Raw genomic sequence first — 57393 nt, forward strand, 5'->3', positions numbered from 1 at the left:
ATTTTGTTTGCTGATTTGGTGGGATTTACAGAAATTTCCGAACGGCTTACACCTAAAGAAATTGCTGAATTATTAAACCTTTTATTTGAGGAAATGTTACAAGAAGTATTTGCTTATGGTGGCACTTTAGACAAGTATATTGGCGATTGTATAATGGCATTTTTTGGCGCTCCAGAACCACAACTAAGTCATGCAGATAGCGCTGTTAATGCTGCTAAGGGAATGCTCTCTCGTCTCCAACGTCTTAATGCTAATCAATTTTGGCAGCAACCTTTACAATTACGCATTGCTATTAACAGTGGTAAAGCTGTTGTGGGTGATGTTGGCAGTTCTCAAAGAGTAGACTACACGGCATTAGGAGCAACAATTAATCTGGCGGCTCGGATGGAACCAATATGTTCTCCTGGTGAATGTGTAATTAGTGAAGTTACTTATCAACAGCTTTCACAACGCTCAGACTTTAGGGACATGGGAGACTATCGTTTTAAAGGTATTGATAGATTTATTAAGATTTATCAGACCAAAATGAATTAATTGTTATTACTTGGTTGTCAGTTTTCAAATGTTAATGAATTATTAATAGTGCCGCACAGCAGAAATAACTGACCATTGAAAATTCCTAAAAAGCTTATGTAAGCTGCTTTTTTAATTTTTAATTTTTAATTTTTTAATTTTTTAATTCCGCCCTGCCGTACCAGATGATTTCAGTGCTACTATTTAATAACTTGTATAGTTTATGGCAAGCTTAGTTACCAAGTTGTAATATTCAGCAACTATTTCTAAACGCAAATAAAGTCGCCAAACTTCTTCTAAAGGAGGCATTTGTTCACCCACCCAAGCTAGCCACAAGGGTTTAGACACCCTCAAGTTACCTTGCTCGTCAAGACGTTCAACTCTCATGAGTAACATCGGGCGTGCCAAGGCGGTAAAGCTACTGTTCAAGATGCTCGTTAGTCCAGAAAATTGCTAGAGTGAACACACCAGGATTTTTTCAGTCACAACGCCAGCAGACGAGGCAATTCATGCTTACAAATACCCTACTTCTCTCAAATCAACTCCCCTCCCTCCAATATTCATCCACCTCAGAACGCTTTGATGAAACCTGGGAAGCCCCACTGGCAACCCTTTTGGGACTAGGACGCGCCGCCGGGGCTGATTTTATCGAATTCTATTTAGAACGTCGTAACTACATCAGTTGTCTAGCAGAAGACGACATCATTACCAGTATTTCACCCAGTTTAGCCACAGGTGCAGGAGTTAGAGTATTTCGTGGCAAAGCTGACTGCTACGTCAGCACCAATAACCTGACATTTTCCGGGTTAAAAGCAGCTTTAGAAAAAGGTCTTTCTATCTTAGGATTACAACTACCTACAGCTAATGCTTTCATTCCCGAAATTAACCTAGAATTACTGAGAGACTACGCCACCAAACGAGGCAAAGATGGCTGGCTACCTCTGTGTAGTTCCATCCGCGAAATGGGAGAAGTTCTCCTTGATGGTACTGCCCAACTCCACAAAAAAGCTACCCACGTCCAATCACGCCGCGCTTCCTATTTCCGTGACTGGCAAGAAGTTTTAGTTGCTGCCAGTGATGGTACATTTGCGCGTGATATTCGCCTCACCCAGTCCGTAGGATTTAATATTCTCTGTGCTGACGGTGCTAACCGTGCTTCCATTGCCGAACGCGCAGGTAACACCAGTGATGCTAATTTCCTGAGAACCTGGGATTATCAACAAGCATCTGAACAAATCGCCGAATCAGCCGGGAAAATGCTTTACGCAGATTACGTAGAATCAGGAACTTACCCCATCATCATGGCCAATCACTTTGGCGGCGTAATTTTCCACGAAGCCTGCGGACACCTGTTAGAAACCACCCAAATTGAACGCAATACCACACCCTTTGCTGATAAAAAAGGTGAAAAAATCGCCCATGAAAGTCTGACAGCTTGGGATGAAGGACGCGCTGATAATGCCTTCGGGACAATTGATATGGATGACGAAGGAATGCCAGCACAAAGAACATTATTAATTGAAAAAGGTGTTCTCAAAAACTTCTTAGCTGACAGAACCGGTTCCATTCGCACCGGACATCCTAGAACAGGCAGTGGCCGCCGTCAAAATTACACTTTTGCTGCCGCTAGTCGGATGCGGAATACTTATATTGATACAGGCGAATACACCAATGAAGATTTATTTGCCTCTGTTGATAAAGGTATTTACTGTAAAAAAATGGGTGGCGGTAGTGTAGGTGCTACAGGTCAATTTAACTTTAGTGTTGATGAAGCTTATTTAATCGAAAATGGTAAACTTACCAAACCATTAAAAGGCGCAACCCTGATTGGTGAAGCTAAGGAAATTATGAATAAAATTTCCATGTGTTCCCAAGATTTAGAACTTGCGCCCGGTTTTTGTGGTTCTGTTAGTGGCAGCATTTACACTACAGTTGGACAGCCTCATATTAAGGTTGATTCTATTACTGTTGGTGGAAGATAAATAATTTTAGATTTTGGATTGTGAATGATCAAAAATTTATGTAGGTTGGGGAGCCATCGCCTTGGACGGGTTCCCCGGCTTGTGGCGAATGGCGTTTGACGCAAGGAAACCCAACAGAACCAGCACTTTTGTTGGGTTGCGCTGTCGCTTAACCCAACCTACCATGTTCATAGATTTTCATTGTGAATTGAAATATGACAAAAATACAAGAAATTGCAACTTACGCTCAAGAAAATGCTGCGAAACTGGGCATTAAAAAGTTTGATATTTACGGTTCAACGGTAGATGATACAAGTGTGCAAGTTGACCAAGGTGAACCGAAACAAGTTAAGGCTTCTAATCGTTCTGGTGTGACTGTTCGGGTTTGGAATGAAGAAAATACAATGGGTGTGACTAGCACCACTGATGTAGACCCCAAGGGATTAGAATTGGCTTTAAAAACTGCTTATGAAGCTAGTTTTTTTGGTGTGAAAGAAAACATTCCTGATTTTAGTCCAGAAGCGACGGTTCCTATTCCTAATACACGTCATGAAAAAGCACCCCAAGCCCCAGTTTCTGAACTGATAGAGAAATTATTAGTAGCAGAAAAAGAACTGATATCTACTCATCCTGCTATTACTAGTGTGCCTTATAATGGTTTGGCACAAAGGGATATTGACAGGTTTTATGTTAATAGTGATGGTGCTGTGAGAACAGAATCTCATTCTTTAGCTTCGATTTATCTTTACAGCAAAACTGAGGAAGAAAATAAGAAACCACGCAGTGCAGGTGCTTATCGAGTTAAGGAAAGTTTAGCTGATTTAGACATTTCTGGTTGCGTTAAGGAAACAGCTGAGAAAACTATCAGTCACTTGAATTATGAAAAAATCAAAACTGGTAAATATCGAGTTGTTTTCTCACCGGAAGCTTTCTTGAGTTTATTAGGTGCTTTTTCTAATTTATTCAATGCTCAAAGTATTCTTGACAATCAAAGTTTATCTAAAGCTGAAGATATCGGTAAACAACTGGCTTCACCATTACTTTCAGTTTATGATGATGCTTTACATCCAGCTAATGTTGGTGCAGAAACTTTTGATGGTGAAGGTACACCCACTCGTCAGGTAAAGTTGATAGAAAATGGTGTTTTAACCAGCTTTCTGCACAGTGCGGGAACTGCCAAAAGGTTCAATACTACACCTACAGGTAATGCTAGTATTGGCGCAAAGGTGAGCGTTAGTCCCAATTTTTATCATGTTTTTGCAGCCGGGACAACTGAGAAAGAATTGAGTTTGGAAACTGCGGAAAATGTGATTTTAATTGATGATTTACAAGCTCTTCATGCAGGTGTTAAATCTTTACAAGGTTCTTTTTCTTTGCCTTTTGATGGTTGGCTAATTAACAAAGGTGAAAAAACCAGTATTGAGTCTGCAACCGTAGCTGGTGATTTCTTGGAAGTTTTGCAGTCAATTGTTTATGTAGAGAAAGAGGTGGAGTTAACACCAGGGGGAGTTTCTCCCAGAATTTGGGTGAATGAACTTTCCATTACTGGTGAGTAAGATATTTTCACCAGATAGTAAGAAAGTAAGCCGCATTTATTAGTGATAAACTAATGTTGCGTAGGGTGGGTTACGCTGTCGCTAACCCACTATTTTTCTAAGTTTACGGTATGTTGGGGAACACCAAAAAATAAATTACTGAAAAACTGTCTTATGTTTTTAGTAGTTAATTTTTCCATCAGGCATTACGGCTTCACGCAAATCTGCACCCGTCAGATTTGTACTACTAATTTCTGCTCTGATTAGAGTTGCCTTACTTAAATTAGCACCAGTCAAGTCTGTTCTAGCAAGATAAGCATCAACCAAATCTACTTCGGTGAGATTAGCCTGACGCATGATAGCCCGACTTAAATCTGCTCTACTCAACCTAGCAAAACTCAAGTTTGCGTGACTTAATTTGGCGCTGGTCAGTTTCACCTCTGTCATAATTGCACCATACAAGTTCACACCTGTAAGTTCGGCATCACTTAGATTTGACCGCTCTAGCCTAGCATTGATCATGTTAGCACCTTTCAAATTAGCACCTGCTAGATTAGCGTCGCTCACAGATGTCCTATTCAAAATCGCTTCACTCAGGTTAGCACCACTGAGATCCGCATAACGCAGCGTTGCTTCACTCAAGTTAGCACCACTGAGATCAACTTTAGCTAAGTCTGCACCAGTTAAATTAGCGCCCCGTAGATCAGCCTTATGCAGGTTAGCACCTCGGAGAATAGCAGAATAGATTCTCTGTTCTTCTCGCAGGTTAGCACCACGCAGGCACGCACCTGTTAAGTTAGCACCACTGAGATCTGCACCACGCAAATCAGCATCCATCAAGTTAGCATCCAGCATATCCGCCAAAGTTAAATTGGCATTACGCAAATCAGCACCCTGCAAAGTTGCACCATGCAAATCAGCATCATGCAAATTCGCACTTATTAAACTCGCTTGATTGAGGTTTGCACCACTTAGCTTGGCAGAAATTAGATTTGCCTTGTTCAATATTGCCCGACTTAGATAGCTAAAAATTAGAATAGCATTACGCAAATCCGCCCTATTCAAGGCTATACCAATCAAGTCTGCACCAAAAAGATTTACTCCATTTAAATTAACCTCGATAAATTTTGTTTCTCCATCTGCATATCGCTTCAGAAGTTCATTGGCATCCATATTTTTACCCTGTCAATTACCAAAATCTTTTCAAATTTCCCTAGTATCAATAATGCTTAAAAATTGCCATCATTGTTTTTATTGAACATATTTTTTGTAGGAGGTACTATAAATTGACAGGTATTCTCGCCATCTATGTCATTCTCATAGATATGATCAACATCAGTTAATGTTATGTCATAATTAAGATCAACTAAAGGTCTAGTTTCTTGAGATGAATAGCTGTTAATTGGTTGATATTGGGTGGCGCTGGTGGATGAAATATCCCTATATAAACCTCGCATAGATTGGATAATTGCACTGGCTACTTGAGTATTTTCATCCGGGTGGCCTAGAGATATAACGCTATTATTTAGTTTAAATTCAAGCTCTCTGAGAGTTGAACAAGAATCAAACAATTTCTGCAATAAGCTATCAAGTTCTTCTGCTCTCAGTTTAAACCAGTCTTCTTCCTGGAAAGTAAATTTATGGTAAAGTACAGAAAATAGAATTATCTTAGCCCTAAGCGGGTTAGTATATTTCATAAGATTTTGCCGTAAATCAAACTGATCATATTGAGATTTGATTTTACTGTTTGGAGATTGATTCAGGGCATTTGATGATATTTGTCCAGAATTATAAAAGATGGATTCATCTTGATTGGGTTGATTTAAGAGTATTCCTGTTGATTCTTCATCCTTTATATATAACTTCTGTACTTCATTAAAAACTACACTGGCTAATAGGGAGTATTCAGCTTGTTTGTTAAGGCTTTTTACAACTTGAGATAAAGATAATTTCAAGCTATCTAAAATTGGATTCAATGTGCATAATTCTTGAATTAATTCTGGTAATTTAAAGTTATTTAGCTTGTCTTGATCGTTCTCCCAAATATTTGTACAAGCACAGAATATTAATTTTTTAATCCGTGTTGAGTTTTCATGCTGTTCTAAATATTTCACTACTTCATCAAGGCTAGATAGAGTTTTCATCGGTAGATCTCCGGCACAGGTATCCGATAGGAATAAATTATAACTGGACTAACGCTCTAGTACCGCAGGGCGGAATTAAAAATTAAAAATTAAAAATTAAAAAAGCAGATTACACAAGCTTTTCAGTAATTTTTTAATGGTCTGTTTATTTACGCCGTTCTGTACTAGTGGGTAGTAAAAGTTTTTTATCAGTTGATAACAAGGAGGCAAAATAAGGGAAAACGGGTAAAAGACAATACGCTTGGTGTTAAGGAAAATTATCTATTTAGGCAAGCTGGGGCAGATAAATAGGTTGATCTGAACTGTATTGAGGTAAGCATAAAGTTTAAAAAGTATATAGTAGTAACCGTACTTTTGGCTTTGTCTGGCATCCCAGTAAAAAACGCTATATTATAACTAAGTGTATCTTATTCAACTGAAAACCGCTAGATCAACCTAGATACAATTTAAAATGTGGCTGGGGTTAAGGGACAGCACACCCGATAAAAGCTGTAATCCCACATTCGTGAGGTACAGCGAGAAAGATTTAACCGCAACAGGACTGACGCAAAACCGAACGAACGTAGTGGTAATTCATGAATTACCACTACGCAAGAATCAGGTTTTCAGTTACATCTTGCGTAAGTCCTACGCAAATAGAAGAGGATAATGTTTTTATGTGCATATAAACCTCATATTTCTCATCTAAATTATCGAGGATAATGCTGGGCTAAAAATTCTCTTGCTTCTGCTTTATCCTTAATTAAACCATCCAGAGTAGCAGTCAATAAATCATCAAGAATTTGCTTATATTCTGGACTAGGTTTATAACCTAATTCTTTTAAATCATTTCCAGTTAATAGCGGCTGTACATTTGCCCATATTGTTAAATATTGCCAAATCTTTCTTCTAATGTTTCGGGAACTTTGTAAAGCAATTAAGATTAAAGTTGGTAAATCATGCTTTCTGAGTAAATCTACAGTTTGACTGGGATGATCGAAGGTAGGTAATAATGTGTTTATCTCTGCTTGAGTGTGGGATAAATTCTTTAATCTGGCAATACTATCATCAGCTAATTGCAGATTTTTGGCTACCTTTGCTCGATATTCTGGTTTTAAATAACTGATTAAAGCTTCTAGACGAATTTGCCAATTGCTTAAGGTTTTTTTTCTGTCAAATCTCCCTAAACAGCGTTCTAATAAATTTAATTGTCGGCAGAGTTCTGAATCTAATTTTAGGGTAGGATGGATACACTGCAAAGCACCTAAATTATCCAGCAATTTTAAAGCTGATTGCCAATAAGGTGCTAATAAGATATATTTTAATTCTGTTTTGAGACGAGTTTGTAAAGCAGGTGTTTTGCTATTTTCTTGGGAAGTGCGGTCATATACTCCGCTATTTATGGCATAATGAATATATTCCTCAGTGCGCTTTTCAATTTCAAATCCAAACCGCACAGCAAAACGGACACCGCGATAAATTCGAGTAGGATCTTCAATAAAGCTATTAGCGTGTAAAATCCGAATTTGCTTGGCTTGTAAATCTAAGAAACCACCAAAAAAATCAAGTAATTCTCCAGCACGAGGAGAAGTTAACCGTAATGCCATAGCATTAATAGTAAAATCCCGTCGATATAAATCTTGACGAATTGAACTCGCTTCAACTTCTGGATTGGCTGCTGGATAAGGATAAAATTCAGTTCTAGAAGTGGCAATATCTACCCATAATGAATCTAATTCTGGGTCTTTGTGCCATAATAAGGCGGCAGTTTGAAATGCACCATGAATTTCTAAACGGGCATTTTTATAAATTTCCTGGAGTGCTTTTGCTAATTCTACACCTGCACCCACAGATGCTGTTTTATGAAAACCATCAACTACTAAATCAATATCATTAATCATTAAAGTGCCGGTTTCAGTTTCTGCTAATAGCAAATCCCGCACTGCACCACCTACTAAATAAAGATGCCAACCGCGTTTTTCTGCTTCTTGAGATGCGGTGGTAAGTAGTTGCCAAAGTTGAGGATTTAATTTATTTTGCAATTGTGGCAAATTAATATTAATTTCACCATCTTTTTGTATTTCTCCATCAAATGTATCGGCTTGATGTAATTCCCTTAAAACATCGGTGCGGGTGACAATACCAACGAGATTTTCCGTTTCTAATACTGGTAAACGTCCAATATCATAAGTCACCATTAAGGACTCAATTTGTGGCAAAGTGGTATCTGGGGTGATTGTCTTTAAATTGGTTGTCATGTAGCCTTTAACTGGTGCATGACTAAAGCCGTGATGTAAGGCTATATCTAAATCACGTCGTGAAATTATACCAACTAATTGGCCTTGGGGATTGACGACAGATAAACCTGAATGGCCGTAACGTAGTAAAATGCGTTGTGCTTCGGCTATTGTGGTTTCTGGTCGAATGGTGCGGACTGGGGAAGACATTAAATCCCTAGCTGTAGGGGGATGGGGAATTTGGGCTTTTAACCCATCTAGGAGTTGCTGCAAGATTGGCTGTGAGTCTTGTGTGCGAAGATTCAAGGAAGCGGCTTGAGAATGTCCACCACCGTCAAATACTTGAAAGAGAAGATTCAGATTTGTACCGGAAATGTGCGATCGCCCAATCACAGTTAATCGCCATTCATCATCACCTAAAGCATATTCATTTGCCAATAATATGGCATCAATTTCTGTTAATTCGACCAGTTCTGTAGCCAAACTTGATAACCCTGGCACAAAACCATCTGTTTTTAATATCACCCAACCAATCGTATATCCCCTGAGACAAATATACTCTAAAGTTTCCAAAGCCTGACTTAATAATTGTTGCAATTGTGGCGATAAACCGGGATCACGATAGGTGGAAATTACTGATAAACTCGCTCCCTGTGCCATCAACCAAGCCAACGCTAAAGCATCTCTGGGTGTAGATTGGTCATAAGTTAACGAACCTGTATCGACATGAATACCCAAAGCCATGACAGTTGCTTGGGCAGAAGTTAAAGAAATATGACGTTTTTGTAATTCTTCCACCATTAAGGTTGTCGTAGCTCCCACCCGGTCAAGATACAATTGTGTGGCAGGAATATCACTATCTTGTCCGAGATGATGGTCATAAACTACAACTTCTTGGATATTGGGTAAATCGAACCATTCAGCAGCTTTACCCAAGCGATCGCGCTGTTGAGTATCCACAACCGTTAAAGAGCGAATCTTTTCTGGATTTACCGAACGTCTTTCAATCAGCGCATACTCATCCCGATGTAACGCTAAAAAGTCACGCACAGGCGGATGCGCTCCCCCAGTTAGCACAATCTTACTCCCTGGTAGCAGACAAGTTAAGCCTACAGCCGCCCCCAAAGCGTCAAAATCAGCAGTTGTGTGACAAAGAATTAAATCCATAGGGAATAGGTGACAGGTAACAGTAAAGAGAGCAGAGGGGGAGGGTACAGCGCGCAGGGAGCAGGGAGCAGGGAGCAGGGAGCAGGGAGCAGAATTATCTATAACCTCTTCCCCATAACCAATGACCAATGACCAATGACCAATGACCAATGACCAATGACCAATGACTAATGACTAATGACTAATGACAATTGATCATCTGTTACAAACCGGACGTAAAATATTAATGGTTCAGAAGACCAAGTGAGTTCACAGGGGTCACTGAACAACCCAGTCTGTCCATCATACAGCGACAGTCTTGGGACAATTTACGATATCGCTGTGTTGGGAAAAGTAAAAATGACCTTAGTATTCCAATTTGCTTTAGTATCTCTAGTTCTAATGTCTTTTGTCTTGGTGATTGGCGTTCCTGTCGCTTATGCAACCCCTCAAAATTGGGTTGAATCGAAAAAGCTGCTGTGGGTTGGTTCTGGAATTTGGACTGTTTTAGTGGTTTTAGTTGGGATATTAAACTTTTTTGTGGTGTAGACGACGGCTACAAACAGTCACAAGCACATAACATAAAAATTTAGAGGAGCAGAAAAGCTAAGGTAACAAGGTCAAAGAAGAAAAAGAGAGATTTTCTTTTTCCTGATGACTTTTTCCTGAACTTGCTTTCCTGCTCCTCTATATTGACGGCAGAAAAGTGTATTGGCTAAGAATTTATAGTTAATTTAAGAGGCAGTCATGGCAGTTTTTGAGGGAAATTTTACTCAAACAGAGCCTTTGCGGTTTGCAATGGTGATTGGTCGATTCAATGACTTAGTTACTCTCAAACTTGTAGAAGGATGTCAAGATTGTCTAAAACGTCATGGTATAAATCCCGATCCTCAAGGCAATCAAGTAGACTATGTTTGGGTTCCAGGCAGTTTTGAAGTTCCTACCGTCGCTCGGCAGTTAGCACTCTCCCATCGTTATGATGCCATAATTTGCCTGGGTGCGGTGATTAAAGGACAAACGCCCCATTTTGATTATGTATCATCTGAAGTAGCGAAGGGTATTGCTGCTGCCAGCTTTCAAACAGGCGTACCCGTGATTTTTGGCATTTTGACAACGGACACGATGCAACAGGCATTAGAGCGAGCCGGAATTAAAAGTAATCATGGCTGGGATTATGCCATGAATGCCATAGAAATGGCCAGCCTGATGCGTAATTTACGCTCTAGCCTAGCAGAACCTTATGCTCGGAATGCTCAAACCCTTCCAGCTGCAATCCAAAATCCCGTGGAGTCAGAGGTGGTTTAGGGAGCAGGGGGCAGGGGGCAGGGAGCAGGGAGCAGGGGGCAGAATTATCTATAACCTCTTCCCCATAACCAATGACCAATGACCAATGACCAATGACCAATGACCAATGACCAATGACCAATGACCAATGACCAATGACCAATGACTAATGACCAATGACTAATGACCAATGACCAATGACCAATGACCAATGACCAAAAAACATAAATTTAGGGGTTGACAAACCAGGAGAAATCTGAGATAGTTATATTAATGTGAAAGTTGCGGGTATAGCTCAGTGGTAGAGCGCAACCTTGCCAAGGTTGATGTCGCGCGTTCGAATCGCGTTACCCGCTTTTCAGTTAATATCAAAAGGCTCAGATTACTAAATCCCTGATTACACCTGTTTATGTAAGAACAAAGGCAAAGGGCAAGTTGAATCTGAGCTATTATGCCGTAATGCAGCATTTATCAACCTTACGCAAAATTCAGGGTAGCGGAATTTTTTCCGGCTAAGTATTTTGTCAATTTGAAAATGGCAACTACAATGCAGCCAGAAATATACTAGAAATAGTGATGACTGTGGCGATATCCGCCATGACTAAAACTGCTGAAAGCAGCGTTTAAAAAGTGTGAAGTTTTCTTCCTGGTAGCAACTGGTGTTGAAGAATTCCGCTGGCTGAAGCTGACTTTTAGAAATAGTAGTCCAAGAATTACTTCTTGGAGTCACCAGCTAGAACAGTTAAGAAAAACACGCTCAAGTTATTGATATCGCTTGTGCCATCTCAAAAACCTGAAAAAATAGACTTAAATACGGAATATATTTGTCCTTGCCGTCGCCGTGGGCAATTAATCCCGATTACGCTAACAGAAGCATTTGGATGCGATCGCTGTCAGAAAATTTTTGTTGTGGAAGATCATGGTCAAGTGCTAGAACTACTTTCCCCCACCTATTCGTATAAGCGAGCTTGGCGCTGGACGGGAAATAGTTGGTGTGTTATCCAACCCCGATGGGGAGAAAATTATCGGCCGATAGCGCTAGGCATGATTTTCGTGTTAGTGATTATAGGGCTACCATTAGCACTGCGATTAGCCAATGCTTCAAGCATTCTTGTTTGGGCAATAGTAGCACTGCTGTTGGCTATCCCGCCAGCAATCATGGTCTGGCTTACCTACAGACGTTAACTCAATGACCGTTGAAGTTTTTGATGATTTTTCTGAACCTGTAAAGAGTGCTAAACGCGCTTATCAAGCTTCCCTGAAGTTAGGTATCACAAAGGGAGTAGATCGGAGTCGCGCTGTGCTGGCAATGGCAAAAGCGCTAAAACGTTCATTTGACGACATTCTAGAAGCCAATACATTGGATCTAGAAGCCAGTCGAGAAATGGCGGTATCAGAGTTGATTTTAGATTGGTTGAAGCTAACTCCCTCAAGGTTAGAGAATACAGTGGAAATTCTCCAACGGTTGGGGGAATTATCAGATCCATTGCGACGGGTGAGAACTGCCGATTATCAACAGGAAGATTCTCAGAGTTATACCCAGTTGATGCCTTTGGGCGTGATTGGATTTATTTATGAGGCTTTTCCTGATTTGGGTGCGATCGCAGCTGGTTTTTGTATTAAAACTGGTAATAGTTTGATTCTCAAAGGCAGTACGGAAGCTAGTCATTCTAACGCAGCGATCGCAGAAGTACTGCAAAATGCTATTACTGAAGTCGGTTTACCAGCCGGTTGTATAGAACTGGTTACAGCCGAACATGGTGCTTCAATTCGAGATTTAGTGACTCAAGACCAGTATTTAAGTTTAGTCATTCCCTATGGACGTTCTAGCTTAATTCAGCAGGTGGTAAGACAAGCAACTTGTCCTGTTTTAAAGTCAGCGATGGGTAATTGTTACCTGTACTGGTCGCTCAATAGTAGCTTGGAAATGGTGCGCTGGATGATTCTCGATAGTCATGAGAGTGAACCAGATCCGGTAAACGCCATTGAAAAGGTTCTCATTCATCGTCAAGCTTTACCATCTTCCTTGTCTGTGTTGTGGAATAGCTTAAAGGACAAAGGCTTTGAACTCAAAGCAGATGTGGAATTAGTAGAAGCTTTTCCTCAGTTGCAGTTAGCGAAAGATGGAGAATGGGGAACGCCGTATTTAACGAAAACAGTAGCTTTTAAATTGGTGGATAGCTTAGAAAATGCGATCGCTTGGATTAATCAATATAGCAGTGGTCATGCTGATTGCATTGTTACGGAATCTTACCAGGAAAGCCGGCAATTTGCTTTAGGAGTCAACAGCGCCTCTACCTATATCAATGCTTCCCCTCGGTTTTCCCGCAACTCTTCACGGGGAGATGCTGTATTTTTGGGAATGTCGAATCAAAAAGGACATCGCAGGGGATTTATTAGTTTGGAGACTTTGACGACTGTGAAGCATATTGTCCAGGGGAATGGACGGTTTTAGGAGTTACAGCAGCGGTTAGCAGTTAGCAGTAAAAAGCACCTCAATTTGTAGCAGAATTGCCAAGCCGCTGCTTTTCCTCATGTGCCACTGGTGGCAGATATTGTTGAAGGTGGCAAAGCTCCCCCCCTTTTCTACCATAGAATGGCCAAATTTGGGTTTTAAAATTGTCTTTTTTCCCCTGACTACACTCATGGCTGTAACTGAAGTCATGAGTGTTTGTTTGCGTCACTTAAAAGAATAGGGAATTACTGATAATTTACCGGGTTTGATGAACTTTCAGGATTTTCAAGAACTCATGGATTTTCCGCAATATTTAGCGGTGGAAAAGCAGTATCAATTATGCTCTATCTCAGTATATTGAGTATAAAGAGCGTAAACAAGTGATGTTGCAAGAGAAAGAAGAAACGATCTCTCATACTGAAGCAGTGTATGTAGTATAATTTTATGATGGATCTTTAAAGCCTCACTTCCCTAATCGAAATTCATTATTTAAGATAATTCAAAAAAAACTTATGTCTACTATTCCTACTATTGAATCAAGAAACCTCAGTCTTTCAACAATCTTTCAGGATTTCTATATTGTCCCAGATTTTCAACGTGAATATGTCTGGCAAAAAGATCAGGTTCAAAAATTACTTGAAGATTTATTTGAAGGATTAGGTCTAGACGAAGGAGATACAACTTTATCCGAGTATTTTTTAGGTTCGATTGTTGTATATCCAGATTCTACTGATGATAAACAAACTTTTCAATTAATAGATGGTCAACAAAGACTCACTACTATATATCTGATATTTTGTGTCATTAGAGATTCTATTAAAAAACTGGGTGATAATTCAAAAGCGATAGAAGGTTATTTACAAGGTACTACTCAAAGTACAGACACAGGCGAAGATATTGACAAACCTCGATTAAGTCTTCAATATGATAGCTTTGGGCAAAAAGTGATTAATGATTATATATTAGATGGACAAGAACCTGAGAAGTTATTACTACAATCTTCAGCGTCTGCTGATAATATAGCGAAAGCATGGAAAGTGATTAAAAAATATTTTTCAGAGAATTTAGAAGAAGATATTAAATTATATAAAAAAGTTTCGACAGCTATCGCCAACCGAACTAAATTAATTAGAATTGAAACCCCTAATTTAACAAATGCTTTAAAGGTTTTTGAAACAATTAATGAAAGAGGTATAGGATTAACTCCTGTTGATTTATTAAAAAATTACCTATTCATTCATACGGCGAAAGAACAGGCAAGAGACCGCCATTGGCAAGCTTTAACGAAAAAGTGGGAAGAACTTTTAAAATTACTATATGAAAATAAACAACAACCTTTACAATTTTTACGATATTATTTGATGTCTCATTACGAGGTTGACTTATCAAATAGTTTTCCAGAAGAAGAAATTTACGATTGGTTTCTTAAATATGGAGAACAACAAGGTATTCAAAGTAATCCCGTGAAATTTCTCGATGATCTTATTTTAGCTGCTGATCACTATTGTAAATTTAGTCAGGGAAAAAATATTGATGGATCAGATAATTTACATTTAAAAGCTATTGGTAAAATCCAAGGTAGAGTCAAAGCTCATTTACTATTATTGCTAGGAGGACATTTTTTAGAAAAAGCTATTTTTGAAAAACTATCATATTATATTGAAAACTTATTTTTTATTATTTCTATTACTAGAAAAACTAGGCGAAAAGACTTTAATATTACTAGAGAATTTGCTATTTGGTCAAGGGAATTAAGATGTGTGAAAACTATTGAAAATCTAGATGATTTTGTTGATAAATATTTTATCCCTCAAATCACAGAATTGAAAGACGAATTTCAACAATCTGTAAGCCAAACTTCTGGATCAAATTTAGCGAAGTATCGGTTACGTTATTTATTAGCTAAAATAACTCAATATGTTGAAAAAGAAGCCTTCGGTCACTCTGAATCTCTAGATTTTTACTTAGATAAATCAATCACTATTGAACATATTTTACCTCAAGCTAAACAAGATTCTTATTCTAGTAAACTCGGTAATTTGACTTTATTAGAAAAAACTATAAATAGTTCTATTTCTGATAAAAACTATCAAAATAAACTATTGGGATATCAACAATCGAAAATATTGATTACTCGTTCCTTGGCTGAAAAACCTCATGTTGGTAATAATACACAAATAAATCGTGCAATGGTTAATCTTGGCCTAATTCATTTTGGAATGTGGGATTATGAAGCTATTAATAAACGTCAAGAAATTTTAGTTAATATCGCTATGAAAGTTTGGGGACTAGACAGACTAGACATCTTTTAGATGTGAAAACTTCAAGTTGATATTAAGATGGAACATTTATCACCCATCAAATCTATTTCTTATATCAATATAAGAGACATCGACCTTTCTTTAAATATGCGTGATGTCAAAATCCTTGTAGAGACGTTCCATGGAACGTCTCTACTAAATTCATACTTTAATTATGCAACACCGCTTTTTCCTTCTAACTAACCTTTCCCACTCCTGCTAAATCCAAAATTGGCGCAATCAAATCTTCCCGCTTCACCGCCATCAGATGCACACCCTGACACAATCCCCGCGCAATCTGCACTTGTTCCGCTGCAATTTTCATCCCTTCTTGTAACGGCTGTTTCGCTTTTGCTAACCTATCAATAATGTGTTCAGGAATATTCACACCTGGAACCGCTTTATTAATAAACTGGGCATTTTTTGCTGATTTCAACAGAAAAATTCCCGCCAAAATTGGTTTATTGTAACTAGAGGCAATTTTATCCATGAACTTTTCTAATCTTTCAAAATCAGTAATTAATTGACTTTGAAAAAATTGCGCCCCTGCTTCTATCTTCTTTTCAAACCGACTTTGCAAACCTGACCAACTTTTAGATTGAGGATCTACCGCTGCACCTGCAAATAAATCTAATGCACCATCATTGAGGAGTTTTTCATTAAAATCAACACCCTGATTCATCTTCCTAATTAACTGCAATAACCGCACAGCTTCTAAATCAAAAACGGCTTTAGCATCAGGATGATCACCGGCTTTTACAGGGTCGCCAGTTAAAGCTAAAATGTTGCGGATACCCAAAGCATGAGCGCCCATCAAATCTGCTTGTATTCCAATTCTATTGCGATCGCGGCAAGCAACTTGGCAAATCGGCTCAATTCCATTCTGCAATAAAATCACCGACGCTGCCAACGAAGACATTCCCAACACAGCGCGGCTACCATCGGTAATATTGACAGCATGAACCCTTCCCTTAAGAGTCGCCGCCATTTCGATTGTATGGGTGGGATTTCCGCCCTTCGGAGGTGCAACTTCGGCGGTAATTAAAAATTCACCCGCAAGGGCTGCTTTACGGAAGTTATTAAAAGCACTGGAGCTATGGGTATCCGGCATAACATTAAATTTTCGGTTTTCTAATAGGGTAAAACACATTACACCTAAAAGCCTAAACCTTAGAGAGGAACAGAGAAACCCAAAGCAGCTTTGACTTGCATTAGAGTCTGATTAGCTATAGCCTCCGCTTTCTCCCTACCATCTCGCAAAACTGACTCTAAATAACCTTTATCCGCCATTACTTCCTGATATTTTTCTTGAATTGGTTTTAAAGCATTAATCGCCGTTTCTGTCAACAAAGGTTTGAATTGTCCCCAACCCATATCTGCACATTCAACCGCTACCTCTTCCTTGGTTTTTCCAGCCAGTAGGGTATAGAGAGTTAATAAATTATGACATTCTGGACGTTCTGAGTCATCAAAAGTTAAACCCCGCACCAAATCAGTTTTACAGCGTTTAATTTTCTTGGTAATCTGATCTGGGGAATCTAAAACATTAATTCTGCTTAATTCCGAAGGATCTGATTTTGACATTTTCCTTGTTCCATCTGTCAAACTCATCACCCTTGCACCTTCTTTTCTAATCAAAGGATCTGGTAATTTTAATACAGGTGCTTTTTTCGCAAATTGGTGATTAAACCTGTTGACAATATCCCGCGTCAGTTCCAAATGTTGCTTTTGGTCTTCACCCACCGGCACTTTATCCGCTTGATAAAGCAGAATATCTGCCGCCATTAGCACAGGATAATCTAACAAACCCACACCGACATTTTCCCCTTGTTTAACGGCTTTTTCCTTAAACTGGATCATGTCTTGCAACCAGTTAAGGGGGGTAATGCAATTTAGCAACCAGGTGAGTTCACTGTGGGCGGAAACGTGAGATTGGACAAAAATGCTAGAATGACTCAAATCAATACCACAGGCTAAATAAAGAGCAGCAATGGTGTAAGTATCAGCCGCTAAAGTGGCGGGGTTGTGCGGTACAGTAATGGCGTGTAAATCCACCACACAAAAGAAATTTTCATACTGGTCTTGAATTTCTACCCAGTTGCGAATCGCACCTAAATAGTTACCCAAGTGTAAGTTACCAGTTGGTTGAACTCCCGACAGAACGCGCTGCTTACCCATAATTTTTCAGTTAACGAAGCTAATACCCCGACTATGTTACAGCTATTTTCAGGTAAATAAACCACATTTTTTTCTCCCGCTGAGGTACAGAGAGAAATCAACAGTGTGGTCTAAATACATGAAAACTGCTGCAATTTGACAGTTCCAAAAATGTAGAGGCGTTTTATGCAAAATCTCTACATTCTTGTTAAGAGATATTTATTGATGTTAACGCAACTGTGATAACAAGGTTTTTATCTTGGGAGTAGATAGCAATTTCTGAGCATCAGTAATTATGCTTTGACCCCAAAGATTCTTTCTCATACAATGAAAATCAGCAAAGTTTTTATCTAACTTTAATGCAGTTTCTGCTAATTTATAAGCCTGTTGTTGTTCTCCTTTAACATACAAAGCTACAGCTAAAGCCAAGGTGGCTTCAGCAGATTGATTGTTAATTTTTATGGCTTGTTGCCATTTTTGAATGGCTGTTTCCTTGTCTCCCTGTTCATATTTGATGAAGGCTATATTATTAATAGCTGCTAAGTTGTTGACATCTATAGCAACTGCTTGATTATAATTGGACATAGAGTTTATACCGTTTCCTAGTGGATGATAGTTAATACATCTACTGGGGTAAGCATCCGTAAAATATTGATGATTTTTTTGTCAGATATGGCTTACGCCTCCCGTAAGGGATACAGGATATCGAGGATTTGAGGATTTACAGGATGCGGGATAGTTGTGATGTTGATGGGATTTTAATTGTCTGAATCAGGATATCCAGGATTTAAGGATTTACAGGATGTTTGATAGTTGTGATGTTGATGGGATTAAAATCCTGAAAATTGTTTACTGATGTTTTAAATCGCCCACTTGTTAAAAAAAATCGGGGATATGAGATGTATATTGATATTACCGCAACTGTGATAACAAGGTTTTCATCTGGGGAGTTGATAGCATTTTCTGAGCATCGCTTATGATTTTATCCCCCCAAAGATTCTTTTTCATAAAGTTGACATCGGCAAAGTTTTTATCTAACTTTAATGCCGTTTCTGCTAACTGATAAGCTTGTTGTTGTTCCCCTTTACCATACAAAGCCACAGCTAAAGCTAACATGGGTTCAGCGACTTTATTGTTAATTTTAAACGCTTGTTGCCATTGTTTAATGGCTGTTTCTATGTCTCCTTTTTCATATTTAATGAAGCCTATATTATTAACTGCAGCTAAACTATTAGCATCTTTAGCAACTGCTTGATTATATTCAGACATAGCGGCTGTGTAGTTTCCTTGTTGATGATAAACAACCCCTCGTCCAGCATAATCTCGATTAATAGCAATAGCTTTGTTATAATTATCCAATGCTAATCGCAAACACTCGATAACCCACCTTTGCTGCACCAGAACGAGCTAAACTCAGATGTGGTAAATTTTTGCGGTTTTGGATTTTTAACGCTGCTAAATCCACACCACCCCTAGCAAAACCAATCACATCCTTATTTGACAATAATTTTGTGACACTTTTTGTTTACGGACGTAGCAAAAAATATTTTGTTCCTATGATTAATTTAACCGCCATAGTCTTAGCAGGAGGCAAAAGTTCTCGTATGGGTGAGGATAAAGCCTTAATTCCCATTCAGGGAATACCCTTATTGCCAAGAATTTGCAATGTCGCCAAAAGTTGCACCGATACCATATATATAGTCACACCTTGGCCAGAACGATATCAACACTTGCCGTTGCCTCGATGTGAATTTATACAAGAAAACCCCAGCGACACACAAGGCCCCCTAGTAGGTTTTGCACAAGGACTGGAGAAAGTCAAAACAGAATGGGTATTATTATTAGCTTGTGACTTACCGAACTTGCGAGTTGAAGTGTTGCAAGATTGGGTGAAAAGACTAGATTCTGTAGAAGAAGAAAATATTGCCTATTTAGTAAAAAATCCTCAAGGTTGGGAACCACTTTGTGGTTTTTATCGCAGTCGTTGTTTACCCCTACTATTAGATTTTATCAACCAAGGAGGACGCTCATTTCAAAAGTGGCTGAAACAATATCCAGTAAAAGTTTTACCCTTATCAGAACCTGATATCCTCTTTAACTGCAACACCCCAGAAGATGTACAGCAACTTTTAGTTAATTAAGCCATAATAAAAACAAACTCATCTCTTCCTCACCTCTTAACCTCCGCGTCCCTCCGCGTTACCTCCGCGTTCCTCTGCGTTAAAAAAAATTAATTATGCCTTGGATATCATCTGCAATAACACTCATCTTAACTCTCTTCTTATTCTCCTGTACCACAGCAACAACTCAAATATCGCCACAAAAATCCAACATAACATCAGCCACAAGAGTTGTTTCTCTTTCCTCTCTCGCAGCTGATATTATCTTGCAGTTAGATAAAAGTAAACTTGTCGGAATTACTGGTAGTAGCTTATTTAAAAATGACTCCAACTTTGAAAATATTCCCCGTGTTAGCGAAGGTCAAAGTCCGCCAAATTTAGAAAAAATTGTTTCTTTAAAACCAGATTTAGTGATTGGTACAACTGGGTTTTCTGACGTACCCATGCAAAAACTTAAACAGCTAGGAATACCCACTTTATCTACTCAAATAAATAGCTGGAAATCTTTAGAAGAACTAACTAAAACACTGGCTCAAGCAATTGATGTAGATCCTCAACCGTTATTAAATCGCTACAAAACCCTTTTACCTAATAACCCAACTCAAAATCCTTCTACTTTAGTTTTAGTTAGTCGCCAACCGATTTTAACACCAAATAAAAATAGTTGGGCAGGTGATTTAATTGCCAGATTTGGAGCTAAAAATATAGCTGCTGAATTACAAGGTAACAGTCCCATTGGTGGGTATGTGACACTTTCAGCAGAGAAAGTTTTAGAGTCAAATCCAGAAGTTTTAATAGTCGTTAATGCCGAACCAACCTTATTAGATTCCTTAAAAAAAGAACCGTTTTGGCAGAAACTACAAGCTACTAAAAATAACCGAGTTTATGTTTTTGATTATTATGGACTGGTAAATCCAGGTAGCTTAAATGCGATTGAGAAAGCTTCTGAGCAGTTGAATAAAGCTTTATTAGTAAAATAATTAAAAGTTTGTAGTCAGGGCTACAGCCCTACTTTTGTACAGACGTTCCACCGGAACGTCTCTACCTCTTAATTCTGCTGTATCTATCTCTGCGGTTTTATTTTTGAGCAATTGCAACACGTTTTTGATTTGGACTCTTTCCACCAGTGATGCTGCGGAAATACAAACCACCAATACTTAGTAGAAACAGTAAATAGCCAACAGCTTGTACTAGATAGAGGTTGTCTCTATAACCAAATAAAGATTTGAGAATGATGCCAGGAAATTGTTCATCAGGCAAAATTTTCTTAGTATTCCAAACCATTGGCCCTAAGATGCAAGAATGAACTCTAGTAAAGTGTTCATAATAAAAACAAAGGTTTTCGGAAGCACGATTGCTGAGAGCAAGGTTAGCTGTAGCATCATCAAAATGTTGTAAAGCTGAAACTACTAATCCAGCGACAATTAAAACTAATAAAACGCCCATGACTTGGAAAAATTGGCGGATATTAATTTTCACACCCCATTTAAATAATAAAACACCAATTGCGGCAGCGGCGGCTAAACCACCAAGTGCGCCCAAAGTAGGTAATAAACCTTGTTGAAAATTGGCTGCTACAAAGAGGACAGTTTCAAAACCTTCACGCACAACAGCAACTAAAATTAAACTAAAAACGCCCCAACCTGCATTTGAGTTTTGTGTTAGTGCTTCGGTGACGGCTCCCTCAACTTGCGCTTTCATAAATCTGGCTTGCTTAGTCATCCAGATTAGCATCCAACTGAGCATGACTATTGCTAACAGACTAAACACACCTTCTAAAATGGGTTCAACTACAGAGGTGTATTGAGGATTAATAGATCCTAAGAATTTAATGATTCCACTAAATAAAACACCGATTAAAGCACTAACAATAATACCAACACCAACACCAGCATATACCCAAGAATTAAGTCGAGATTGTTTAGCTTTTTTTAATAAAGCCAGGACAATACCCACTACAAGGGCTGCTTCTACTCCTTCTCGGAGGGTAATTACAAAAGTAGGTAAGGCAGTAGTAAAATCCATGTTCTTTTTTATTTGTCATGAGTCATTGGTCATTAGTTCAAAAATGTTTAAATTTTGACTAATGACCAGATAATATTAGCTGAAATCGCGTAACATTTTCTTCAGTTCGAGATTATGCATCTCTTCTTGTCCTATCATGCCACGGGCGAATTCTTCTAAATAGATGCTGGCATTAGTAACGGTTTCTAGGAGACTTTTGTACAAATCCAATGCTGTTTTTTCATGGGATAAGCTTTCTGTCAAAATATCTTTGACTGTGTGCTTATAAGTTTCTTCCATTGGGGTGATTTTCAGTGAGGGATGCCCTTCTAAACCTGTAAGAATTTCTCCTACTTGTTGAGCGTGGAGTAGAGATTCAGCGGCTTGGGCTTTGAAAAAAGCGACAATGGGGATGCGGTTTGGGCCTGTCACCATTAAGGAATAATGGGTGTAGCGGACTACCCCAGCTAGTTCAAATTCCATGATGGCATTGAGTAGGTCTATGGCTTTTTTTTGGTCGAGTTCTTGCATTTGTTGTTAAGTTCAGCAAAATTACAAATTGAGAGTAATTTAGTTAGGAGTTATACAGTTTTTAGGTGTTAGAAGCTGGGATTATTCTTCACTTTTAACTTTTAACTTTTCACTATTTTCTCTCTTATCAATCATTTTAATCTGCTTATTCTGTGGTTCCAATGGTGTCTGATTACTAAATTTGTGCTTTAGTGCTAGTTTTTTCTCGCACTTTTTGAGTATTTTCCTCTATGGTTTTCACCAATTTGGTAACATCTTCAGGGGTTTTGAGTGCTTGGGCGGGTGGGATAGCAGTTGGCCAAACTTTCACCAGTTCAGCCAAAGCTGTATCTATGGCTTTGTGTACTTCAGGATTTTCTTGAGCCATTTGGCTAGAAATCCCTTTATATAGTTCATTAGAGTAGACTACAAAGCCACGGGAGTCCTGATATTCAATGGGGGCGGTAATTTTGCCATTTGCAACTGCTGCACCATATTCTGAGTTAGCTGCATCTAGCAAACCACCAATTACTTGTAGCACAAAGCTCGATTTTGAAAGTTGCTCTGCGGGTAGGGCTGCGATCGCACTATCAACGGCTTGCACAGAAGTGGTAAAGTTAGTTTTTATTTTGGCATCCTTGGGATTAGATTTAATTAAGTCAGCCAAACTTACCAAGTTGCTTTTAAATTCTTTAACTTTGCGTTCATTGAGTTGTTCTTCAACATCAACATAAATTTCTTCAACTGGATGTCCAATATGAGGTTCGGCTTGTTTAGGCTGATTTTGATCTAGCAGTTCTTTGGCTACTAAAAGATGTCCCTTCATTAATCCCAGTTTGGTTATGTAATCCACATCTTTTGCTTCACCTGTAAGTACCACTTCCTGAACAGTCACCATGTCTTTAATTTGGTCAAACTGTTGTTGAGTAATTACTTTTTTGCTAACTAAATCTTCTGGACTAGCGTAGGGACGACTAGCTTGAATTTTGTTAGATAAAGCGGGAACCCCTAGTTTAGCTTCAAATTTATCCAATTCGGACAAGATAGCACTATTAATATTAATTTTGGCTTTACCACCGTGACCACTGTGGGGGTTAGTTTCCGTCACTTGGGCTGTACTTGGGACTGTACCTGGTGTTGATTTAATATCTGCTGTTGGTGTGTCGCTGGTACAAGAACTCAGGGAAAATATGGCACAAGCAGCGATAGAAAAGAAGATGTAATGGTATTTAATCATTTTTGCTCTTAGGGAATTGAATACTTTTGACAAACTTGATAGTTATTTTTTTAGTAACTCTTCTCTTCATTTTTTAGTAGTTATATACAGAAAAAATATTCATATCAGATCATAAAAATTCTTAATATATATAGATAGAAAAAATGGTTTAAAGATTTCATAACTAGGGATTTAGATTTGCTTGCGGGGGTTTTTGGAGTCTTTTTCGGCGACGACTTCAAATTGACCCATACATCCATTTTCAGCCACAGCATCCTGATGAGGATGAAACATATATTTACCCGGATACCGAAAAGCAAATTCTAAAATGTGCCTTTCTGCAACACCCATTGTTAAAACATCTGTTTTTTCACTGGGAGTCATAGTCATCCCGGAACGATAAACATCAAAGAAATTAGCGTGGAGGTGAAACGTCACAGCGGGGTCAAATTCAATAATATTCAGCACATATAACCGAATTAACTGATTTTGGTAAATTTGGATGGGATGATGCATAAAATGGTGCGGAAGACCATTAAAGGCGTAATATTCATTTCGGTTATCATCATTCACGTCATACCCAGACATGATTAAAACAATTTCATCAGCCGGAGGACGGGGTTTAGGAGGGTCAATAATAAACATTCCATACAAACCCTTAGCAATGTGACGGGTAACTGGGGCAACATGACAGTGATACAAATGAACGCCATAGGGTTCGGCATCAAATTCATAAATTGTCGCTTTACCGTTACTCACGGGACGCACCCCATCCATTTCCGAGGGATGAACGCCATGAAAATGTAGAGAATGGGAATGTCCAGCATTATTGAGAAAAAGTATTCTTACTCTTTCCCCTTGTTTTGCCCGTAGTGTTGGACCAGGAATACGCCCGTTTAAATCCCAAATGTTATAGGAGACAGCACTATTAAGCTGAATTGTGGAAGTACCAGCAATTAACTGAAATTCGCGGACTGTGCGCCCATTTTCCTGCTTAATTGTCCCATAATCAAAATCTCGTAACACCTGCATGGGGTTAGTAGCAGCATCTGATGTTGCCATTTCCATTGGTGGTACTCTGACACTGGCATGATTTTTGGTATTCAACATCTGCCAAATTGCCCCCGCACCTATGACTCCAGCACCGGCAAATCCCAGTTTCAGCAGTTGGCGACGACTCCAAATTTTATCTTTACTGAGAGTAAAGTTGTCAGACATGAGAATAATAGGGATATGCGTGGGTAAAAACTGCGAATTATGCGAATTATTTGCAATTAGCTTTATGTATAATATAAAACTTAATAATTATTGTCAATAACTTTGAAAAACTAATTTTCAGGACTATTCCTGATATATTGGTTTATTTAGCGTTGACTGGAGTACAGATGATGCTTCCTGCCTAGTAAATGAAATAAAGTGCTAGGATTTTGACAATGGCTGCTGGTGTTATCAATATCTTGTTGTCACTAAGCAGCAAAATACACTTTAATTTTGATAAATTAGCCCAACTATTTATGGGAGTTCACAAATGACTGCTTTTGCTCGTAATTCAGTATTACAAAAAACTGCGGGTATTACCCTTTCTAAGCCAGTACAGGTAACACTTTATATGATGTTATCTTCTTTAGTGATTTGGACTGTGTTTTTCTCTACATATCCCCCAGCGCATAACACAACACACTCAGCGCGTCACCATACTTTAGGTGTTGCCTGTCATTAAATTATCATAAAGTAAATTAGAATTCGGGAGTTAGGATTTAGGAGTAAACCAAACTTGGTGTTAGGCTTTTTACCTAAATTCCCAACTCCATCTACTGACTAATTGGCTGTAAAATATTCATCTGCGGTTAAGTCCTAATTTTGTATGAAAAGATATCGACTGTTTGGTGTTATCAGTGCTGCTTGTATTTGTTTATCAATTTTATATTCTTTGGTGGGGGTTTCTCAAACTCCTCAATCTCAAGTATTGCTTTCTACAAACCCACCGTTAGAAAAAATTCTTCCCTTTGAAGCTGGTACAGAAAGGGAACAATCTCCGGTTTCTTTCACATTGCAAGCTGTTGATGCTGGCGGAAAACTGTTAAAAAATGCCTTAATTAAATTACAAGTTTCGACACCTTCACGTAATCTTTTATTAACTACAGATTTTCCTATGGTTGAGGGAACTAAGTTATTAGAACTGGAGGCTGCTGCACCTAATGGTAAGTTAGAATTTCAGCAGATGTTACCAATTCGTGGTAATTATCAAATTCAAGTCAATGTTTCTCCTTTAGTTGCAAATGCTTTTGCGAGTTATCAGCAAACTTTGAATTTGAATGTTAGAGAAAATCCAGTGAAATATAAATATTTTGCTGTTGTTGCAGCAATTTTATTATCACTGGGATTGTTAGGCGGTTGGGTAATTGGTGGACAAGAGGAATTGAGAGAAGGGGAAATTGCACCGCAGTCAGTCCGGTTGTTGTTAAGTGCATTAACTGTAGTAGCAATAGTTACTCTATTATTTATTAATATCACGGCGGAAGTTGCGGAAGCTCATGGTGACGCACATTCTCATAAAAATGAGAAGATTGCCCCATCAATTAGCCAATCTCAGGGCATGGAAGTCAAGATTGCAGGGGATAAACTAGCTACTGTGGGAAAGTTGGCAAATTTAGCGGTTGAGGTCAAGGATAGCACGACAGGAGCAGCTATTAAAGATGTAGGATTACAAGTGAAAGCCATTGCTTTAGAAGATAATTTAACAGTGTTTGCTTACAATGGATTTCCTAACCAAGAAGGGAAGTTAATATGGCAAGAACAATTTTTTGATGGCGCACCACATAAGGTAGAGGTAGAAGCAATTTCTCTGCCAGAATCTAAACGTCAATTTCCAGCGATGAAAGTAGCGCAATCAGTAGAAGTTGAGGGAATTGCCCCACCAATGTATATCCGATTAATTGGTTTATTTTACTTTACAGCAATTGTGGGCATGGGAATGGCGATTGGGTTGCTAATACAGCATCGCATAGGGCAGCAAGTTAGGGGAAATTCAGCACTGAGTTAAACAACTTGCTACGTTTTCCCAAAAAAATAAAAAAAAATACAATGAACTATGCATTGATAGCAATCATTGCTCACAAAACTTGAATTAATTGATAATCTCTAATTGTGCCGATAATACGATGATGTCTAGATAAATCACCAGGTTTAGGTGTATAAATCCAAGCATAACTAAAAGCTGGTAATTGAGAAATTGAGTCTACTATTTTACCATGAATAGGGGTATAAAAGTTAATCAATACAGCTTCTTTGCCTTCTAATTTGGCAAAAAATATAGGATTGTTTTTAAGAATTGAGGCTATTTCTTGCCGTTGGAAAAAGACTCTAAAACTAGGGTTAAAATCACTTAACAACCCTAAATTACCAGCAGTAGCTATAGATAGCCAACAAGCAATTAACCAACTGGCGATCCAGTATCGAGAAGTCAGCAATTTTTGATCAAAATAGTAACGACTAATCCAAACTAAAGGCACAATTAAGCAAGCAAAACCCACAATCAAAGCGAGAATTGCATATTTGCGAATATCAATACTACCTGCTACCAAAGCTCCTATACCAGCTAAAATAGCTATACTACCTAACACACCAAAACCATAACTAAGATTCCGAGGAAGATATCTCATACTTCCAGAAAAAAGCAATATTTTTCTTTCTTCCTGTGTTGGTGTAAATTCTCTATTGTAAATTTCCCCCAGCCAATCTAAACCTACAGCCGCAAGTATAGCAATAAAGGGATAAAGGTAAAGACTGTAGTGAGATAAACGAGTAGAAAATAGACTAATTTCCGTAAATAAAGTCAGAGGAAAACCCACTAATAACAATTGGTAGCGAGGAATTGGATAACGAATTACTAAAGCTAATCCTAAAAGGCTGAAAAAGAACCAAGGAAAAGATTTTAAAGGCACATTCCAGAAATAGAAAAGTATTCCATTTCCCTGTCGTTCATTACTACCTAGTTCTACCACAAACCCCAATAATTTTCCAAAACTATCACTTCCATAACGCAGCCAATTAAACCATAACCAAATCAAAGTAGGAATTAAACCGACTAAAATTCCTAAATACAACATGGGGTTAAAAAGATGACGATGACGACGATGCTCCCCAATTAAATAAGGTAATAATGCAGTTATTGGTACAACAATCATCAAACTTCTCATTAAGAAGCCTAGGCTAAAACATAACCCAGTTATAAAAACATAAATATAGCGATTTTGTGGATATAATTCAGCTTTTAGTAACGCTATAATAGCTACGCTTACTAATAAAATTGTTGGTAAATCTGGTGTAGATAACCGACAATATTGTAGCCAGAGAACTTCTACACTCAAAATAGCAGCAGCAAGATATGCTATTTTTTGATCAAGTAAGATTTTCGCTATTTCATATATCACTAATAAGCTAAAAATTCCTGCAATCATACTAGGCAGTCGCGCACTGGTATCACTGACACCAAATAATTTATAAAAAATAGCAATTAACCAATAAAAACCAGGAGTTTTATGATGAGCATTACCCCAAGGAGCTATCCAGTCACCAGAATCAAACATCTGACGCGCTCTCCGCGCATACAGTGCTTCATCATGTGCCATGAGGCTATTTTCTCCAGAAGTAAATAGCAACAACGGAATTAGCCAAATTAATAAATTAAAATAAGGAAATCTCCTCAGCAAAAGAAGACGCTGCCAAATAGCAAGAAACAATGATGATTTGTACAACATTTTTTGAATACGAGTTGAATATTATTAGCTCTGGGTGCTTGAATTTAGTTAAGTGATGAAAATCAGTCAAGGAGGCAGGAGGACGTTCGCGCAGCGTCCCGTAGGGAAGGCAGTTTTGCTGGAGGTAATCCCCATAAATAAATTTAGGGGATTTAATATAGCATTTCCTAGTCTAATGAAATACAAAATTATCTGCGTTTATCTGCGTCCATCTGTCTTGAAAAGTTTCCTACGCCGGGAAACCCGGCTTTCCTGCGGAACGCTTACGCGAACGAGGAACTTTTCGCTGCGTTTAATTATTACTGCTTGTACCTCACTTGAATGGGAATTGCTATAAGGACGTATTTTTAAGAGCGCTGCGCGTCTCGGAAAAAATATTTTGATTTTTTGCATAAATAAATTTAGGGGCTTTAAACCCTTTTGGCAGAGGACAAAAATTGTATTTTCTGCCTTCTGCCTTCTGCCTCCTGCCCTCTGCCTTTCTTCGGTAAGTTAATATACAAAATTAGCACAATCTAGTGAAAGACTTTTCCAACATAGACATTTATGCTACTTAGACCAAATCAACGCCTTAGGTTAGATGACACCGATGATAAGTTATTTTATGACTATCCGCGCTTTGTCACCCATGTAGATGAAGGTTTTATTCAACAGTTGACAGATTTATATCGTCAGCGACTTAAACCCAACACAAGAATTTTTGATATGATGAGCAGTTGGGTGTCTCATTTACCAGCAGAAATAGAGTTTGATCATGTGGAAGGACATGGACTCAACGCTGAAGAACTTGCACGTAATCCTCGCTTAAACCATTACTTTGTGCAGAATATCAACGAGAAGCCTCAGCTACCTTTGCCTGATCAAGATTTCGATGCTGTTATCAACTGTGTTTCTGTACAGTATATGCAGTATCCAGAAGCAGTATTTACGGAAATTCACCGCATCCTTAAACCGGGTGGTGTCGCCATTATCAGCTTTTCTAACCGAATGTTCCATCAAAAGGCGATTCAGGTGTGGAGAGATGTGTCGGAAGCGTCTAGAGTCGAATTAGTTAAGCGTTACTTTGCCTCAGTACCGGGATTTACTACTCCAGAAGTGATTGTCAATCAATCAACAGCGCCGAACTTCTTACAATGGTTGGGTATACCAGGAGGAGATCCCTTCTATGCTGCGATCGCTTATCGTCATGAAGATGCGGGGAGTTAATCACAAAGCTGCCGGAAAATTGGTAATTCTCAATACAAATAATGATTAAAAAGTAAATTTTCCGGTGCAAAACCTACGGAAGCGCAGATAATTGCTTCAAACCTCTCACATTTTAAGGAGAACCCAAACGTGATTTTATCCCGTGGGCGCAGGATTTTAGCTAGTTTGTTACTGTGTGTCTTACTACTGACTACAGCTTGTTCTACAAAAGCACCTAACCGCTTTGATCAGGTACAACAGGAAAGCACCAAGCAAAAAAGTGGTCAGTCCGTTGCTGAAAATGCTACACAGGGTAGTCAATTAAACGCTTTTTTCCCTGATGGGGAAGATGGCTATGATCGAGTTTATACCCAAGAGAAAAAAGGCTTTTCGGAAGCGAATTTGAAAAAAGACGGCAAGGTAGTCGCTCAATTGGCTATTTCTGACACCACCAGCTTACCAGGAGTAGCTTCAAAATATGCCAATAGCACCAAGAAAATTGACGGCTATCCCGCAGTGGAACAGGGCAAAACCCAAACTTCTGTTTTGGTCGGTAAGTACCAAGTCAAGGTGATTTCTAAAGATCCATTATTCACTGCAAGCGATCGCGCTGACTGGATCGAGAAATTTGATCTTGATGATCTCGCTAAATTGAAATAACCCTGACTCTCTACTTCAGATAACAAACCCTCAAATAGGAGATTTTTGTGAGCAAATCTATCTTCGAGTTAGTTGATGAGCTACCAACCAGTAATTTGACTGTATCTATGCTGAGAGCCTTAGATTTTGTCGCTCCCGGTGAGTGGCAAAATACCGTCGGCTTTGTCAACACGATTAAAACTGTCACCGGTGAAGATGACGAGAGTTTAATTCAGCAAATTGGTGAACGCGCAATTTATCTATTCAACGACAAATCCCAAGGATATCAAACAGCTTTGTGGCTTTATCAAACTGTTGATGGTACAGATAAGGCTCTTGGTGCAGCCGCTTTGGCTAATAAAGTAGGTGAATCAATTCCCCTATTAGGCTTTTTAAACTCCATCACTCCCAAACCAGATAAAGCTCAAACTATTGACTTAACCTTAAAAGTAGTTGCTGAATTAGTAGCTTTTTGCCAAATAAACGGCATTCCCGGTGATAGTATTGGCGATTTTGTCGCTTCTTTAGGTGAGTATAGTGGTGAATCACTCATCCGCATGGTGGCTTTAATTTGCGTTGATGGTTTAATCCCCCTGGGACCTGATTTCATCGACAAAGCCCTATCAGGTATTAGTCGGATGAGTCCCCAGGACTTAGGACAAAACTCAACTTTCCAAAACATCAAAAATACTATTCCTGGTAATAATGATGCTGGTAAACTCAACTTTATCGGCGAAAGTTTTGATTCAGTTAAAGGTTGGATGAGTGGTATTGTGACAGCCAATAATTTAACACCACAAAAGGTTGTTGGTAACTTGCAAAATTTTGTCCAACTCGCTGATGACAAATTAGACTACCTGGCGGCCTTCCTGGATGTAGCTACAAATTACTATGAACACACTGGTACGCAAACTTTAGCTCGGCGTTTAATTGAACGCGCAGTGGCGGAAATTTAGCCTAACTCTGCCTAAATACAACTTGTAGTAGTGCCGCAAATAAACACAGCACTACTACAAACAGGTTTCTATTAATTTCTGCGAGCTATTTGCGGCTGTTAGGAAACATCACCACAAATAACAGAAGTTAAGGGGAATAATGAAGAGATGCTGACTGGATTTACAGCCGCAATAGACATTACTCTGAAGTTATTACTTGAAGCGAGAACGTTGTTGACGACGTTGCTTGTGTCTAGCGATTGCTTTACGCTTCTCTTTCTCTAAAGGTGTTTCAAAATGGCGATTCTTCCGCATATCTTGGAAAATTCCGGCTTTAGAAACTTCACGTTTAAATCTCCGTAAAGCTGATTCAATACCTTCATTCTCCCCCAAAACTACTTGCGTCATTCTCATTCCTCCTATTGTGGGTGAATATATACTATACTAGAGTTAAAAAAATATATCAGCAGAGTTGACTTTTTGGATTTATCTACTGGCGACTCTAGGTTTAAAAATTTTTCAGAACAGGATTAATAACGGCGATTATCACGATCATTATTACCCCAGCTACCACGCGAAGGACTTCTTTCTTCACGGGGTTTAGCTTTATTTACCCTTAAAGCACGACCCATCCATTCAGCGCCATCAAGTGCTTCAATGGCTTTGGTTTCTTGGTCATCACCTTCCATTTCCACGAAAGCAAAACCACGTGGTCTTCCTGTTTCCCTATCAGTGGGTAACTGCACACGATTGACCTTCCCATACTCAGAAAAAGCCAATTTCAGGTCTTCTTCTGTAACCTGATAGGACAGATTTCCAACGTAAATCGACATAGTAACAGGCTGTCTCCCAAATCAAATAGTGTAGAAAGTTAGATTCGGAGAGACTCATTTATAAAGAAATTAAAACGACTTACTCAACCGAAAATAATCCTTACATCCTACACTATAGCATAGCCTTTGTATATGAACTCATAACGAGTAACATTTTTAGAAAAACTCATAGACTTATTCAAGGCACATCTGAGGCAAACTCTGCTAAGGTTTGTGCTGATTTCTGACACAATATCTGATGATGTTGAGAACTACTAGCCAGCAAACCGCCCCATTGACTAATATCACCTGTGTTATACTTTAACGGCGTGCCATCAAAGTGCGTAAATTTACCACCAGCTTCTGTTAAAATTAGTTCAGGTGCAGCTATATCCCAATCTTTGGGTGCAGATTTACCAGAAAGAGAAATGTAAATATCTGCTTCTTGTTCAAGAATAGCGGCAATTTTACAGCCGACACTACCAATGGCTTTTTGATTTTGACAGGGTAGATTTTTCAGGAGATGTTCTAATCTTTCATTGCGGTGAGAACGACTGACAACTAAGGTTAAATCTTCGATTGGTTTATTTTCATCTACTTTTAAGGGAACAGAACCATTAACGGTTTCCACAAAAGTACCGCCACCTTTGGTAGCATAATATAACTTTTCCGCTTCTGGTATGGTCACCACTGCTAAAACTGGACTTGTTCCTTGAACTAAAGCAATGTGAATTGCATATTCACCAGTTTTGTTGATAAAGTCTCTTGTACCATCTAAAGGATCAATTATCCAAACCCATTCACAAGGATTTTTACCCTGTTGAGATTTATAGGTTTCTTCACTAATATAGCCAAATTCTTCATTACCTAAAGCTGCTTGTAGCTTGTCTAAAATATATTGACTAACGGCTACATCCGCAACAGTTACAGGCTCATTTTGTTTATATTGTACGTCTAAGTTTCCGTCTTCGACAGTTCCGTGATAATAAGAACGCAGTAATTTAGCTGCACCCCAACCTATTTCACGAGTAATTTTTAGTATTTCTTCTAAGTTTGGCATTCTTTTGATTTTGGTAAAGTATAGATTTTATGAAAAGCTCACGTAAAGGGGTAAAGGCGCAAAGCTACAGTAAGGTTACAAAAAATAAGTTAGTTTTGGTAATTTTATCCTTAATCTCTGCCTTATTGATTGCGATCGCCTCTACAGCTACTAATATATATTTTTATGGTAACAATTATACTCCTATTCAGGCAGATGCCGCAATTGTTTTAGGTGCCGCAGTTTGGGGAAAACAACCATCTCCTGTGTTTCGAGAACGCATTAACCACGCTATTAATTTATATCAAAACGGTTATGTCCGCACTCTCATTTTTACAGGTGGAGTTGGTAATGGTGATGAAATAGCAGAAGCGCTAGTTGGTAAACTCTATGCTGTCAGCAAAGGTGTAAAATCATCTGATATTCTCATAGAAACTACGTCTCGAACTACTTCCCAAAATCTACAAAATGCTTCAGAATTAGTTGCAAATTACCAATTTAAAAAAATTCTCATTGTTAGTGATCCATTACATTTAAAACGTGCCGTTTTAATGGCCAGAAATTTAGGTTTAGATGCCCAAGCATCTCCCACACCAACTACCCGCTATCAAAGTTTAAATAGTCAGTTGCCTTTTTTGATGAGAGAAACTTATTTCTATTTTGTTTATTTGTTATTTAAAATCTAATTTTTAAATCTACAGCAGTCCTAAATGAGTTGTAAAAAAATCTATTCCCTATTCCCTATCAATACTTGTCGGTTAAGCTAAAAACATTAAATCAGGTAGTAAACCCAACATTTACGAACTTTTGTTGGGTTGCGCTGTCGCTTAACCCAACCTACAAAAACTCTTAACCGAACAGTATTGTATTCCCTATTCCCTGGTACCACGAGTGGTTTATAAATCAAATAGTATTGCTTTTAATTTTCCATCCAACGGCGTGTACCAAAATATTTACAAGCTTCAGCCGCAATATTACTAGCTAATTCTAGAGATTGCTGGAAATTAGATTGTAAAATGTAATGACAAAATGCACCATGAAAAATATCTCCTGCACCTAATGTATCAACGGTTTTAATTTTCGCTATATCGATTAAACCTCTTTTTTGATTACTTAAATATTCTATCGATTTTTCTCCTTTAGTAATGGCAATATGGGGAATGTTAAAATTCTGAAGATAGATAAAAACATCTTCTTGATTTTTGCAGCCTGGAGGATAAAAGTTAGCGGAACAAATTGCATAATCTACAAAAGGCAAGATTTCCTCAAATCCGGGTTTCCAACTTCCACCGTCAATCACAACGGGGATATTTTTGTTTTTAGCTGTTTCGGCAATGATTTTACTAACTGCCATTTGATGTCCATCGATAAGTATGATATCAATGTTTTGTAAAATATTTGTTGGAGTCGAGGTAATATTAGCCTGAGTTTTCACTGCATTAATAGAAATGACTGCCCTTTCCCCAGTGCTTTGGGTGACAATAATAGAAGAAACTGGTGGTGGTGTATCTTTGCTGGAGTCTAAGTCAATAATTGCAACTTGATAATTTCCTAAATCGGTGCGAATTAGCTGCGTCATTGGGTGAGAACCTAGCACAGTTAAGAGTTGAGCTTGATTACCTAAATGACTAAAAGTAACAGCCGCATTTGTTGCTGGGCCACCTGCTGCTACAGTATAGTCAGTAGCAACAAGCTTTTGATTATTTTTGGGGGGAGAGTCGGCCAGATAAATTAAATCTAAGGTGACTAAACCTACAAATAAGGCAAAATTGGTCATTTGTAATTGGTAACTTGATCTAATTATTAAATGAATTATAGGAGAATCTATGAGTCTAACTACCCATGATCATGATTTTTATGCTTGGACACAAGAACAAGCGCATTTGCTAAGAACTAGACAATTTAATCAAATTGATTTTGATCATATTGCAGAAGAAATTGAAGACATGGGACGTTCTGAAAAACGAGAATTAGAAAGCCGATTAGAATTATTAATTATGCATTTACTCAAATGGCAATTTCAGCCTAACTTACGTTCTCGCAGTTGGCAATTAACTATCAAGGAGCAACGCTTACGCTTAGAAAAACTCCTGGTAGAAAACCCCAGTCTGAGAGGATGTTTAGCTGATTCCCTAGAAAAAATTTATCAACTTGCTATTATTAGTGCCGAACGAGAAACGGGATTGTCTTCATTTCCTGAAACTTGTCCTTACAGCTTAACAGAAATTTTTACACTTGAATTTTTACCCACTGATATATAATAAAACTTATAAGATTAGAAGTCGTTTCTTTCTGGAGAGCAACAAATTATGTTCAAAAACATGGCAATGGATGCACTGGGTTTGAGTGATATTGGTGCTGTGATCAAACCCGAAGATTATAACAAGGTGGAGAGTGATGACTATGTGATGCATGAAGAAGGTGAAAAAATCTATTTTCTGATTAAATCAAAAACCGATGAATACTGTTTCACTAATCTAGCTTTGATTCATCTGGATGGAACTTCTGCGGTTAGTAAAAAACGCTTACTCAAACGCTTTAGTTATAGTCAACACATTATTAAAGATGTGAGGTTAGAAACCGCAGGAACAATAGATATGGACATCGAAATTAAGTTAACGATGGGTGATCAATCCTACTCTATTGATGTTGCTAAAATTTATATTGCCCCCTTGAAAGACTTGTACAAAGCTTTACTAAAAATTGCATCCATTCAACGTGAAAATGCCGTCTATTATCAATATGCCCAAACTAGTTTAAATACAGCCTCCAGCACAGTCAGTCGTGCTACAAATACATCTACTTCAGAAGAACAGTTTAAGGCAATTAACTGGTATGCCTTTAATTGGTTAAAGTATGCCCATGAAACCTATGTGCGTAAGGATTTTGGTGAGATTTTTGAGAAGTTTATTAACAACTAATTTATAGTTGTATGGTAACTTACAGCAGATTGCAGATCAATGAGGCTTCGCCGTGAGCGTCAGCCGATAGCTTGCGTGGCGTAGCCATACGGTACAGAATCAAAATTGAAACCTATACACCAAGCCAGTTTTACTCCTGACTCCTGACTCCTGACTCCTGACTCCTGAATTCTGCTGTAATTTTCAAGGTGTAATTTGAATTTCTTTTTTCTGTGTCTCGGCTGTTTCAGTTTTTATTTTGCAATAGGTAAATTGTAGTTGGATACAATACAATCGAGGGCGGGGAAACCCCGCCCCTACATGGTTGGCGATGAAAAACTGTACAGTGAAAACAGCTATAAAAACCAATTTAATCAAATAGTTGCTGTTGGAAGTTCTTCTGCTCAACTCAACTTACAAATGAGAATTATTGTCTTTTTTTCATCTAACATATTTTATGCAAACTGATCCAAAACCATCAACACTTTATATTGTCGGTACACCGATTGGCAACTTAGAAGATATCACTTTTCGGGCGGTGCGAATTTTGCAAACTGTGGATATGATTGCAGCGGAAGATACACGCCACACTGGTAAACTACTGCAACATTTCCAGGTGAAAACTCCCCAAATGAGTTATCATGAACATAACCAGAATAGCCGCATTCCAGAGTTATTAGAGCATTTAACAAATGGGAAAGCGATCGCACTGGTTAGTGATGCGGGAATGCCCGGAATTTCTGATCCAGGATATGAATTGGTAAAAGCCTGTATTGAAGCAGGAATCACAGTTGTACCTATTCCTGGTGCAAGTGCAGCAATTACAGCTTTGAGTGCTGGGGGATTACCAACAGATAGGTTTATTTTTGAAGGCTTTTTAGCAGCTAAGAGTCAACAACGACGACAACAATTAGAATATTTGCAAGCCGAACCCCGGACGTTGATTTTTTACGAGTCTCCTCACCGCTTACGGGATAGTTTAGAGGATTTAGAGACAGTGTTGGGGAGCGATCGCTCTATAGTCATAGCACGAGAACTAACTAAATTATACGAAGAATTTTGGCGAGGGACAATAGGGGAAGCGATCGCACATTACCAGCAAAAAGAACCCCAAGGCGAATATACCCTGTTAGTAGCGGGAACTCCAACCAGTAAACCCCAACTCACAGAAGCAGAACTCAAAGCCGAATTATTACAGATTATGAAACAAGGAGTTTCCCGTTCCCAAGCCAGCCGTCAATTAGCCAAAGATACTGACCTATCCCGTCGTCAACTGTATCAACTAGCCCTTGCTATAGAGTTCGATTCTGAATCTGTAATTACCTCTGAATGAAAAAAGAACCAGGGAGAAGAAAATATAGAAATTCTTATCTTCTTCCCTGGTTAATAGCTACTAACGAAAGAAAATCAAAGTTTGAAATTAGGATTGAAAAACAAAATTGGTATTGACATCCAAACCAGTAACGCCATTAACAATAGCAACTGTTTGACCATCCAAGCCAATTTCAGTATTACCACTGACAACACTGAGAGTCAAACTGCTAGAGGAAATACCAAGAACCCCGATCACATCAACACCCTTTTGGAAGTCAAGGATAGTATTGGCAGCATCAGGTAGTTCAACAGTGGCGATCCAGAATTGGTCAGCACCAGCACCACCAGAGAGTAAGTTACCACCACCGAACTGGACATAGAACTGATCATCACCATCCCCACCCAAGGCGCGATCATCTTTACCCATGTAGAAGATATCATTACCAGCACCACCAGACATCCGATTACCACCTTGAGCATCGGTAGCATCAAATACGTCATTACCGCTGCCACCAAAAGCGCTATCGCCCTTGTTCACATAGATAATATCTGCACCACTACCAGTATTGATACGGTTACGTCCAGCAATGGTAGAAGACGCTGTTTGTGAGTCAACCTCATCGTTACCAGCACCAGTAAATACAGAATCATTGATACCATCAAAGGCAGTATTAGCCGCACCAGCCACTAATTTGTCATCAGCAGTAGTTCCCGCTACCAATTGGGTTTCTTGTAGTGCTGCGGCCTCTTCTGGTGTCACCCCAAACATAGTTTGGTACATGAGATCATATATCTCAGTATTGTCCAGAGTGCTGGGTAATTTATCCGCATTCATCCCATAAGCTTTAGAAACAATGCTACCAGGGAAATCGGGAGTACCCACCCAAGCAATACCAAAATTACCCATTTCTCCATCTATGCTATCTGTAGATGGGAAGGGTATCCAAGGAGCTTCTGGTGTACCTGTACTGCCATTGATACCATCTAAAACTGCCCGATTGGTATTGGTTGTGGTGGGATTGACACCGATGAATGGCGCACTAGGCTCGCTATCTGCCAGAGGGGGGTTAGTTGTAGAGTTACCAGATGGACGAGTGTAAGGAGTATATTGGAAAACCTGCATCCCACCCGCATCACTATCAGCAGCCGTCAACACCAAGGTATTTGGATCTTGGGTATTAACATAATCCATTGCTACACCGATAGCTGCATCTGCCCGACGTACAGCTTCAATAGTACCGACAGCATTGTTGTTGTTAGCAAAGTTGTCACTACCTTCTTCTTCAACTACGACAAAGAAACCATCGGGGTCTTTGTTGAGAATTTTCAAAGATGCTTCTAGCATCTCAGCTACTGTGGGAGCAGTAGCCACATATAGAGGTAGAGGACTAGAACTATTTAGCCCTAGTTCTTCTTCGGTGCTATCGTCAAAGGTATGAATAGCAGCAAATACACCTAAAAGCTTAGTTGGTGGGTTTTGGCTATTTACCACCTGATTCATTTGCTCTTCGGTGTAAACTACCGTATAACCCAAAGATTGGGCTAGTTCGATGAGGTTGATGCTTGGGCGACGAACTGGGCTGGTTTCTGAGGCATCTATCTCAGCAGTAACGTGGAAACCAGTTGTGCCTTGAGGCAACATATACAACTCACCACCACCCATGATTACGTCTGTACCAGAGCGGATGACTTGTTCAATAATCTCAGCGTATTTATCTCGCGCTCGGTTATTATCACCTAAACGGTTGGTGGTTTCCGCAGCAAAGGCAGCAGTACCAGGTTCAGCTAAGTGACCAGATTGTAATAATGCTGTAGCTTTACCAGCAGCGATCGCTTCTTCTAAAATTGTATAGCCAACTTTACCAGAAGCCGGGGTGACAATAGATTGATCTTCATTCAATCCAAAGGATTCGTTAAATACCTTCACACCGTTGGCGTGGGTGACAGCACCAGCATTGGAAGTACCAGTTAACTGGTTTTCCATGTGTCCCAGGTATACACCCGCATTTGACATTTTGTCCCAATTCAGTCTGCCATCAGGACCCTTGTCAATATTGCGGGCTGCCATGTAGTGAGAAGGACTTGTGCCATCTGGATGAATGAAGATGACATTTCCAGTATTTTTCGTGGCTTGAGGTGCTGGTGTCGGTACAGGATTACGAGATTCTAGTTCAGTCTCGAACAGAGTCTCATACATCAACTCATAAATTTTGGTATTGTCCAGGGTTGCAGGTAATTTCTCTGCATTTAGACCATGTGCTTTAGAAACAATAGAACCACTAAAATCTGGTGTACCCGCCCAAGCGATGCCAAAATTGAATACGTCACCATTAGCATCTGGAGCAGCGACAAAAGGCAAGGTGTTAGCCCCGGTTTGCCCGTCTAATGGTACGTTACGGGATTCTGTGGTGGGGTTATTGTTAATATTGCCTAGATTTTGTCCAGCAGTGCGGGGATCTACCACCTGTAAACCACCAGCATCACTATCAGCGGCAGTTAACATCAAAGTGTTAGGATACTTATCGATGAAGTCCATTGCTACCCCAATGGCTGCATCAGCCCGACGCAAGCCTTCTAAAGTACCAGCAGCGTTGTTGTTGTTACCGAAGTTATCTGTACCTTCTTCTTCAACAATCGTAATTGAACCATTATCAAAGTTGGGGTGTTTTTCCATCAACTTCTGGGTGACATCCAGCATCTCTGCAATGGTTGGCGCTGTTTCCAGATACAGTGGTAAATTAGCTGCTGCTAAAACTTCTTCAGGGCGATCGTTAAAGGTATGGATAGGTGCAAACACACCTAAAACTTTGGTTGGTGGTGTAGGGAGATCAAGCAGAGCATTGAGTTGTTGTTCTGTGTAAACAACTGTATAACCTTTGCTCTTTGCTAATTCAATTAGGTTTTCAGTGGGGCGTTGTAGGGAATTGGTACTCAGAGCATCCAGTTCAGCCGCTGTACCGTGAAAACCATCAGTACCAACTGGTAAAAGGTTGAGTTCACCACCACCCAGGATAAAATCAACACCTGATTCAATTACCTGCTTGGCAATATCAGCAGACCTTTGTCTGGGAGGAACTCTACTTCCATCATCACGAATCAGTTCACCAACTTGAGCAACGAAGGCCGCTGTACCAGGTTCAAAAATTGCACCAGACTGAACTAGGGCAGTTACTTTGTTAGCTGCGATCGCTTCCTGTACAATTGTTTTACCTGTGTTAGTAGCACCAGATAAAGGCACAATTTCTGAACCATCTGCTTCTAACCCAAAGGATTCTGCGTAAACTTTAGCACCTGTAGCATGAGTAACAGCACCAGCGTTAGATGTTCCACCTAGCTGATCTTCCATGTGACCCAGATAAACACCAGCGTAGTCAAGTTTGTCCCAATTCAAACGTCCATCGGGTCCGTGATCTACAAACCGTGCAAAAGCATAGTGAGATGGACTAGTCCCATCTGGGTGCATGAAAATGACATGATTACCTGTTGTCATAAAACCTCTGAATTAACCAGTTCAGTGTTTGGGAGTCATTTTCACTTAACTATGCTTTAGTTAAGAAAAGTTACTGCAACAGGTTAACTCAAATTTATTTATTTCTTAAAATTTCTCTGATTTGGATGCTTACGTAGTGTGCGCTTTGCCCTTAGTAGTATCGCTTCAGCCTACCACGTATCATCAGTTTAGAATTCCCGTGTCTTTAGACCGGAGAGAGGTGAATAATAAACTAGATTAAACACAAATAAGCCCAATTGAATATCTAAAATCTCAAATCTCAAGCTTGTCTCAAACCCGCTCTAGACTAGAGGACTTTGCTAAGTTTGAGGCTAATATTACCAAAAAGTTGGGTCTAAAGCCCCGTCCTTGTAGGACGGCTTTTGATTGTACTTTTATTAATCTTATACCAGATGTGTTAGTATAAGATAGGAGGTAAAGAGATGCTTGTTTTTGAGTTTAAAGTTTATGGGAAATCAGTTCAGCTAACAGCAATAGATGATGCAATTCGGACTGCACAATTCGTTCGTAATAGCTGTATTCGGCTGTGGATGGACGTTAAAGATACAGGTAAAAACGACTTGCAGAAATATTGTGCTGTTTTAGCTGCTAATTTTCCATTTGCTAATGAACTCAATTCAATGGCTAGACAAGCTTCTGCTGAACGAGCATGGTCTTCTATCACCCGGTTTTATGATAATTGCAAAAAGGGTATTTCTGGTAAAAAGGGGTTTCCTCAGTTCCAAAAAGATTGTCGTTCTGTTGAATATAAAACATCAGGATGGAAGCTGGCAGATAATCGTAAATTCATTACTTTTACCGATAAAAAGGGTATTGGTAGATTCAAAATTAAAGGGACTCGTGACCTTCATTTCTACCAAATCAACCAAATAAAACGGGTGAGATTGGTAAAACGGGCTGACGGTTATTATTGTCAATTTTGTATTGATGTTATCCGTCAAGAAAACATAGAACCATCTGGTAACACTATTGGGTTAGATGTAGGTTTGAAAGAATACTGCACTGATTCTAATGGGGTAATGGTTGAGAATCCTAAATTTCTGCGTATTGGAGAAAAGGTTCTTAAACGTTCACAGCGTCGTGTTTCCAGAAAGGTCAAAGGGTCAAAAAATAGGGGTAAGGCTAGACAGATTTTAGGGAAACGCCATCTCAAAATAAGTAGGCAGCGTAAAGACCATGCTGTGAAGTTAGCACGGTGCGTAGTTCAGTCTAACGACTTGATAGCCTATGAAGATTTGAGAATTAAAAATCTGGTGAAAAATCATTGTTTAGCTAAGTCTATTAACGACGCATCCTGGTATCAGTTTCGTGTCTGGCTTGAATACTTTGGACTCGTATTTAAGAAAGTTACGGTAGCGGTAAATCCACAATATACTAGCCAGGAATGCTCTAGCTGTGGTGAAGTTGTCAAGAAAACTCTATCTACTAGAACTCACGTTTGTCAGTGTGGGTGTGTAATGGATAGAGACAAAAATGCAGCCTTAATCATCCTTAGTCGGGGATTGAGTACCGTAGGGCATACGGGAACTTTTGCGCTAGACGCAAGTAACGCTTGGGGAGATGAAACCTCTACTCTATCTGGCGCAAGCCTGGTTGAGCAAGTTATGTCTTAGATTCAAGAATCCCCGTGCGTTCACGCCGGGGAGTGTCAAAATGGAAATTATTGAGAAGAAATTGAGGATAGACTGAGAATGACCCAGGTGGTTTTAGGAGAAAACGAAGGAATAGATTCAGCCCTCCGTCGGTTTAAACGCCAAGTCTCCAAAGCTGGTATATTGACCGATGTAAAGTATCATAAGCACTTTGAAACTCCCCAAGAAAAACGCAAACGTAAGGCAGTCTCAGCTAGACGCAAACGTCGTTTTTAAATATCCATTCGGCTTGGTACTGGTGTGATAGTAGGTGAGAGGTGACAAGAGGAAGTTTACCAATCACCAATTACCCATTACCAGCCTAAACCAGATAACTAGCCACCTGGGTTAATATCAATAGTCCAGCTATTACAACGATTCATAGCCTTTTCTACACCCTGCTTCAAGCTGAGTTCAACACACTCAACCACACAGTCCAGCACCAGAGTCATCAATTTAGTTTCTGTAGCAGAAAATCGCCCCAACACATGGGAAACAGTCTCAGAATTATCATCATTGGCTGCACCCTTGGGTTTACCAATACCGATTCGCAACCGAGGGAAGTTTTGGCTACTCAAATGGGAAATAGTGCTTTTCATCCCATTATGTCCCCCCGCAGAACCAGACAAGCGCAGACGAGTCTTTCCCAAAGGTAAATCCATATCATCATAAATTACCAGCACTGACTCAGGCGGTAATTTATACCAACTTGTTACCGCTTGAATAGACTGTCCAGAACGATTCATATAAGTTAGCGGCTTCAGCAGACGAATTTTACCGCCACCCCGTGCAGTACCTTCACCAAACTGTCCTTGAAATTTGCGATTTTCCCCTAGGGAAATTTGCCAAGCACGGGAAAGAGCATCTAAAGCTGCAAAGCCAATATTATGGCGGGTTTGATCATATTTAGGCTCTGGATTCCCCAACCCGACAATTAGCTGGGGAATTACCAAAGCTGGTTGGGTAAGAACTTCTGTCATTTTTTCTAACTGGTGGGAGAAGAACCAGCAGTATCCTGCTGCGATTTGGCTGATTCAATTTTCTTCGGTTCCAGTTCAGCAGTAGTTTTGACAGCTTCTTCCAATTGTTCAGCTTCCCGTTTAAACTCAGTTTGAAATTCATTGGAAGCTTCTTGGAAACTGCGAATAGTTTTACCTAAACTACGACCAATTTCTGGTAGCTTCTTGGGGCCAAAGATTAACAGTGCCACTACCATAATTAAACCCATTTCTGGCAGACCGATACCAAAGATGTTCATGATTTTTCTCCTTTAGATTCTCCAAGCGCAGTAGAACCTCTCCATTATTTAGTCTAATTAATAGTTATACCAAGAAAGAAAAATAATGGCGACAGATAGAAAACTGCAAAGCTGATGCAGTAAGTCTTTGACAATCCCAAATCTAAAATCTAAATTCCAAAATGGTATTAAGTACCTCAGCAAAATTAATTATACATTTTGCCAAAAATAAAAATCTCTGTGTTCCTTGACTGTTCCCTGTTCCCTCTCCTAAATATGCAATTTATTTTGCACGACTACTTAGCTGTTGGTGATTAACAAGCATTACCCAAAGAGCAAAAAACCCGGACAAGCCGGGTCTATGGTAACTTGTTATCCAAGCTTGATGTTTTAATGGCAATTAGCCGCCTAAACTGCGCCAATCAACAAGTACATCCTGAATCAACAGAGATTTATTGTAAACTTGCAGAATAATTAACAAAAACACCAAAAATAAAGCCATAAAAACACCCATTAAAGGTGTCGTTCCCCAACCTGGAGATACTTTACCATACTCAGCATTTAAGGGTCTGAGGATATCTCCCAACTTAGTCCGTTGTGCCATAGTTCACCTAAGATCAATTGCCAAAGCTTTTTTAATTTTCTTATTTCCCACTGTAGGGTGCTGCAATATTTCAGCAGGATGTTTACCTTACAGCTGGGATTATTCTGACTATGATGATAATACCACTATGAGGGTCGGGTAGTTTGCCTGGGTTTAGTGAATGCAGGGGTGGTATTTATGTTAAATTTTGTAATATTCTATAAACATAGCTCTCATAATATAAACCTAAATTTATGGACTTAGAACCCGGTCTGGTGCTTGGCGTTTCTTTCTGTGCAATACTCGTTGCCATTACAGGCATGGCAATTTACACCTCTTTTGGTCCTCCTAGCACTCAGTTAGACGATCCTTTTGATGACCACGAAGATTAATCAATCTATTAACTTAAAAGGATTCTAGTTTAAGTGGTCTCGTTGAACCAAGAATCCCCGTGTCTTTAGACCGGGGAGTGTCAACGAAAAAATGGGTTTAAAGCCCCGGACAACGAGCGACGGCTTTCTGATAAAATAGTGAAACAGGCAGGGCATTGTCTGTTGGGCGAGATAGTGTGAGACGGTATAAAACTGCAACTGTTGTTTAAACCCAGAATCTCCGCACTTTTAGAGCGGGGAGTATGTCAATCGTTACTACTTCCATTAGAGGAAGGCGCAGATTCAGATGGTTGTCGAGAACGGCGTAAAGCATTCTGTAACCTAGTCCCGCTATTTGATGATTGATTTGATTGGTTCAATTCCCGTCGCCGTCTTCGAGTCGAAGTTTGTGGCGCTCCTGATGTTCTGACATCTGCTGTAATTTCCCGTCGCCGACGTAAGCGATTACCAAGAGAATTCTGCTCAGAACGTCGTATCCGTCGAGGGGTTGAATCTTCAGAATTTGTGCTACTGACGTTTGTTTGTCGCCGCAAACGACGACTCAATCTGCTGCTTACTGATTGTTCAGAATTGGAAGATGCTGTTTCCAAATTTCTCCGTCTTCTTTGTGTGCGAGGAATTTCTGTATTATTACTTGATGCCTCTAAACGCTGTCTGCGTCTTGGGGTTTCTTGGGAAGAGTTTTCAGATGAAGCTACTTGCTGTTGCCTTTGTTGTTGTTCTCGTTTCTGCTGGCGATCGCGCACTTGGCGAAAACGGCGAGAACCTTCAATAGCGTATTCTGTGGCGATTGAAACTCCTTTTCTTCCTGACTGGGAAGGCTTTAATTTCCATTCCCGCGCTTGTCTGAGGTGTTCTTCATCCAATTCCCTATCTCCACTAGAACGAGCCAAGCGGACATTAGTGACTTTACCGTTTTCATCCGTATCAACCGCTACCTCAACTCGACCTTCCGCCCCTCGCCGTCTTGCCCTTTCGGAATACTTGGTTTTACAATCACTGCAAGCTGCACGACCATTACCTGAACCATTAGAATTACGACTGGTGTCAGGTTTTTCTACTTCAGTTGGTAGCTGAGGCTGTGTTGGGGCTGCCGCTACAATTTCGCGCCTTCTACGTTCAGAAGTACCCGTCCCATTACCGGAACCTGTACCGGAACCTGTACCACTTCCACTTCCAGTACCGGAACCTGTACCCGTCCCAGTACCGGAACCTGTACCACTTCCACTTCCATTACCCGAACCTGTACCCGTCCCATTACCGAAACCTGTACCCGTCCCATTACCGGAACCTCCTGTTAGTTGATTAGATTCAGAAGAATTATTGCCAGTTCCGATTTGACCGGCTCTTGTATCTCTAATCTGACCCAGCAAGTTTCTCAAATTATCACTACTTTGTTGCGTACTAGTAGATGATTGCACAGAGGTAGTATTAGTTACTACTTTTGTCGAAGCTTGAGGCTGGTTATTTTCAACTGGCTTTTTTGGTTCCTGAGAAATTACTGGATCTTCCTTAAGTGGTTGAGGTGGAGAAACAGACTGGGGCTTAAAGTTATCAACCAACTTTTGTACGGGTGCGATCGCTTTTTGAATAACTGGTGGCTTTTCCACTGTTACAGGTGTTTGCGGCGGGGCTTGAACAGTTACCGGAGTCTGGAACTGTGGTTTTGCAGGAGATTCCGTGAAGGAATTACCTCCACCACCGCCTTCAGATAAGGAATTACCTCCACCACCGCCTTCAGATGATGTTTTTTCTGCTGCTTTTTTCTCGAATGGTAATATCGGTGTTTCCTTGGCATCTGGTTCAACCAAGGTTAATTCTATAGGTTCCTCTTCCAGTTCCGGCGCTCTAGCCAAAAAATTACCAATCCCAGAGGCTAGTACTGCCATATGCAGCACTAGTGAACCAATCATACTGAAAGTCAGGAATGATTTGAGCGCCTTGACCTCTTTGACTCGCTGTTCGACTGCAATAGTGGAGAAGCTCATAATTTTATTGCTATTTTATATCGTTAATGTTCTGACAATAAAATGATTATCCACAAATGTAAAGCTATAAAAAATTCCTCTTGTAGCGACTGCCATCGGTTATGATTCAGGCTGAATTTATACATATTAAGGCTTTTAGCAGAAAATTTCCATAAGAGAACTAATAATTAATCTCATTAAACAGTGACAAGCTCTTGACTGGTATTTTAGTTTGTTTAATTTTTATTGAAAAATAATATCATTTATTAAACGACAATAATAGCTAGTTTTACGGCTTCTACCAACGATGGATAGCTTTCCTCCAAAAAGAATATGGCGAACAGCAAGCCCTACTATAATTAAGTCGCTACGAACAAGGAGGAGAGAAAACTGATGCGGCTACCAGATGAACCAGATATTCCAGCACAGATCAATATCGTACCTATGATTGATGTGATCTTTGCGATTTTGACGTTTTTTATCATGTCAACGCTATTTTTAACCCGACAAGAAGGTTTACCCGTAAATTTGCCCAAGGCGGCGACATCACAGCAATCCCAAATTCCTACTAAAATTACCGTGACTCTAGAATCATCTGGACTCGTCAGCCTGAACAAAAAGCCGACAACAGTTGATGCTTTATCTGAGGAAATACGTACTTTAATGGGTACAGATTCAGAATCGATCGTAATAATTAATGCGGATGCTAAAGTTGAACATGGGAATGTTGTAGCGGTGATGGATAAAGTGCGTCAGGTGAAAGGTGCAAAATTAGCGATCTCTACTCAAAAGCCTTAGAGTAAGATTTAGTAAGTTTTTCGGAATTTTTAAGTTTTTATTTTCCCCCTTTCTGTGGAGAGGGAGTCAGAGGGTGATAAGAGGCAGGGAGCAGGGAGCAAGGAGCAAGGGGGAAAACTGAAACGGAGCTTGTACTCCGCCCCACTAAGAGCGCCCTAGAAGAGAAGGAGCATTTCCCCTGCCCCCTTCCCCTCTGCCTCTTCGGTGAGGTTCTAGAAAAACCAACCGTAAGAATGTAAGCCCTTACCCAAAAGATTTACACCGAGATAGCAAATCCAAACAACAACAAAGCCAGTGGCGGCTAAAATTGCTGGTTTGCGTCCTTGCCAACCGCGAGTGATTCTAGAATGCAGATAAGCCGCAAAAACCAACCAAGTGATTAACGCCCAAGTTTCTTTTGGGTCCCAACTCCAGTAAGAACCCCATGCTTCATTAGCCCAAACACCACCAGCAATAATACCGATTGTCAGTAGGGGAAATCCCAAACCGATAATCCGATAACTGATATTGTCGAGGGTTTCCGCTAAAGTCAGGCGTTGAGGTGAAAGAATTTCAGCAGATGGAATTGGAGTAGTTGTCACCGCATCCAACACAGCAGTACCATTACCATTGTTGTTGCTTTCATAACGAGAAAAGCCATTATTTTCCGATGGAGGTGTTGGCGGTTGAGTAACTAATTCTCCGGCTTTGAGCAGTTTGTAACCATTGCTGCGATAACCACCATTACCAACAGAACTACCTTGTAATTGGATATTTTGTCCGCGAGTCACAATTAAAAATGCGATCGCTAACAACGCCCCCACCATCAAAGCCGAATAACTCAACATCATCACACTGACGTGCATCATCAGCCAATTCGACTTTAAAGCAGGAACTAAAGGTTCTGACACTTGCATTGTTGATGGTAGTGTCAGAGTAGCAAAAGCCGCAATTCCCATTGCTACAGGAGCAGTGACAACCCCAACCAAACGACTACGGCTGTTATTCTCTGCAATTAAATGAACAGCGGTAATTCCCCAAGTTAAGAAAAATAGAGACTCGTAGAGATTACTCAGGGGAAAATAACCAGCTTCTATCCATCTCGCTCCTAATAGGGTAGCAATACACAAATTAGCGATTGCCATTCCAGCTGTCCCCAAAGCCGCAGTCACCGATAAACTCGGAAAAGCCGCCCCCACCCAATACACCAACATGGTGCAGAATAAGATGGCAAAGGACGCATTATCTAGCCAGTTCTGGAGTACAACCAGATTCATAAACTTTTCTCTCCAGTGGATACTTGAATCAATTATCAGTTATCAGTTCTCAGAGAGAGTTAAAGAATAAACCTAACTCAAAAAAAGATCACTTACAGCAGAATTCAGTTCCGGCGGAACGTCTGTACAGGAATAAAACCCCATTAATACCCGATTGTTGGTTTAAATTTCCTACTTCCTGCAACCTGCAATCTGCTGTATCACTGATTTAATTCCGACTATTCTGATCCTATCTAGTTTTGGTCATTGCTAATTGGGTGATATCAAGTCCCGCTAATTGCTGTTCAAAAAACTCTCCGTTTCTCCGCGTCCCCCTGTCAGCCCCAATGATCAGTATTTCACCGGACAAGAAATAACTTCTCAGTCCCTATTTACCCACTTTCTTAAGTTCTAAAAAAATGTCATAGCGCTTGCTACGACTATCATTAACCGCAGTTGTTACACCAATATTCCTTGTCGCTGCGAGAAATTTCTGTTGATTGGGAAACAAAGAATTGAGGGTAAAACTTTTAACAGTCCTGTCCACATCCAAGAAAAATTGACCATTGGGTGGATTCAGTTCTGTGGGGACTGTTTGTTGAAAAGAGAGATTACTAGCTAAAGAGTTATTAGGTTTGGGAAGAATTTTATCGGTAATGGGAGCGCCCAAGACAAAGAAAGCCACATCATCATCTAACCAGCCATGAGTAGCCGTTAAAGTTCCAAAAGGTGAAATCCAGTTAACAACAGGTTTACCCGCCACCTTAGCCTCTTGGATCTTAAATTGGTATTGATTTTGCATAGCCTCGTCTAGCTGTTTTAAGGAATTTTCCCCAGCTTGGCGTAGGTTTTGCCCACCATTGGCATTGCTTGCCTGTACCATAAATACTAAACCTGACCGAAAATTATCTGGTGAACCATCTTTTGGAGTATTAGGAATCACCGCCACTGAAAATTCTCCTTTCATCCAAGTCAGCAAATCTTTCTCTAAATCCAAATTGGTAAAAGATTTTACATCCTGTCGCAGTTTTTCAGGCAAGATGGGTGATAAAGGATTTCTTTGCGAAGTAGAAACATAGTCTCCCCAAAGCCGATGTAAGTTACTCCCAGACAGCATCATTAAAGTTTCACTGGGAAGACGATTTTGCATTTTCCCCGCTTTATTCTCTACCGCCAACACCCGCTGACTATTAGGATTTAACCAAGAAACACCCTTTAAGCCTATTCCTTTGTCCTCTAAGATCACAGTTCCCGCTAAACCTTGGTTATTTTGAAGTTGAGATAAAACCTGAGCAGGTAAAGGCCGATTCCTATCCGTAGCAGCTATTTTCGCTGCCGTGGGAATATTTACGTAAAAATGGGCAAAAGGTTGATAACTGGAAGTTTTTGGGAAATTCTCAACAAAGCCGCTGCTTGTCGCTAGAGATACTTTAGTTTTGTAGGCATCAATTGTTCTTTCTGCGGCTTGAGGATTATCGGTGATGACGAGAAACCGCTTATCTATTAATGCTGCTGAGAGATTTTCCCCAGCTTTTCCCTCAGTTTGTTTAATGGCGATTCCTTGATAAATCCGGTCAATCCATTTACCTTGTTTGAGTGGTTTAGGTTGTGCCAAGATACTATTGGCGATTTCTGGATTTTTGATTGGTAGCACCATTACCACTGATTGATCAGAAGCAGTTTCTGCGTTAGTAGCTATTGGTTTAGGTGCAGTTTTTCCCACCGGGGGAGCCAAAATTGCAATGGTAACTTCATCACCTACCCAAGGTTGAATATCTTTCTGGAAATTGTAACCATTATTCGCCAGAAATCGTTGTTGTAATTGTACTAAATTCTTATCCAGTTCCGCTTGGGTTTCTGATGTCCCAAACTCCCGCAACTTCTGCCATTGTTTAGTATCCGTCGTCAAGGAAACTGCTAATAAGGCATCTTGAGGAATAATATTTGCACCCACCGGCAAATCTCTAGACAATGGTTGTCCTTGAGTTAAAAACCAATATGCTACACTCCCCGCACCAATCAATAACCCAGCCGCTGAGAGTGTAAGCAGCAAAGACGGTTTCTTTTTTTTATTCATCACATCAAACACAAACCGTAGTTGTTAGTAGTAACGCTATAGCGCCTTAGATACTATTTAGAACTTAAGCACTGACTACAAACTATTTTTTCTCCCTAATTCAATCACCATTAGCACTCATCTGTGTGTTTCCCAAATATTTGGTTAGATAAGGCGAAAATACTTCATAAATCAAGGTTAGAGGCTGTCCATGATGCCAAAACAAATAATGACGACCCCAGAAGGGGCCAACTTCATCAAAGCCTGACTCTAGCGCAGCTGAGTAACCACAGTAAATTCCTCGAATATCTCGATACAACTCGGTGCGAATCCGAGCTAAACTCGCCCAAATTGGTAAGGAACGGTTTTGCAGATACTCATCTATATGACTCGCTTCCCACCATGAAGTAGCATATCCTAATCGCTGTCCAGAAGCAGTACGTAGCCACACCTGTCGGCGCAGTCTGGGACTGGGAACAACTTGAATTAAATCGGGAGCATTATCCGGGTTTGTGCCAATTAACGACATATCGATAACATCCACTTCTATCGGCTCACAAGTGAGTAATTGTAAGTGTCTGGTGGGGGAGCCATCACCCAATAGTAGCAATTGCCAAGCTGGCGCTAACTGAGTGTGAGACAAACCTTTTTGAATATCTTCTTCTTTACCTTGCCAAATCGGATTTAGCCTATGCCAAGCGGTTGGCAATGTCAAGTTATTTGTTTGTGTAACAGTAGTAGTCAATTTTGTTTACAAAACTTCACCTATCTCTATGAAAGCACAAAAAACCCAGATTCCTATGGGGACACTGGGTTAGATAAGCTGACAAATATATTATCAGCACTTGTTAATTAAGACCTAAAAAATGCGGATGGCGAGACTCGAACTCGCAAGGCAAAGCCACACGCACCTCAAGCGTGCGCGTATACCAATTCCGCCACATCCGCACGGGTTGCCTAGATTTAGAATATAGCATAAAAAAGAGAATATCCCAAATATTTCCCAAATTTCTTTATTGAGGTGATGGGGTGATGGGGAGACGCGGGGACGCGGAGAAATAATTATCTACGGCCTCCTGCACCCTGCCCCCTGCCTCCTGCCCTCTGCTCCCCTGAACGCTTACAAAATTTGTGAGAATTTGCAGTAATGCGACAGCTTTATCTCAACGGGATGGGAGAGAATGTCAATCTACTGGTACTAATATCAAAGCTAGAAAATGAAGTTTGACAAAATTTTAATTGCTAATCGGGGAGAAATAGCACTTCGCATTCTCCGAGCTTGTGAAGAAATGGGAATTGCGACGGTTGCTATTCACTCCACTGTTGACCGGAACGCTCTCCACGTGCAACTTGCGGATGAGGCAGTTTGCATTGGCGAACCTGCCAGCAGTAAAAGTTATTTGAATATTCCCAATATTATTGCCGCCGCCTTGACGCGCAATGCCACGGCCATTCATCCTGGTTATGGCTTTTTGGCTGAAAATGCTCGGTTTGCTGAAATTTGTGCTGACCATCACATTGCCTTTATTGGCCCTAGCCCCGAAGCAATCCGGTTGATGGGGGATAAAGCCACGGCCAAAGAAACCATGCAAAGAGCGGGAGTACCGACTGTACCGGGCAGCGATGGTTTGGTAGAATCTGAGCAAGAAGGTAAGAAAATTGCTCAAGAGATCGGCTATCCTGTGATGATCAAAGCCACAGCCGGTGGTGGTGGACGCGGTATGCGCCTTGTCCGCTCCGAAGACGAGTTTGTCAAACTTTTTTTAGCAGCCCAAGGAGAAGCAGGAGCAGCTTTTGGTAATGCTGGCGTTTATATAGAAAAATTTATTGAACGTCCCCGCCACATTGAATTTCAAATCTTGGCAGATAACTATGGTAATGTCATCCACTTAGGCGAGAGAGATTGTTCAATTCAGCGTCGCAATCAAAAGCTACTGGAAGAAGCCCCTAGCCCTGCGCTCGACTCAGCCCTCCGGGAAAAAATGGGAGATGCTGCCGTCAAAGCAGCCCAATTCATCAACTACACCGGCGCAGGAACTATCGAGTTTCTTCTGGATAAATCCGGTAAATTCTATTTTATGGAAATGAACACCCGGATACAAGTTGAGCATCCTGTGACAGAGATGATTACTGGTATAGACTTAGTGGTTGAACAAATCCGCATTGCCCAAGGTGAAAGACTGCAACTGACTCAAGACCAAGTAGTTCTAAGGGGTCATGCCATTGAATGCCGGATTAACGCCGAAGATCCCGATCATGATTTTCGTCCCTCTCCGGGAAAGATTAGCGGCTATCTACCACCTGGAGGACCCGGCGTGCGGATTGATTCTCATGTATACACAGATTACCAAATTCCCCCCTATTATGACTCCCTGATTGGGAAGCTAATTGTGTGGGCCCCAGACCGCCCCACTGCCATTAACCGCATGAAACGCGCTTTGCGGGAATGTGCCATTACCGGGCTACCCACCACCATCGGGTTTCATCAAAAAATCATGGAAACTCCGCAGTTTTTGGAAGGCAATATTTACACCGATTTTGTCCAGGAAATGAAATTGCAGTAATTGGGAAAATGGGGAGATGGAAAATATTTATTAAGAAAACTGGGAGCAGCAGAGCGTCTAAGGGTCTGAATCCCGCCCTCTCCGCGTCTCCCCCTCTCCGCGTCCCCGCGTCTCCCCCTCTCCCCATCTCCCATCTCCCGCCTCCAATCACCTAATTCACACGAGACATCATGGTCAGTAATCCTTGCTGACCTAGTAAAATTTCTCGGATGAGGCTCAAAATAGCAACCCAAATAATGGGGGTGATATCCACTCCACCTATGGGTTGTACTAGCTTTCGCAATGGCACTAAAAAGGGTTCCGTTGGCCAAGCGATGAGATTAAAAGGCAAACGATTGAGATTCACTTGTGGATACCAAGTGAGAACGATACGGAAAATAAACAAAAATGTCATCACTCCCAAAACGGGTCCGAGAGTCCAAGCGGTCAGGTTAACACCAGTCATCACTTTCAGCTACTATCTGTGAAGAAATCAAAAACTTGGGGTCTGCCAAAAAAGTTTAAGCTTTGTAAAGCATTCTCTCTCTCATTTTAACCAAATGCTGTCGTCTTACCTGAGATTAGTGTCTTTTTTTGTCGAGCGATGAAGCTGATAATTGATAATTGATAACTGATAACTGATAATTGCTTCTCAAGAAAGTGATACAAGATTAAAATTAGGATGAACAATGTAAAAAAAGGTTGAGAACTATGACACCCTCTTTAGCAAATTTTCTTTGGAGTCTGGTTTGGGGTACTGCAATTGTGGTTATCCCTGCAACAGTTGGGCTGATTTTCATTAGCCAAAAAGATAAAATCCAACGTTTTTAATCCTTGGGGACTAGGGACTGGGGAATGGGGACTGGGAAATTGATATTTCGTATCTGCTCCCCAGCACCTATGCCCTAATGGTGCTAAAAAGCTTCAGAGCTTCTTTGCCAGATGCTTTGAAGCTTAAATAGGGTTTGCTGAAAAAGTCTTTTCGTTAGGGGTTAGGAGTCAGGAGTCAGGAGTCAGGAGTCAGGAGTCAGGAGGAAGAATTAGAAGCAGCTTTTGAATAGTTGCTTTGGGGGAAAAGTGATCAGTTTTTGATGGGTTTTAATGTCTATTCCTTGCACCTTCTTAACCTTCTTAACCTTTTTAACCCCTGAATCCCTTGATTTATCTAGGTTTTACATTTATATGCCTAACGGCACGCTCCGCGAACAGCAAGCCCTAAATATATGGTCAATAGTTTAGAGTAGTGATTTTAATTGTGACTCGCTAACATAGATTTGATATTGGGAAAACAGAAATGATAAATTTTGGGCTGAATTCAGCTGGTGTTTTGGCTCAGGTTAATTTTGGGACGAACTCAGCCAGTATTCTAGGAATTTTCCTGGCTGTGGCTGGAGCAGCACTGTATTTTCTTCGCACTGTGCGTCCAGAACTTTCACGAGATCAAGATATCTTTTTTGCAGCAGTAGGCTTGCTGTGTGGTTTTATTCTAATCTTCCAAGGATGGCGGCTAGACCCAATTCTACAATTTGGTCAGTTGCTTTTAGTTGGTACTACTGTATTTTTTGCAGTTGAAAGTATTCGTCTACGGAGTATAGCGACCCAACAAGCTAAACGGAATACGCCAATTGTGGACGATGAGCGCGAGGTCAGCAGAAAATATTCTTACTCTGAGCGTCGGAATTATCAAGCTGAGATGGATGCAGATTTGGAACCACTGCCTTATGAGGAGGAAGAACGTCCTCAACGTGCTAGGATTCGCGGTAGCAGAGATGAGGAATCAGGGCGTGATGATTATTATGAGGAGCAACCTCCCCGCCGTTCAGAACGCCGCAATAATAGGGAAAAACCAGAAACAGGAGAGACGAACCGTCGTCCTAGCTCTAGGCGTTCAGTGAATCGCCCTACTGAAAGTTATGAAGAAGAAAATTGGGGTTCTGTTTCTAGGGGAGTTGATGATTGGGAAAGTCCACCAGAGGACGTAAAAAAAACACCACGTCGTACTAATAACCGACCCCAGCGCCCAGAAAGTCGTGAGGATGATGTTGCTCCCAGACCAAGAAAACGCCGTCCACCCACCGATTCTACTCCCCGCAGACAGAGGGATGATGATGAGGCAATTCCCACTGATTATGTGCCATACAACCCAATCGAAAAGCCAAGTGAGCGACCAGATAATTCCAACGATTTTGATGACGATATTTAAATCATTTGGGGTGGTGGTAGTGTCGGAGGAGAAGGAAAACGTTTGATGTGAAAACATTTATGTTGAGATTTTGGCTCCAAAAACCAATTCATTGGAGCCTAATTTGTGGCTTGACAAGTTTACTTATATCTTGTGGTGCTAATGAGATTTCTTTAGGGCCTACTTCTCTGAATAGTCGCTATAAGGAGGAGCAACCTGCATTTAGTGGCAATGGTCGGTTTTTAGCTTTTGTATCCAATCGAAATGGTAGTCAGCAGTTGTTAGTGTACGACTTAGAAACCCAAGCTTTTATTCGTACACCAGGTTTAAACAGACGGGAAACAATTGCCGAAAGTCCTAGCCAGAGCTATACAGGTCGTTATATCTGTTACATTACTAGCGACCAAGGTAGGCCAGTGATAGCATTGTACGATCGCTCTATACAACAGTCACAAATCCTCACTCCCACCTATCGGGGTTGGATCAGAAATCCTTACATCAGTCCTGATGGGCGTTATGTTGTGTTTGAATCTGCTAGTCGTGGACAGTGGGATATTGAGGTTTTAGATCGAGGTCCGACTGTGGAGTTAGATATTCCCAATGGTGCAACTGTGAATAATTCGTAATTCGTAATTCGTAATTGGGAACAGGAATTATTGATTCTTCTGTGCCTTCCAATGACTAATGACTAATGACTAATAACTAATGACTAATGACTAATGACTAATGACTAATGACTAATGACTAATGACTAATGACTAATAACAAATGACTAATGACAAATTATCTATTATTTTTTTATTTTTATGCTCGAGTTTGTTGACTGGGTGTTTTGGCTACCCGCGTTTGTTAAGTTATCCATTTGATGCCGGTGGTCGGAGTCTCAATAGTCTGGCTTCAGAAGTAAATCCCCAAATTTCTGGGAGATATATTGTGTTTACGACTGACCGCAGGGGTAGCCAAGATGTCTATATGTTCGATACGGTGACTCGGAATTTGGTGGATTTACCGGATTTGAATTCCTTTGATAGCATTGCTTCTCATCCTTCAGTGACTCAAGATGGTCGTTATATTGTGTTTGTGGGGAGTCGTCAGGGACGATCTGCGATTTTTCTCTATGATCGGGAAACTCGTCAATCTCGGAATTTAACTACTAATCTGCAAGCGGAAATCCGCAATCCTACAATTAGTGCTGATGGGAGTAGGATTGCTTTTGAGTTTAGTAATAATGGGCAATGGGATATTTTACTGTATGACCGTTCTGGACGACAGTTGAATATCCCGCAAGAACCGAGGTAATTCGTAATTTTCCTCATCTCCCCAGTCTCTATTCCCCTAGAAAGGGCGGGGAAACCCCGCCCCTACGTTAGGATTCGGTTTTTTGGACGGATTCGATGAGCGATCGCACTTGTTGTGTCCCTTCTGATGGTTCAAAGGAGAGGGGGAATTTACCCCGGATGAGCATTCGCAAGCCTAAAGGTGCAAGGCTGAGTAATCCTTTTAAATCGCGGAAGTAGTTACCAACTACTTGGATACCAAATTGACGTTCATCAATCCAACCACCTGCTTTCACTAACTCGATTAAGACTTTGCGGTGACGAATGGAACGGCTATCGCTGGCTTGTTTGCGATCGAGAATTTCTTGTTTAATTTTGGTAATTTGTTCTAATGGCGCAACTTCCATTGGACAAACTGAATCACAGTATAAACAGCGAGTACAACCCCAAACGCCTTTAGTACCTTCGTTATAGTTTTCTAATCGATTTTCAGTATCACTATCGCGGGAATCGGCTACCATGCGATATGCTTTGGCCAGAGCATGGGGTCCTACAAAGTCAGGATTGACTTCACGAGCGTTGCATTCAGAGTAGCAAGCACCGCACATAATACAATTGCCGGTTTGATCGAGGAGCGATCGCTCTTGTGGTGTTTGCAAAAACTCTTTTTCTGGTACTTGTCGTGCTGCGGTACTCACATAAGGAGCAACAGCTTCTAAGTTATTCCAAAAACTGCTCATATCCACGACCAAATCCTTAATTACGGGCATATTACCCAAAGGAGCGATGGTGATTTCGTGAATGGTATTATCTTCGGTTTGCGGTGATGAAATTTG

General features: G+C 40.1%; 58 protein-coding genes and 2 tRNA genes (2 of these 60 cut by a window edge). 29 read left to right on the forward strand and 31 right to left on the reverse strand.

Annotation, left to right across the window (positions count from 1 at the left end; all coding sequences use genetic code 11):
- Positions 1-534, forward strand: partial view of an adenylate/guanylate cyclase domain-containing protein gene (locus tag H6G68_RS02970; RefSeq protein WP_190905280.1) — the 3' portion only. 1083 nt of this gene lie to the left of the window's left edge; only the last 534 of its 1617 coding nucleotides appear in the window; its start codon lies beyond the left edge, outside the window; the stop codon is at positions 532-534.
- A gap of 183 nt (positions 535-717) precedes the next feature.
- Here the strand turns inward: H6G68_RS02970 and H6G68_RS02975 are convergent, their stop codons facing one another.
- Entirely contained in the window at positions 718-942 is a 225-nt protein-coding gene (locus H6G68_RS02975; RefSeq protein WP_190905338.1) for a hypothetical protein, read from the reverse strand.
- An 80-nt stretch (positions 943-1022) separates the two neighbouring features.
- Between H6G68_RS02975 and H6G68_RS02980 the strand changes: the two genes are divergently transcribed.
- Together H6G68_RS02980 and H6G68_RS02985 are read left to right on the forward strand one after the other, a co-directional pair.
- Positions 1023-2495, forward strand: coding sequence for a TldD/PmbA family protein (locus tag H6G68_RS02980; RefSeq protein WP_190905281.1), 1473 nt, complete (start codon positions 1023-1025; stop codon positions 2493-2495).
- Between the two features lie 194 nt (positions 2496-2689).
- A complete protein-coding gene (locus H6G68_RS02985; RefSeq protein ID WP_190905282.1) occupies positions 2690-4030 on the forward strand; it encodes a TldD/PmbA family protein in 1341 nt (446 codons plus the stop codon).
- Between the two features lie 159 nt (positions 4031-4189).
- On the opposite strand, the gene H6G68_RS02990 is transcribed toward H6G68_RS02985, so the two are convergent.
- The 3 genes from H6G68_RS02990 to H6G68_RS03000 form a co-directional block, all read right to left on the reverse strand.
- Positions 4190-5182, reverse strand: a complete 993-nt coding sequence (locus H6G68_RS02990) for a pentapeptide repeat-containing protein (RefSeq protein ID WP_190905283.1) — start codon at positions 5180-5182, stop codon at positions 4190-4192.
- A gap of 56 nt (positions 5183-5238) precedes the next feature.
- Positions 5239-6153, reverse strand: coding sequence for a hypothetical protein (locus H6G68_RS02995; RefSeq protein WP_190905284.1), 915 nt, complete (start codon positions 6151-6153; stop codon positions 5239-5241).
- A gap of 689 nt (positions 6154-6842) precedes the next feature.
- Entirely contained in the window at positions 6843-9536 is a 2694-nt protein-coding gene (locus H6G68_RS03000) for a CBS domain-containing protein (protein ID WP_190905285.1), read from the reverse strand.
- A 339-nt stretch (positions 9537-9875) separates the two neighbouring features.
- Here H6G68_RS03000 and psbZ point away from each other — a divergent pair, with 339 nt between their 5' ends.
- On the forward strand, positions 9876-10064 hold the full coding sequence (psbZ, locus tag H6G68_RS03005; RefSeq protein WP_127056042.1) for a photosystem II reaction center protein PsbZ: 189 nt from the start codon (positions 9876-9878) through the stop codon (positions 10062-10064).
- A 198-nt stretch (positions 10065-10262) separates the two neighbouring features.
- Complete coding sequence (gene ribH, locus H6G68_RS03010) at positions 10263-10820, forward strand: 6,7-dimethyl-8-ribityllumazine synthase (RefSeq protein ID WP_071191761.1); 558 nt, start codon at positions 10263-10265, stop codon at positions 10818-10820.
- A gap of 44 nt (positions 10821-10864) precedes the next feature.
- Here the strand turns inward: ribH and H6G68_RS03015 are convergent, their stop codons facing one another.
- On the reverse strand, positions 10865-11011 hold the full coding sequence (locus H6G68_RS03015) for a hypothetical protein (protein ID WP_190905286.1): 147 nt from the start codon (positions 11009-11011) through the stop codon (positions 10865-10867).
- A 72-nt stretch (positions 11012-11083) separates the two neighbouring features.
- On the opposite strand from H6G68_RS03015, the gene H6G68_RS03020 reads away from it, so the two are divergent.
- The 3 genes from H6G68_RS03020 (at position 11084) to H6G68_RS03030 (ending at position 13254) form a co-directional block, all read left to right on the forward strand.
- A tRNA-Gly gene (locus H6G68_RS03020) sits at positions 11084-11155 on the forward strand.
- Between the two features lie 421 nt (positions 11156-11576).
- Complete coding sequence (locus H6G68_RS03025; protein WP_190905287.1) at positions 11577-11984, forward strand: hypothetical protein; 408 nt, start codon at positions 11577-11579, stop codon at positions 11982-11984.
- A gap of 4 nt (positions 11985-11988) precedes the next feature.
- Entirely contained in the window at positions 11989-13254 is a 1266-nt protein-coding gene (locus H6G68_RS03030; protein WP_190905288.1) for a glutamate-5-semialdehyde dehydrogenase, read from the forward strand.
- Positions 13255-13269: 15 nt separating this feature from the next.
- Here H6G68_RS03030 and H6G68_RS27770 read toward each other — a convergent pair whose 3' ends face one another.
- On the reverse strand, positions 13270-13464 hold the full coding sequence (locus tag H6G68_RS27770) for a hypothetical protein (RefSeq protein WP_190905289.1): 195 nt from the start codon (positions 13462-13464) through the stop codon (positions 13270-13272).
- A 302-nt stretch (positions 13465-13766) separates the two neighbouring features.
- Here H6G68_RS27770 and H6G68_RS03040 point away from each other — a divergent pair, with 302 nt between their 5' ends.
- Entirely contained in the window at positions 13767-15566 is a 1800-nt protein-coding gene (locus H6G68_RS03040; RefSeq protein WP_190905290.1) for a DUF262 domain-containing protein, read from the forward strand.
- Between the two features lie 184 nt (positions 15567-15750).
- Here the strand turns inward: H6G68_RS03040 and H6G68_RS03045 are convergent, their stop codons facing one another.
- The 5 genes from H6G68_RS03045 to H6G68_RS03065 form a co-directional block, all read right to left on the reverse strand.
- A complete protein-coding gene (locus H6G68_RS03045; RefSeq protein WP_190905291.1) occupies positions 15751-16665 on the reverse strand; it encodes a methylenetetrahydrofolate reductase in 915 nt (304 codons plus the stop codon).
- Positions 16666-16724: 59 nt separating this feature from the next.
- The gene (gene trpS / locus H6G68_RS03050) at positions 16725-17732 is read right to left on the reverse strand and encodes a tryptophan--tRNA ligase (RefSeq protein ID WP_127056035.1); all 1008 of its coding nucleotides are present in this window, start codon (positions 17730-17732) and stop codon (positions 16725-16727) included.
- Positions 17733-17939: 207 nt separating this feature from the next.
- Positions 17940-18296 carry a tetratricopeptide repeat protein gene (locus tag H6G68_RS03055; RefSeq protein WP_190905292.1) on the reverse strand — a complete coding sequence of 119 codons (357 nt, stop codon included), beginning with the start codon at positions 18294-18296 and terminating at the stop codon, positions 17940-17942.
- Between the two features lie 327 nt (positions 18297-18623).
- Positions 18624-19070, reverse strand: coding sequence for a tetratricopeptide repeat protein (locus H6G68_RS03060; protein WP_190905293.1), 447 nt, complete (start codon positions 19068-19070; stop codon positions 18624-18626).
- Entirely contained in the window at positions 19063-19215 is a 153-nt protein-coding gene (locus H6G68_RS03065) for a hypothetical protein (RefSeq protein WP_190905294.1), read from the reverse strand. Before H6G68_RS03065 ends, H6G68_RS03060 begins: the two co-directional genes overlap by 8 nt.
- Positions 19216-19267: 52 nt before the next feature.
- Between H6G68_RS03065 and H6G68_RS03070 the strand changes: the two genes are divergently transcribed.
- On the forward strand, positions 19268-19852 hold the full coding sequence (locus tag H6G68_RS03070) for a molybdenum cofactor guanylyltransferase (RefSeq protein WP_190905295.1): 585 nt from the start codon (positions 19268-19270) through the stop codon (positions 19850-19852).
- Positions 19853-19947: 95 nt separating this feature from the next.
- A complete protein-coding gene (locus tag H6G68_RS03075; RefSeq protein WP_190905296.1) occupies positions 19948-20811 on the forward strand; it encodes an ABC transporter substrate-binding protein in 864 nt (287 codons plus the stop codon).
- A 97-nt stretch (positions 20812-20908) separates the two neighbouring features.
- On the opposite strand, the gene H6G68_RS03080 is transcribed toward H6G68_RS03075, so the two are convergent.
- From H6G68_RS03080 to H6G68_RS03095, 4 genes are all read right to left on the reverse strand, one after another.
- Entirely contained in the window at positions 20909-21856 is a 948-nt protein-coding gene (locus H6G68_RS03080) for an FTR1 family iron permease (RefSeq protein ID WP_190905297.1), read from the reverse strand.
- Positions 21857-21931: 75 nt separating this feature from the next.
- Positions 21932-22366 (reverse strand): ferritin-like domain-containing protein, encoded by a 435-nt coding sequence (locus H6G68_RS03085; RefSeq protein WP_127056030.1) that lies wholly within the window; start codon positions 22364-22366, stop codon positions 21932-21934.
- Between the two features lie 175 nt (positions 22367-22541).
- Entirely contained in the window at positions 22542-23582 is a 1041-nt protein-coding gene (locus H6G68_RS03090) for a ComEA family DNA-binding protein (protein WP_190905298.1), read from the reverse strand.
- A gap of 171 nt (positions 23583-23753) precedes the next feature.
- Positions 23754-24779, reverse strand: coding sequence for a multicopper oxidase domain-containing protein (locus H6G68_RS03095; protein ID WP_190905299.1), 1026 nt, complete (start codon positions 24777-24779; stop codon positions 23754-23756).
- A 310-nt stretch (positions 24780-25089) separates the two neighbouring features.
- Here H6G68_RS03095 and H6G68_RS03100 point away from each other — a divergent pair, with 310 nt between their 5' ends.
- Together H6G68_RS03100 and H6G68_RS03105 are read left to right on the forward strand one after the other, a co-directional pair.
- On the forward strand, positions 25090-25281 hold the full coding sequence (locus H6G68_RS03100) for a CbtB domain-containing protein (protein ID WP_190905300.1): 192 nt from the start codon (positions 25090-25092) through the stop codon (positions 25279-25281).
- A 144-nt stretch (positions 25282-25425) separates the two neighbouring features.
- Positions 25426-26604: a hypothetical protein gene (locus H6G68_RS03105; RefSeq protein WP_190905301.1), complete on the forward strand. Its 1179-nt coding sequence runs from the start codon at positions 25426-25428 to the stop codon at positions 26602-26604.
- 70 nt (positions 26605-26674) lie between these two features.
- Here H6G68_RS03105 and H6G68_RS03110 read toward each other — a convergent pair whose 3' ends face one another.
- Positions 26675-28321, reverse strand: a complete 1647-nt coding sequence (locus H6G68_RS03110) for an ArnT family glycosyltransferase (RefSeq protein WP_190905302.1) — start codon at positions 28319-28321, stop codon at positions 26675-26677.
- 546 nt (positions 28322-28867) lie between these two features.
- Between H6G68_RS03110 and H6G68_RS03115 the strand changes: the two genes are divergently transcribed.
- The 3 genes from H6G68_RS03115 to H6G68_RS03125 all read left to right on the forward strand — a co-directional run bounded on the left by H6G68_RS03115 (position 28868) and on the right by H6G68_RS03125 (position 31101).
- Positions 28868-29527, forward strand: coding sequence for a class I SAM-dependent methyltransferase (locus H6G68_RS03115; protein ID WP_190905303.1), 660 nt, complete (start codon positions 28868-28870; stop codon positions 29525-29527).
- Positions 29528-29656: 129 nt separating this feature from the next.
- Positions 29657-30166, forward strand: a complete 510-nt coding sequence (locus tag H6G68_RS03120) for a hypothetical protein (RefSeq protein WP_190905304.1) — start codon at positions 29657-29659, stop codon at positions 30164-30166.
- Positions 30167-30213: 47 nt separating this feature from the next.
- Positions 30214-31101 (forward strand): hypothetical protein, encoded by an 888-nt coding sequence (locus H6G68_RS03125; RefSeq protein WP_190905305.1) that lies wholly within the window; start codon positions 30214-30216, stop codon positions 31099-31101.
- A gap of 192 nt (positions 31102-31293) precedes the next feature.
- On the opposite strand, the gene rpsU (H6G68_RS03130) is transcribed toward H6G68_RS03125, so the two are convergent.
- The 3 genes from rpsU (H6G68_RS03130) to H6G68_RS03140 form a co-directional block, all read right to left on the reverse strand.
- Positions 31294-31488, reverse strand: coding sequence for a 30S ribosomal protein S21 (gene rpsU / locus H6G68_RS03130; protein ID WP_013192888.1), 195 nt, complete (start codon positions 31486-31488; stop codon positions 31294-31296).
- Between the two features lie 122 nt (positions 31489-31610).
- On the reverse strand, positions 31611-31913 hold the full coding sequence (locus H6G68_RS03135; protein WP_190905306.1) for an RNA recognition motif domain-containing protein: 303 nt from the start codon (positions 31911-31913) through the stop codon (positions 31611-31613).
- 178 nt (positions 31914-32091) lie between these two features.
- Positions 32092-32952 (reverse strand): 3'(2'),5'-bisphosphate nucleotidase CysQ family protein, encoded by an 861-nt coding sequence (locus H6G68_RS03140; RefSeq protein WP_190905307.1) that lies wholly within the window; start codon positions 32950-32952, stop codon positions 32092-32094.
- A 29-nt stretch (positions 32953-32981) separates the two neighbouring features.
- Here H6G68_RS03140 and H6G68_RS03145 point away from each other — a divergent pair, with 29 nt between their 5' ends.
- Positions 32982-33617 carry a YdcF family protein gene (locus H6G68_RS03145; protein WP_190905308.1) on the forward strand — a complete coding sequence of 212 codons (636 nt, stop codon included), beginning with the start codon at positions 32982-32984 and terminating at the stop codon, positions 33615-33617.
- Positions 33618-33850: 233 nt separating this feature from the next.
- On the opposite strand, the gene H6G68_RS03150 is transcribed toward H6G68_RS03145, so the two are convergent.
- Positions 33851-34708 (reverse strand): sugar kinase, encoded by an 858-nt coding sequence (locus H6G68_RS03150; protein WP_190905309.1) that lies wholly within the window; start codon positions 34706-34708, stop codon positions 33851-33853.
- A gap of 49 nt (positions 34709-34757) precedes the next feature.
- Here H6G68_RS03150 and H6G68_RS03155 point away from each other — a divergent pair, with 49 nt between their 5' ends.
- From H6G68_RS03155 to rsmI, 3 genes are all read left to right on the forward strand, one after another.
- Positions 34758-35192: a DUF29 domain-containing protein gene (locus H6G68_RS03155; RefSeq protein ID WP_190905310.1), complete on the forward strand. Its 435-nt coding sequence runs from the start codon at positions 34758-34760 to the stop codon at positions 35190-35192.
- Between the two features lie 48 nt (positions 35193-35240).
- Positions 35241-35852: a PH domain-containing protein gene (locus H6G68_RS03160; RefSeq protein ID WP_190905311.1), complete on the forward strand. Its 612-nt coding sequence runs from the start codon at positions 35241-35243 to the stop codon at positions 35850-35852.
- A gap of 436 nt (positions 35853-36288) precedes the next feature.
- Positions 36289-37164: a 16S rRNA (cytidine(1402)-2'-O)-methyltransferase gene (gene rsmI / locus H6G68_RS03165; protein WP_190905312.1), complete on the forward strand. Its 876-nt coding sequence runs from the start codon at positions 36289-36291 to the stop codon at positions 37162-37164.
- 87 nt (positions 37165-37251) lie between these two features.
- On the opposite strand, the gene H6G68_RS03170 is transcribed toward rsmI, so the two are convergent.
- Complete coding sequence (locus H6G68_RS03170; RefSeq protein WP_190905313.1) at positions 37252-40635, reverse strand: alkaline phosphatase; 3384 nt, start codon at positions 40633-40635, stop codon at positions 37252-37254.
- A 443-nt stretch (positions 40636-41078) separates the two neighbouring features.
- Between H6G68_RS03170 and H6G68_RS03175 the strand changes: the two genes are divergently transcribed.
- The gene (locus tag H6G68_RS03175; RefSeq protein WP_190905314.1) at positions 41079-42269 is read left to right on the forward strand and encodes an RNA-guided endonuclease InsQ/TnpB family protein; all 1191 of its coding nucleotides are present in this window, start codon (positions 41079-41081) and stop codon (positions 42267-42269) included.
- A 78-nt stretch (positions 42270-42347) separates the two neighbouring features.
- Positions 42348-42524 (forward strand): 30S ribosomal protein S21, encoded by a 177-nt coding sequence (gene rpsU / locus H6G68_RS03180; RefSeq protein WP_190905315.1) that lies wholly within the window; start codon positions 42348-42350, stop codon positions 42522-42524.
- A gap of 98 nt (positions 42525-42622) precedes the next feature.
- On the opposite strand, the gene pth is transcribed toward rpsU (H6G68_RS03180), so the two are convergent.
- The 3 genes from pth to psbH form a co-directional block, all read right to left on the reverse strand.
- Positions 42623-43267 carry an aminoacyl-tRNA hydrolase gene (pth, locus tag H6G68_RS03185; protein ID WP_190905316.1) on the reverse strand — a complete coding sequence of 215 codons (645 nt, stop codon included), beginning with the start codon at positions 43265-43267 and terminating at the stop codon, positions 42623-42625.
- A gap of 5 nt (positions 43268-43272) precedes the next feature.
- Positions 43273-43545, reverse strand: coding sequence for a TatA/E family twin arginine-targeting protein translocase (locus tag H6G68_RS03190; protein WP_127056011.1), 273 nt, complete (start codon positions 43543-43545; stop codon positions 43273-43275).
- A gap of 379 nt (positions 43546-43924) precedes the next feature.
- Positions 43925-44128, reverse strand: a complete 204-nt coding sequence (gene psbH, locus H6G68_RS03195; protein WP_016952633.1) for a photosystem II reaction center phosphoprotein PsbH — start codon at positions 44126-44128, stop codon at positions 43925-43927.
- A gap of 233 nt (positions 44129-44361) precedes the next feature.
- On the opposite strand from psbH, the gene psbN reads away from it, so the two are divergent.
- Complete coding sequence (psbN, locus tag H6G68_RS03200) at positions 44362-44499, forward strand: photosystem II reaction center protein PsbN (RefSeq protein ID WP_127056010.1); 138 nt, start codon at positions 44362-44364, stop codon at positions 44497-44499.
- Positions 44500-44744: 245 nt separating this feature from the next.
- On the opposite strand, the gene H6G68_RS03205 is transcribed toward psbN, so the two are convergent.
- Positions 44745-46487 carry an energy transducer TonB gene (locus H6G68_RS03205; protein WP_190905317.1) on the reverse strand — a complete coding sequence of 581 codons (1743 nt, stop codon included), beginning with the start codon at positions 46485-46487 and terminating at the stop codon, positions 44745-44747.
- 372 nt (positions 46488-46859) lie between these two features.
- On the opposite strand from H6G68_RS03205, the gene H6G68_RS03210 reads away from it, so the two are divergent.
- Positions 46860-47264, forward strand: coding sequence for an ExbD/TolR family protein (locus H6G68_RS03210; RefSeq protein WP_190711974.1), 405 nt, complete (start codon positions 46860-46862; stop codon positions 47262-47264).
- Positions 47265-47476: 212 nt separating this feature from the next.
- Here H6G68_RS03210 and ccsB read toward each other — a convergent pair whose 3' ends face one another.
- The 4 genes from ccsB to H6G68_RS03230 all read right to left on the reverse strand — a co-directional run bounded on the left by ccsB (position 47477) and on the right by H6G68_RS03230 (position 51503).
- The gene (ccsB, locus tag H6G68_RS03215) at positions 47477-48520 is read right to left on the reverse strand and encodes a c-type cytochrome biogenesis protein CcsB (protein WP_190905318.1); all 1044 of its coding nucleotides are present in this window, start codon (positions 48518-48520) and stop codon (positions 47477-47479) included.
- A gap of 367 nt (positions 48521-48887) precedes the next feature.
- A complete protein-coding gene (locus H6G68_RS03220) occupies positions 48888-50576 on the reverse strand; it encodes a DUF3352 domain-containing protein (protein WP_190905319.1) in 1689 nt (562 codons plus the stop codon).
- Positions 50577-50676: 100 nt separating this feature from the next.
- Positions 50677-51300 (reverse strand): chorismate lyase, encoded by a 624-nt coding sequence (locus H6G68_RS03225; RefSeq protein ID WP_190905320.1) that lies wholly within the window; start codon positions 51298-51300, stop codon positions 50677-50679.
- Between the two features lie 122 nt (positions 51301-51422).
- Positions 51423-51503, reverse strand: a tRNA-Leu gene (locus H6G68_RS03230).
- Positions 51504-51772: 269 nt separating this feature from the next.
- On the opposite strand from H6G68_RS03230, the gene accC reads away from it, so the two are divergent.
- On the forward strand, positions 51773-53119 hold the full coding sequence (accC, locus tag H6G68_RS03235; RefSeq protein WP_071191726.1) for an acetyl-CoA carboxylase biotin carboxylase subunit: 1347 nt from the start codon (positions 51773-51775) through the stop codon (positions 53117-53119).
- A gap of 151 nt (positions 53120-53270) precedes the next feature.
- On the opposite strand, the gene H6G68_RS03240 is transcribed toward accC, so the two are convergent.
- On the reverse strand, positions 53271-53564 hold the full coding sequence (locus H6G68_RS03240; protein WP_190905321.1) for a YggT family protein: 294 nt from the start codon (positions 53562-53564) through the stop codon (positions 53271-53273).
- 245 nt (positions 53565-53809) lie between these two features.
- Between H6G68_RS03240 and psbX the strand changes: the two genes are divergently transcribed.
- The 4 genes from psbX to H6G68_RS03260 all read left to right on the forward strand — a co-directional run bounded on the left by psbX (position 53810) and on the right by H6G68_RS03260 (position 56579).
- On the forward strand, positions 53810-53929 hold the full coding sequence (gene psbX, locus H6G68_RS03245) for a photosystem II reaction center X protein (RefSeq protein WP_028083398.1): 120 nt from the start codon (positions 53810-53812) through the stop codon (positions 53927-53929).
- A 463-nt stretch (positions 53930-54392) separates the two neighbouring features.
- A complete protein-coding gene (locus H6G68_RS03250; RefSeq protein ID WP_190905322.1) occupies positions 54393-55301 on the forward strand; it encodes a Ycf66 family protein in 909 nt (302 codons plus the stop codon).
- Positions 55302-55360: 59 nt separating this feature from the next.
- Positions 55361-55906, forward strand: coding sequence for a TolB family protein (locus H6G68_RS03255; protein WP_199332479.1), 546 nt, complete (start codon positions 55361-55363; stop codon positions 55904-55906).
- 142 nt (positions 55907-56048) lie between these two features.
- A complete protein-coding gene (locus H6G68_RS03260) occupies positions 56049-56579 on the forward strand; it encodes a TolB family protein (protein WP_190905324.1) in 531 nt (176 codons plus the stop codon).
- 67 nt (positions 56580-56646) lie between these two features.
- Here the strand turns inward: H6G68_RS03260 and H6G68_RS03265 are convergent, their stop codons facing one another.
- Positions 56647-57393, reverse strand: the 3' portion of a protein-coding gene (locus tag H6G68_RS03265) for a succinate dehydrogenase/fumarate reductase iron-sulfur subunit (RefSeq protein WP_190905336.1). The gene runs 252 nt beyond the window's last position; the window shows 747 of its 999 coding nt (coding positions 253-999); its start codon lies off the right edge, out of view; the stop codon is at positions 56647-56649.

It is taken from the genome of Anabaena catenula FACHB-362 (assembly GCF_014698735.1).
Taxonomy (GTDB): Bacteria; Cyanobacteriota; Cyanobacteriia; order Cyanobacteriales; family Nostocaceae; genus Anabaena; species Anabaena variabilis_A.

What these genes read in the sequence shown, in the direction of transcription:
- H6G68_RS02980 (WP_190905281.1), top strand. Translation starts at nt 1,023, where the DNA reads ATGCTTACAAATACCCTACTTCTCTCAAATCAACTCCCCTCCCTCCAA.
- H6G68_RS02985 (WP_190905282.1), top strand. Translation starts at nt 2,690, where the DNA reads ATGACAAAAATACAAGAAATTGCAACTTACGCTCAAGAAAATGCTGCG.
- H6G68_RS02990 (WP_190905283.1), bottom strand. Translation starts at nt 5,182, where the DNA reads ATGGATGCCAATGAACTTCTGAAGCGATATGCAGATGGAGAAACAAAA.
- H6G68_RS02995 (WP_190905284.1), bottom strand. Translation starts at nt 6,153, where the DNA reads ATGAAAACTCTATCTAGCCTTGATGAAGTAGTGAAATATTTAGAACAG.
- H6G68_RS03000 (WP_190905285.1), bottom strand. Translation starts at nt 9,536, where the DNA reads ATGGATTTAATTCTTTGTCACACAACTGCTGATTTTGACGCTTTGGGG.
- psbZ (WP_127056042.1), top strand. Translation starts at nt 9,876, where the DNA reads ATGACCTTAGTATTCCAATTTGCTTTAGTATCTCTAGTTCTAATGTCT.
- ribH (WP_071191761.1), top strand. Translation starts at nt 10,263, where the DNA reads ATGGCAGTTTTTGAGGGAAATTTTACTCAAACAGAGCCTTTGCGGTTT.
- H6G68_RS03030 (WP_190905288.1), top strand. Translation starts at nt 11,989, where the DNA reads ATGACCGTTGAAGTTTTTGATGATTTTTCTGAACCTGTAAAGAGTGCT.
- H6G68_RS27770 (WP_190905289.1), bottom strand. Translation starts at nt 13,464, where the DNA reads ATGACTTCAGTTACAGCCATGAGTGTAGTCAGGGGAAAAAAGACAATT.
- H6G68_RS03040 (WP_190905290.1), top strand. Translation starts at nt 13,767, where the DNA reads ATGTCTACTATTCCTACTATTGAATCAAGAAACCTCAGTCTTTCAACA.
- H6G68_RS03045 (WP_190905291.1), bottom strand. Translation starts at nt 16,665, where the DNA reads ATGCCGGATACCCATAGCTCCAGTGCTTTTAATAACTTCCGTAAAGCA.
- trpS (WP_127056035.1), bottom strand. Translation starts at nt 17,732, where the DNA reads ATGGGTAAGCAGCGCGTTCTGTCGGGAGTTCAACCAACTGGTAACTTA.
- H6G68_RS03055 (WP_190905292.1), bottom strand. Translation starts at nt 18,296, where the DNA reads ATGTCCAATTATAATCAAGCAGTTGCTATAGATGTCAACAACTTAGCA.
- H6G68_RS03070 (WP_190905295.1), top strand. Translation starts at nt 19,268, where the DNA reads ATGATTAATTTAACCGCCATAGTCTTAGCAGGAGGCAAAAGTTCTCGT.
- H6G68_RS03075 (WP_190905296.1), top strand. Translation starts at nt 19,948, where the DNA reads ATGCCTTGGATATCATCTGCAATAACACTCATCTTAACTCTCTTCTTA.
- H6G68_RS03080 (WP_190905297.1), bottom strand. Translation starts at nt 21,856, where the DNA reads ATGGATTTTACTACTGCCTTACCTACTTTTGTAATTACCCTCCGAGAA.
- H6G68_RS03085 (WP_127056030.1), bottom strand. Translation starts at nt 22,366, where the DNA reads ATGCAAGAACTCGACCAAAAAAAAGCCATAGACCTACTCAATGCCATC.
- H6G68_RS03090 (WP_190905298.1), bottom strand. Translation starts at nt 23,582, where the DNA reads ATGATTAAATACCATTACATCTTCTTTTCTATCGCTGCTTGTGCCATA.
- H6G68_RS03095 (WP_190905299.1), bottom strand. Translation starts at nt 24,779, where the DNA reads ATGTCTGACAACTTTACTCTCAGTAAAGATAAAATTTGGAGTCGTCGC.
- H6G68_RS03100 (WP_190905300.1), top strand. Translation starts at nt 25,090, where the DNA reads ATGACTGCTTTTGCTCGTAATTCAGTATTACAAAAAACTGCGGGTATT.
- H6G68_RS03105 (WP_190905301.1), top strand. Translation starts at nt 25,426, where the DNA reads ATGAAAAGATATCGACTGTTTGGTGTTATCAGTGCTGCTTGTATTTGT.
- H6G68_RS03110 (WP_190905302.1), bottom strand. Translation starts at nt 28,321, where the DNA reads ATGTTGTACAAATCATCATTGTTTCTTGCTATTTGGCAGCGTCTTCTT.
- H6G68_RS03115 (WP_190905303.1), top strand. Translation starts at nt 28,868, where the DNA reads ATGCTACTTAGACCAAATCAACGCCTTAGGTTAGATGACACCGATGAT.
- rpsU (WP_013192888.1), bottom strand. Translation starts at nt 31,488, where the DNA reads ATGACGCAAGTAGTTTTGGGGGAGAATGAAGGTATTGAATCAGCTTTA.
- H6G68_RS03135 (WP_190905306.1), bottom strand. Translation starts at nt 31,913, where the DNA reads ATGTCGATTTACGTTGGAAATCTGTCCTATCAGGTTACAGAAGAAGAC.
- H6G68_RS03140 (WP_190905307.1), bottom strand. Translation starts at nt 32,952, where the DNA reads ATGCCAAACTTAGAAGAAATACTAAAAATTACTCGTGAAATAGGTTGG.
- H6G68_RS03145 (WP_190905308.1), top strand. Translation starts at nt 32,982, where the DNA reads ATGAAAAGCTCACGTAAAGGGGTAAAGGCGCAAAGCTACAGTAAGGTT.
- H6G68_RS03150 (WP_190905309.1), bottom strand. Translation starts at nt 34,708, where the DNA reads ATGACCAATTTTGCCTTATTTGTAGGTTTAGTCACCTTAGATTTAATT.
- H6G68_RS03155 (WP_190905310.1), top strand. Translation starts at nt 34,758, where the DNA reads ATGAGTCTAACTACCCATGATCATGATTTTTATGCTTGGACACAAGAA.
- H6G68_RS03160 (WP_190905311.1), top strand. Translation starts at nt 35,241, where the DNA reads ATGTTCAAAAACATGGCAATGGATGCACTGGGTTTGAGTGATATTGGT.
- rsmI (WP_190905312.1), top strand. Translation starts at nt 36,289, where the DNA reads ATGCAAACTGATCCAAAACCATCAACACTTTATATTGTCGGTACACCG.
- H6G68_RS03170 (WP_190905313.1), bottom strand. Translation starts at nt 40,635, where the DNA reads ATGACAACAGGTAATCATGTCATTTTCATGCACCCAGATGGGACTAGT.
- H6G68_RS03175 (WP_190905314.1), top strand. Translation starts at nt 41,079, where the DNA reads ATGCTTGTTTTTGAGTTTAAAGTTTATGGGAAATCAGTTCAGCTAACA.
- rpsU (WP_190905315.1), top strand. Translation starts at nt 42,348, where the DNA reads ATGACCCAGGTGGTTTTAGGAGAAAACGAAGGAATAGATTCAGCCCTC.
- pth (WP_190905316.1), bottom strand. Translation starts at nt 43,267, where the DNA reads ATGACAGAAGTTCTTACCCAACCAGCTTTGGTAATTCCCCAGCTAATT.
- H6G68_RS03190 (WP_127056011.1), bottom strand. Translation starts at nt 43,545, where the DNA reads ATGAACATCTTTGGTATCGGTCTGCCAGAAATGGGTTTAATTATGGTA.
- psbH (WP_016952633.1), bottom strand. Translation starts at nt 44,128, where the DNA reads ATGGCACAACGGACTAAGTTGGGAGATATCCTCAGACCCTTAAATGCT.
- psbN (WP_127056010.1), top strand. Translation starts at nt 44,362, where the DNA reads ATGGACTTAGAACCCGGTCTGGTGCTTGGCGTTTCTTTCTGTGCAATA.
- H6G68_RS03205 (WP_190905317.1), bottom strand. Translation starts at nt 46,487, where the DNA reads ATGAGCTTCTCCACTATTGCAGTCGAACAGCGAGTCAAAGAGGTCAAG.
- H6G68_RS03210 (WP_190711974.1), top strand. Translation starts at nt 46,860, where the DNA reads ATGCGGCTACCAGATGAACCAGATATTCCAGCACAGATCAATATCGTA.
- ccsB (WP_190905318.1), bottom strand. Translation starts at nt 48,520, where the DNA reads ATGAATCTGGTTGTACTCCAGAACTGGCTAGATAATGCGTCCTTTGCC.
- H6G68_RS03220 (WP_190905319.1), bottom strand. Translation starts at nt 50,576, where the DNA reads ATGAATAAAAAAAAGAAACCGTCTTTGCTGCTTACACTCTCAGCGGCT.
- accC (WP_071191726.1), top strand. Translation starts at nt 51,773, where the DNA reads ATGAAGTTTGACAAAATTTTAATTGCTAATCGGGGAGAAATAGCACTT.
- H6G68_RS03240 (WP_190905321.1), bottom strand. Translation starts at nt 53,564, where the DNA reads ATGACTGGTGTTAACCTGACCGCTTGGACTCTCGGACCCGTTTTGGGA.
- psbX (WP_028083398.1), top strand. Translation starts at nt 53,810, where the DNA reads ATGACACCCTCTTTAGCAAATTTTCTTTGGAGTCTGGTTTGGGGTACT.
- H6G68_RS03250 (WP_190905322.1), top strand. Translation starts at nt 54,393, where the DNA reads ATGATAAATTTTGGGCTGAATTCAGCTGGTGTTTTGGCTCAGGTTAAT.
- H6G68_RS03255 (WP_199332479.1), top strand. Translation starts at nt 55,361, where the DNA reads ATGTTGAGATTTTGGCTCCAAAAACCAATTCATTGGAGCCTAATTTGT.
- H6G68_RS03260 (WP_190905324.1), top strand. Translation starts at nt 56,049, where the DNA reads ATGACTAATGACAAATTATCTATTATTTTTTTATTTTTATGCTCGAGT.